Here is a 57,671-nt window from a genome sequence, read left to right on the forward strand (position 1 = left end):
TTTAGCGGAGAATGATTGGGAGGGGTCGCCCTCACCCCGGCCCTCTCCCCCAGAAGAGGGAGAAAACCGATCAATCCCTTCTCCCTCAGGGAGAAGGTTAGGATAAGGGTTGTGTTAAAAATTAAGGGTGAGCAACAAACCCAATCACTTCATAGACCTTTTTCAGCGTGACGCTGGCATGTGAACTCGCCTTCTCAGCACCGTCTTTCATCACTTGCTGCAAGTAAGCTTCATCGTTACGGAAACGGTGATAACGCTCCTGCAATTCGGTCAACATGCCAGATACTGCCTCGGCAACGTCGCCTTTCAGGTGACCATACATTTTGCCTTCAAACTGCTGTTCAAGCTCAGGGATAGATTTACCCGTCACACCCGCCAGAATATCCAACATGTTGGATACGCCTGCTTTATTCACCGGATCGTAACGCACAACAGGTGGCTCGTCAGAGTCAGTGACTGCACGTTTGATTTTCTTCACGACCGATTTCGGGTCTTCCAGCAGGCCGATAACGTTATTACGGTTATCGTCTGATTTAGACATTTTCTTGGTCGGCTCAAGCAGAGACATCACGCGAGCGCCTGATTTCGGGATAAACGGTTCTGGCACTTTAAACACGTCGCCATACAGCGCATTGAAACGTGCGGCGATATCACGGCTCAGTTCCAAGTGCTGTTTCTGATCGTCACCGACCGGCACAAGGTTGGTCTGGTACAGCAAAATATCTGCTGCCATCAATACCGGGTAGTCAAACAGGCCAGCATTGATGTTCTCGGAATAACGAGAAGACTTATCTTTAAACTGAGTCATACGGCTCAGCTCACCAAAATAGGTGTAGCAGTTCAGCGCCCAGCCCAGCTGTGCATGTTCTGGCACGTGAGACTGTACAAAGATGGTGCTTTTAGCCGGGTCGATACCACAAGCCAGATACAGTGCCAGCGTGTCGAGAGTGCGGCTGCGCAACTGTGTCGCATCCTGACGCGCAGTGATCGCGTGCAGATCAACGATGCAGTAAATGCAGTGGTAATCATCTTGCATGTTGACCCACTGACGCAGCGCACCCATGTAGTTACCAATGGTCAATTCACCTGATGGCTGTGCGCCACTAAAGACGATGGGCTTACTCATGTTCTTATTCCTGATGTTCTTTGTTAGAGAGCCCTAACGCGGGCAATAAATCGTTGAAGTGGTCAAACACGTAATCGGGTTTGCTCAACTCGATGGACTCACCGTAGTTATAACCGTAAGTCAGGCCAATGGAACAGCATCCAGCCGCTTGCGCCGCGAGAATATCGTTGCGGGAATCGCCAACAAAAAGCAGTTCTTCCGCGCTAAGGTTCAGCTCTTCCATCACTTTATGCAGCGCTTCAGGATGCGGTTTTTTATTTTCCACATCATCACCACCAATAATGACTTTGAAGTACTGCGCAATGCCTAATCTTTCCAGCATCGGTAACACAAACGGTGTTGGCTTGTTAGTTACCAGTCCCATCGGCAGGCCTTTTTCAGCCAAAACAGACAATGTATTCGCGACTTCCGGGAATAAGAAACTGCCCTCTTCCGCTGCTTGCGCATAGTAGGCGTCAAACAGTTTACGCGCGATAAGGCATTGGTCGGCTTCAGGTTCTTCACCTTTCAGCGCCCAGGTCAGTGCGCGCTTAACCAACACATCAGCACCGTTACCGATCCACTTTTCAACGTTGTCTTCACCCGCCGTCGGCAACTCCAGTGCATACAGAGCCTGGTCCATTGCCTGCGTCAGACCCAGTGCGGTATCGACCAGGGTACCGTCTAAATCAAAGGCGATACCGCGAATTTTACTTAACTTATCCATGACTTACCTTTGCTAACTCACTACGCATACGTTCAATAACGGCTTTGTAGTCTGGCTGATTGAAAATTGCCGAACCGGCAACAAACATATCAGCACCTGCCGCAGCAATTTCAGCGATATTGTCGACTTTCACGCCGCCGTCTACTTCCAGACGAATATCATAGCCAGAAGCGTCAATGCGCTCACGCACCTGACGCAGTTTTTCCAGCGTATGTGGAATAAATGATTGGCCACCAAAACCTGGGTTAACGGACATCAGCAAAATCACATCGAGTTTATCCATGACGTGATCAAGCCAACTCAACGATGTCGCTGGGTTAAACACCAGGCCTGCTTTGCAGCCGTGCTCTTTGATCAGTTGCAGGGAACGGTCAACATGCTCTGACGCTTCAGGGTGGAAGGTAATGATGTTGGCGCCAGCCGCAGCGAAATCCGGAATGATACGGTCAACGGGCTTCACCATCAGATGCACATCAATAGGGGCAGTAATACCGTAGTCACGCAGGGCTTTTAACACCATCGGACCAATAGTGAGGTTAGGAACGTAATGGTTATCCATAACATCGAAATGGACGACATCCGCACCAGCAGCCAGCACCGCAGCCGTGTCTTCACCCAAACGGGCAAAGTCGGCTGAGAGGATTGAGGGGGCAATCAAAAACTGTTTCATCCGCTTCTCCAATAGCAAATCATTAACGTCTGCGGACGAAACGGCTCAGGCACCGACTTTATACAGCGCCAGCAGTTCGTCCACCTTGTTACGCGTTCCACCATTACGGCTAATGCTGCGACGCACCTGCACGACATGCAGTTTCGCCTGGTGATACCACAACCGGGTGAGTTCCGTATCATGGTTAGAAATCAGCACCGGAATGTGATTTCCTTGCAAATTTTCAGCTAACTGCGCGAGATGTTGCTGCTGCACAGCGTTAAAGCTATCGGTGTGATACGCCGTAAAATTAGCCGTTGCCGACAAAGGCGCGTAGGGAGGATCGCAATAGACAACAGACCCTGCACTGACATCCGCCATGCTGACATCATAAGACTGACATAAGAATGTGGCGTTCTGAGCTCGTTCGGCAAAATGATACAACTCTTCTTCAGGGAAGTAGGGTTTGATATAGCGGCCAAACGGGACATTGAATTCACCACGTAGGTTATAACGACAAAGGCCGTTGTAACAATGGCGGTTCAGATATAAAAACAGCAGTGCACGGCGAAACTCATCTTTGCACTGGTTAAATTCGGTACGATTGAGATAGAACATCTGCTCATCGTTTTGCTCGGCAGTAAAGAGTTTACGAGACTCCTGAACGTACTCATCCGTGCGGGTTTTAACGATGTTATAGAGGTTAATCAGATCGCTATTAATATCTGCGAGGATATAGCGGGAGTAATCAGTATTCAGAAAGACTGAGCCGGCGCCGACGAACGGCTCAATCAGACAATCGCCTTTCGGCAGATACTTTTTAATGTCTTCGAGCAGGGGGTATTTCCCCCCCGCCCATTTCAGAAAAGCGCGATTTTTTTTCATGCTGCCTAACTATTTACACCTTTTCCTGCTGTGGAAAGGTTCCAACAGCGGCTGCGCTTGTTCATCACTTCAGATCAGACTGAACCTGATGGATAGGTTTTGCCCATGGGTTCTTGGCTTGCACATCAGCTGGCAATGTCGCAACGGCACGTTTTGCCTCATCTTTGTTAGCGTAGATGCCGCTAACCAGAACATACCACGGCTGACCATTACGCACAGTCTGGTAAACCATATAGTGCTGCAGATTCTCTTTCTTCGCCCATGCATTCAGGTTTGCTGAGTTTGAAGAAGAGCTAAGCTGCAGGGTGTAATGGCTACCCGGTGCACCTTTGATTGCCCCAGCATCACCCGCTACCGCGCCAGTTGCAGCTGTAACCGGTGCTGCTGTCGCTTTAGGTGCTGATGTTGTTGCTGTTGCTTGCGGTGCAGCTGCAGTTTGCTGCGGAGCTGCGGCAGTAACAGGCGCTTTAGCTGGTGCAGTCTGCACTGGCGCTGTGACAGGTTCGCTGCGTTTTGCAGTAGCAACAGGTTTTGGCTCTGTTACTGTGCTTTTCACGGCAGGCTGTTGCTTAGCCGGTTGAGCTTTGTGTTGTGGTTCAATGACAGCCGTTTTGCGTTCCTGACGTGGCGCTGCAGGTTTCACTGGCTCTGCTTTCGCAACCGGACGTGGTGCCGTTGTTGCGCCATTGCTGCCTGCAACTGCCGCCACGGTGGCTGGTGCGGTTGGCAGCGTAGAGCTGGTAACTGCATTGTCAATCTGACCCGATTGCTGAGTCAGCGCATTGTTCAGATCCCCTGGAACTTCTACACGCTGTTGACCCTGTGGTGCAGGTTGAGACTGCGCATCAGTCGGCGTGGAAGAAATGGCAGGAAGAGTAACTTCTTGTGGATTGCCTGCGGTTTCTGTCTGATTAGCAGCAGACGTTGAACCAGGTTGTGGTTGCGCGCCGTTGGCCTGGTCAGCAGCAGAACCGGACAAGTCGATATTCTTTTCAGCGTTCGGATTGCTATTCGCTGTTTCAGTATCAGTAGAAGGGGCTTTCAGGGCCGAACCAATCCCAATGATTAAAAGCAACAGTACAAGAATACCAATGCCCATCATCAAGTGCTGGCGGGAAACCGGAACTTTTTGTTTAGCGGATTTTTTACGGGTACGTGCCGGGCGACGTTCTTCTGCATCAACTTGCAGATCGTCGTCGTTTTCATACTCTTCTTCGTCACGAGTACGACGGGAACGCGCTGGACGAGGCTCATCGGCATCTAATTCAACATCATCGACATTGATCTGCGGCTCATTTTCGCGCTCATCAGCTTTGCGGCTACGGCCTGAACGACGATCGCTAGGATCGGGTTTCAGTTCGTCTTCCGGTTTAAATTCATCCATTTAACACCCCACTCAAAGGCCTGTGCCAGCAATTCAAACTCAGCACATAACCCGAAGTTAAAAATCGCCTGACTTCAGCGACCGAAATTTCTAATAATTAAGCCTGCTGACAATCAGCAATGGCGGACAAAACGATATCGTGTGGCACTCCGCCACGCATTTCACTCTTCCCGATTGCCAGAGGCAGCACTAAGCGCAGCTCACCAGCCAAAACTTTTTTGTCACGCATCATGTGGGGCATATACGCGGCGGCTGACATTTCTTTCGGCCCGGTAACTGGCAGCCCGGCACGTTGCAGCAATTTAATCACGCGCTGCACATCGGCCTCACTGAAGTTACCCAAACGCTGAGCTGTTCGTGCCGCCATAACCATACCAGCGGAAACAGCTTCACCATGTAGCCAGTTGCCATAGCCCATTTCTGCTTCTATGGCGTGACCAAAGGTGTGACCCAAATTCAGTAAAGCACGTAAGCCACTTTCGCGCTCGTCAGCGGCAACAACTTCTGCTTTCAGCTCACAACAACGACGAATACACCAGGCCAGTGCTTTACCATCGAGCGCAAGCAATGCATCCAGGTTGTCTTCAAGCCAATTGAAGAAATCGCCGTCGAGAATAATTCCGTACTTGATGACTTCTGCCAGACCGGATGCCAACTCCCGCGCAGGTAAAGTATTCAGACAGTCGAGATCCACCACTACCGAAGCAGGTTGGTAGAACGCGCCAATCATATTTTTACCGAGGGGGTGGTTTACGGCTGTTTTACCACCAACAGAAGAGTCCACTTGCGAAAGCAAAGTGGTTGGAACTTGAATAAAGCGCACGCCGCGTTGATAACTCGCCGCGGCAAAGCCCGTCAGGTCGCCGACGACACCACCGCCCAGGGCAATGAGTGTCGTATCACGACCATGTGGCTTTTCAAGCAACGCAGTAAAGACAGTGTCTAATACAGCGAGACTCTTGAATTGTTCGCCATCCGGAAGGATGACGGAATCGACTTTAACGCCCGCTTGCTCCAGCACGCCACGCACCTTATCCAGGTAGAGCGGCGCCAGGGTTTCATTGGTCACCAGCATCGTTTGGTCGCCAGCTTTCAGCGGCCCAAAAGATGCCGAGTCACTAAATAACCCAGCAGCAATGGTGATAGGGTAACTACGTTCCCCGAGAGTGACTGTTAACCTCTCCATAACGCGAAGTCCACCTTGATGTTGCTTAGCCCGCAGGCGTTTTTTTCGATTAAGCCAGAATCAGTTGCTTTCCAACATATTAATAATCTGGTTAGCAACCACTTTGGCACTTTGGTCGTCAGTGCGAATCGTCACATCAGCAATCTCTTCATAAAGAGGATTGCGTTCCTGAGCTAAGGCTTCAAGAACTTCACGCGGTGGAGTCTCAACTTGCAGTAGTGGGCGTTTTTTATCACGCTGTGTACGGGCGAGCTGTTTTTCAATTGTGGTTTCAAGATACACCACAACTCCACGGGCGGAGAGACGGTTACGGGTCTCACGAGATTTCACAGAACCGCCGCCAGTTGCCAGCACAATGCCCTGTTTTTCAGTGAGTTCGTTGATGATTTTTTCTTCGCGATCGCGGAAGCCGTCTTCGCCTTCAACGTCGAATACCCAGCCCACATCAGCTCCGGTACGTTTCTCAATCTCTTGATCAGAATCGAAAAATTCCATATTGAGTTGCTGAGCTAACTGACGCCCAATAGTGCTTTTGCCGGCACCCATAGGCCCAACCAGAAAGATATTGCGTTTCTCTGCCATTTTTTCGGTACTACTAAGACAATTCGTTGATGATAAACCCGCCCTGTTAAAACCAGGTGCAGCGGGACATGAACTGAAACCTCATAAGCGATAGTGCGAGAGTCAGACTGAAAATTATCTCAATACTCAAGGTGGTTTGGCAACCGATTATATTCCCCAGCCTTCTTATGAAGAAGAAAATGCATAAATCAGGGTTATCTGTCACAAGACTTGAGCAACCAGCCTCTCGAAACGGTACACCTTGTAAGCTAATTCCTCTCTGCCGTCAAACACCTGGGCACCGTTTCAAAGAAAAACTGTATGATGAAGAATGAAAATACTACGAAACCGGGATAAGCCGAGGGGTAATAAATACCACTAATTCACGGCGCTGATGATTTTTTGCATCATGACGAAACAGACTACCCACCATGGGTATTGAACCAAGAAAAGGCACACTGTCGCTACTGTCAGTATTGTGTTGCTGGAAGATCCCGCCAAGGGCAAGAGTTTCACCATTTTTCACCGCAACAACAGTTTCTATCTCTTGTTCATCTATCGCCAGGACTTCACCATCAGATTGCTGAATACTACGACCCGGCATATTTTGGCTAATGTGCAATTTTAAACGGATATTACCATCAGCCTGAATAGTTGGCGTCACTTCCATCCCCAAAACCGCTTCTTTAAATTCGATTGCTGTCGCCCCGCTTTCGCCACTGGAAACCGTATACGGTATTTCGGTGCCTTGTTTGATGCTGGCCGGCTGTTGATGCGCCGCCATCAAGCGAGGGCTGGCGATAATTTCCAGTTGTTGCTGTTGTTCCAGGGCAGACAATTCAAGCTCCAGCATTCGGCCATCAATGCGAGCAATGTTAAACCCGACTTTTGTTGAAGCATTATTGACTGAGAGATCGGCTGAAATACCAGTGGTCTGGTGGAGTTTACGCTCCCCAACTTGCTCTTCAGTGGACCATTTCACACCAAGCTCACGCAACTTATCCTGGTTGATAGTGACAATATGGGCTGCGATTTCCACTTGCCCAATGGGCAAGTCCATTTCAGTTACCCAGTCAGCGATCTGTTTGAGCACTGTTTTGTTATCACGCACAATCAACCGGTTAGTGCGTTTATCAGCAGTAATATTCCCCTGGGCACTCAATAGCTTATTACCGCCAGCCTTTAATGCCGCAGATAAATCTTCAACATCAGCGTAATGAGGGGCAAAAACTTTATAGAGCAGTGGTTGATCAAGTGCTTGCTGCTTGCGTTGTTCTACGGCCTGCGCCTGCTGTTCACGCAGCCGGGCTCTTGGCAAAACCTGTATCACATTGCCTTCTCGTTTTTGGCTGAGTTCAGCGGTGTTCAACACAAGCTGGAATGCCTGTTTCCAGGGGACATTAACCAAATTAAGAGACAACGCCCCCTCCACACCTGGTGCAATCATCAGGTTAACGTTTTCGCTTTCAGCCAATGCCTGCAAAACCTGAGTAACCGGTGCGTTATCAAGCACCAGAGAAATGCCTTTATCTGCCTGGCTTTTGAATGGTAGAAGCAACACCAGAAGTAATACCCGAATCCATGGCATCTGTTTTTCCTTTTATTTCCCAACGATAAGAAGAGGGCTGGCAAGTGGAGTCAAGACGCGCAGACACCAACCCAGGCGCTACGTTTTCAATATGCACGCCAGGTAAAAGCTCACTATCTGTCTTGATTCGCAGGCTTTTTCCTTGTGAGTTGAACATCAAAGCAATGTTGCTGGCAGGAGAGCTGACCACTCCCTGCAAAACCCAGGAAGCAAGCTGCCCACTTAGTTTTTCACAAGGTGATATTTGCGGCAAAAAGGGGTTTGGGGGCATTGCCCGCGCCGGGAAGATAACCAGCAATATGGCCCAGCCAATGTTACGGCTCATCATCAAACTCCATTGCCAGCACCAGTTTGAGTAATTCACCCTGGCTGGTGAGGGTAAAAGCGTTGCTGGTCACAACACGATATTCCGCAAGACGGGCAAATAGCCCCGGCAACTTTTCCCACGGCACAAGCATCTCCAGGTCCCCCTGCTTATTATCGGGCTGCCACTTCAGCAATTTCCCGCCTGACTTCCCAACAAATTCCGTCACCGAAAATACGGGAGGCTGCGCAGGCAAAAGCATCGGCACAGGCTTTATAAGCGGAGGGATTTTCCGTCGCAATTCAGCCACTTTCTGACTTGCCTGCTGGTTATCCCTTTCTAACTGCTGCCGCAAGGATTGCTGCGGTCGCATCAGGAACAGCCACGCCATGCTCACGACCAGACCGATAAAGATGGCGAGCGATACAACGCGTACCCAACACGGCCCACGAAACCAGCGTTCAATTATCCAGGACATTCGCCACCTCGGTCAGGGTTAAGGTGAAAACAAAGCCATATCCGCCCTGGGTTTCATGCTGCACCGCTCCGGCCCGTACAACTGAAACTCCATCAAGTTGCGCCAGTTCTTTTTCCAGCCGCTGAATATCTTCCATATCAGTGGCGTGTCCCTTAATTAAAAATTGCCCTTTTTGCAGTGATAACGAAGAAAACCAGGCTCCAACAGGCTTAAAAGTAGCAAGTTGAATTAATCGCGTTTCCCATATCTGGATGGCATGCTGCCGGGCCTCGCGAGCCTGCTGAATAAGCCGCCATTTTTTGCTCTGCTCTTGTAAAGCCAATCGCTGCTGAGACAGACGCTGCAATGCGGTTTGTGTGCTTGCCAGGTGTTTTTTATGCCCCTGCAACTGTTGAATTTGCCATGCTGATAGCTGTTGCACACTGGCGACCAGTAACGGCATAAGCAGCAATATCGAGCAGAAAAGCGTGCTCCATCGGCGTACACGCTGCTGGCGCAGCGTTTTACGCCAGGGGAGTAAATTTATCAGCGGTGTCATCTCGATACCCTACCGATGGCAAGACCGATTGCGATGGTATAGACACCGCCATGTAGCGGTAATGGAGGCTGCAAACGTGAAAGCGCCCGCCAGGCATCCAGGGGAAAAACACCTTCAGGGAAGGGCTCGGGTTGTGTATGGCTCAATGCAACCCGTTGCGGTTCGGTTTTAAGCAGTTGGCAAAAATCTGAAATCGTTGGCACTAGTTGGGTGTCAGCCCACCCCCATCGGGGGCTAGCCTCGGTCGAAGCCCATACCCAATGGCGAAGCTCGTGATGTACCAAATATTGGTACTTTTCCAAATGACAGGGGGCAATAAGCGCCGGTAATGCACTGGCTCCCGGGGTTAATGTCGCAGGATACAGATTTACCGCAGCAAGGCTTTTCAGCAACGCTGCGACATCTGCCTGGCGCGCAGCGACTATCAAATGCGTGTCTGCAACATCTTGTGACGCTAAATAATCCCAACACAATTGTGCCGCCGGCATCTGCATCTGCCGGGCTGTTGCCGAGGCGATATAAGCTTCGCTGGCCGGTTCGCTCAGTCGTTTGTCAGGAGTGGGAACCGGGCGCTGGAGCGTTCTGTGTGTTGGAAAAGAGACGCGCAACTGGTGGCGCACGGGCAGCTCTTTTCGCCATTCAGCCAACGCTTTAGTGAGTGCTTGCGCATTAATTAATAACCCGTCGCGAAAGGTCTCTTCGGGCAAGGGTAAAAACCACCAGTGGCGCAGTTGCCAGCCTTGCCGTTGGCGCTGCACAGCCACAGCTCGAATGCTTTCATGTTGAATATCCAGGCCAATTTGCCAGTTTGTGAACATCATGTTTACGATCTCCTTATCGCTGGTTACGGAAAATGCCATACCAATGCCACTGGCTTGCCTTTATACTACCGCGCGGTTGTTTATAAACTGCCCAATGGAAACGTTATGGGAAATTTAAGGTGAAGTTCGTAAAGTATTTATTCATCCTTGCAGTGTGTTGCATTCTGCTGGGAGCAGGCTCGATCTTCGGGCTCTACAAATTTATTGAACCGCAGTTGCCTGATGTCGCCACGCTTAAAGACGTGCGCCTCCAGATCCCAATGCAGGTTTATAGCGCTGATGGTGAACTTATTGCCCAATACGGTGAGAAACGTCGTATCCCGGTGACACTTCAGCAAATTCCACCTGTGATGGTGAAAGCGTTTATTGCGACGGAAGACAGCCGCTTCTACGAACACCATGGTGTTGATCCGGTAGGGATTTTCCGTGCTGCGAGTGTAGCGCTGTTTTCTGGTCATGCCTCTCAGGGCGCGAGTACCATCACGCAACAGCTGGCACGTAACTTCTTCTTAAGCCCGGAACGCACGCTGACGCGTAAGATCAAAGAAGTGTTCCTGGCGATTCGTATTGAGCAGTTGCTTACCAAAGATGAAATTCTCGAGTTGTACCTCAACAAGATTTATCTCGGTTACCGCGCTTATGGTGTGGGTGCCGCAGCACAAGTCTATTTTGGTAAGTCGATTGATCAACTCAGCCTGAGTGAAATAGCGGTGATTGCCGGTTTGCCAAAAGCGCCGTCAACGTTTAACCCGCTTTACTCTCTGGATCGCGCAACTTCCCGTCGTAATGTGGTGTTATCGCGCATGTTGAGCGAAAACTACATTACGCAAGCTCAGTATGACGAAGCGCGTAATCAGCCGATTGATGCAAACTACCACGCTCCGGAAATCGCGTTCTCTGCACCTTATCTGTCTGAGCTGGTACGCCAGGATATGGTTGCCAAGTACGGCGATAAAGCCTACGAAGATGGATACAAGGTTTACACCACCATCACCCGGAAAACTCAGCAGGCCGCACAGCAAGCCGTGCGTAATAACGTCATGGCTTATGACATGCGCCATGGTTATCGTGGACCATCAAATGTGCTGTGGAAAGTGGGTGAGACTGCGTGGGATAAAACCAAAATCGTTGATTCGTTGAAGAATCTTCCGGTTTACGGACCACTATTCCCTGCAGTCGTGACTGAAGCCTCAACCAATGAAGCCACTGCATTGTTGGCAGACGGCAGCGCCGTTTCTCTCAATATGGACGGCATGCGTTGGGCGCGTCCGTACCGTTCTGACACTGCGCAAGGCCCTACTCCGCGCAAAACGACTGACGTCGTGCAGGCGGGACAGCAGATCTGGGTGCGTAAAGTTGATGATAACTGGTGGCTCGGCCAGGTCCCGGATGTGAACTCCGCACTGGTTTCCATCAACCCTCATGATGGTGCCATCGTGGCGCTGGTCGGTGGTTTTGATTTCAACCAGAGCAAGTTCAACCGTGCGACCCAGGCGTTACGCCAGGTTGGTTCCAATATCAAACCATTCCTCTATACAGCAGCGATGGATAAAGGCCTGACGCTTGCGAGCGTGCTGAACGATGTGCCGATTTCTCGCTGGGATGCAGGCGCAGGTTCCGACTGGCGTCCTAAAAACTCACCGCCAGAATATGCCGGCCCAATTAGATTGCGCCAGGGGCTGGGTCAATCGAAAAACGTGGTGATGGTACGAGCAATGCGCGCCATGGGTGTGGATTACGCGGCTGAATACCTGCAACGCTTTGGCTTCCCTGCGCAAAACATCGTGCATACCGAATCGCTGGCATTGGGCTCTGCATCATTCACACCGATGCAAGTGGCGCGTGGCTATTCAGTGATGGCCAACGGCGGCTTCCTGGTTGACCCTTACTACATTTCCAAAATTGAAAATGAAATAGGCGGCACTATCTTTGAAGCGAAGCCGAAAGTTGCTTGCCCGGAATGCGATATCCCGGTGATTTACGGCGAAACGCAGAAATCTAACGTGCTGGAAAATCAGGATGTTGAAGACGTTGCCCAGTCTCAGGAAAAGCAGAACGCGAGTGTGCCAATGCCAAAACTTGAGCAGGCGAATAGCGAACTGGTTGCTCAAAGCAGCCCACCAGAATACGCACCGCATGTCATCAACACTCCACTGTCGTTCCTGATTAAAAGTGCGCTTAACTCGAATATCTACGGCGAACCAGGCTGGCAAGGTACGGGTTGGCGTGCAGGTCGTGACCTGAAACGTAATGATATTGGTGGCAAAACCGGTACTACTAACAGCTCAAAAGACGCATGGTTCTCAGGTTACGGGCCAGGTGTAGTGACGTCAGTGTGGATTGGTTTTGACGACCATCGTCGCGATCTGGGCCGGACATCCGCATCAGGCGCAATTAAGGACCAAATTTCAGGCTATGAAGGTGGCGCGAAGAGCGCTCAGCCCGCGTGGGATGATTTCATGAAAGCCGTTCTGGAAGGTGTGCCGGAAGAGCCGCTAACACCGCCACCGGGTATTGTGACAGTCAATATAGACCGCAGCACCGGGCAGTTAGCCAATGGCGGCAATAGCCGGGCTGAGTACTTTATCGAAGGCACGCAACCAACGCAGCAGGCGGTGCATGAAGTGGGTACGACGATTATTGATAATGGCGAGAGCCACGAACTGTTCTAAGACTTTGATACAAGCCCGCTTCACTTTGAAGCGGGCTGCTACAGAAAGGGTTCACAAACGACCCTTTTCTTTTAGCCATTCGCGTACCAGGAACAGCGCACTCACATTCCGCGCTTCGCTAAAATCTTCCTCATCGAGTAAACCCAACAAAGACTCCAGCGGCCAGCGTACTTGTGGCAGCTCTTCCGGCTCGTCACCTTCCAGAGATTCTGGATAGAGATCTTCAGCAATAACAATGTTCATTTTGCTGGAGAAATAGGACGGTGCCATCGTCAATTTTTTCAGGAATGTCAGCTGATTCGCCCCGAAGCCAACCTCTTCTTTTAGCTCGCGATTTGCAGCTTCAAAGACAGTCTCACCGGGGTCAATTAGCCCTTTCGAGAAACCAAGTTCATAAGATTCCGTACCAACCGCGTATTCACGGATCAAAATCAAATGGTTATCAACGATAGGGACTATCATTACAGCTTCGCGCGCAGACGGACGCATGCGCTCATAAACACGGCGCACGCCGTTGCTGAACTCCAGATCCACCGTTTCGACATTAAACAGCCGTGAACGGGCCACGGTTTCAACATGTAAAATGGTCGGTTTTTGTAATGGTTTGCTCATCGTGAACTGGGCTAACAGTAAATGCAGGTACTCCATTGTGCGTTACGCCGCATATCTCACGCAACGGACATTGGTTATTATTTACATTTTTGCAACTTTAAGGGATTTTTCAAAGCATCGGCTGCAAGTCAATAGAGACTAAATGAAATAGGAATTTGCTGATATTTCTCGTAAAGTCGCTTTGCTAACATTATGTTACAGCAGGGTATATACGTAAAAATGTCTCAAGATTGGGGCCGTACCTGCCGATAATTATTGATACCCAACAATGATGCAGCCTTGAGTCTGTTGGGTAGACACCCGGTTGTTGTTAGGGTGCAACCTGCTGCTTTTTAATAAGAAAACGAGTATTTGATGGGGAAAGCATGAGCACCTTATTACTTCTTTTAGCTGCTATGCTGGCCTGCATCTTAATTGCGGGGTGGCTTATCTGGCGCAGCCTGCGGTTACGCGCTCGGATATCACAAGCGCAATCATTCAGTGGGGCCACTTCCCGTAAGTTAACCGCTGATGAACGTGCAGCCGTTGAAAATTACATTGATTCATTAGCGCGTACGCAAGACATCGTGGGGCCTTCTGGTGCCAGTGCTGCACCGGCGAAACTGGTATTAAATGCGCTGAGCAACACCGCACTTTCTCTGACTCGTTCAATCACCCGTTATGGCTTATCCACTGATGACCCTAATAAGTGGCGCTATTACCTTGATTCTGTAGAGGTTCACCTTCCGCCATTCTGGGAACAGTACATTACCAACGACAACTACGTTGAGTTGATTCGTACTGAAACCATGCCGCTGGTTATCTCGCTTAACGGGCATACGCTTATTGATTACAGCAGCGAAAACCGTGGTTTCGCGCTTGAACAAACCCCTCATAGTCAGGCATCCATTCGTGGTGAAGAAAGCGAACAGATTGAGCTTCTGAATATCCGCCAGGAAACACCAGAAGAGTATGCGCTCAGCCGCCCGGATGGGCTGCGTGAAGCCATTCTCATCTGCGTGGCCTTCGTGATGCTATTTTTATGTCTGGTGACCCCTCCCGTCGTTTTACCCTGGTTGGTTGGCGGGGCATTTATGCTACTTGCGGCCAGCCTGTGGGGCCTGTTTGCTCCTCCTGCCAAAAATGCACTGCGTGAAGTCCACTGTTTACGCGGCACGCCAAAGCGTTGGGGACTTTTTGGTGAATCTAATCAGGATCAGATAAACAATATCTCGTTAGGGATTATTGACCTGATTTATCCGGCGCACTGGCAGCAGTATGTCGCTCAGGATCTTGGCCAGAAAACGGATATCGATATTTATCTCGACCGGCATGTACTTCGCCAGGGGCGCTTCCTGTCGCTGCATGACGAAGTGCGCAATTTCCCCATCCAGCATTGGGTGCGCAATCTGGTGATTGCCATAGGCAGTCTGCTGGTTCTGCTGATGCTGACGATTTGGGTACCGCTGGAGATGCCTTTAAAACTGAGTATGTCGTGGTTAAAAGGCGCACAAACTATTGAAGCAACAACCGTTGCGGACCTCGATAAAACAACGCTTCGTGTTGGTGACACGCTGAAAGTTAACGGTACGGGTATGTGTAATATCCACACGCCGGGCAACTACACCACGCGGCAGACGTACCCGTTTACCCCATTCGACTGCTCGCAAATCATCTGGAATACCGCGCAATCATTGCCGGTGCCGGAATCAGAGATCATGGATAAAGCCCTGGCGTTGACGCAGGCCGTCAGCGGGCAAATTCATCCGCAGACCAGTGAAGACTCAAAGGTAAACCCGCAATTACGCAGCGCGATTCAGAAATCAGGGATGGTGTTGCTGGATGATTTTGCAGGCATTGTTCTCAAGACACAGGCCCTTTGCACCGCAGACGATGAATGTGTCCGTCTTAAAAATGCACTGGTGAATCTTGGAAACACCAAAGACTGGGATGCGCTGACCAGGAAGGCTGATTCCGGGAAGCTCACAGGTGTAAACGTCCTGCTGCGCCCGGTCAGTGCTGAGTCGCTTGATAATCTCGTCACGACATCTACAGCGCCGTTCTTTATTCGTGAAACGGCGCGAGCTGCGCAGGCGCTCAACAGCCCGGCACCTGCAGGTTATGTGATTATCAATGACGAAGGCAGTGACCTGGTAGACCAGCCGCTGCCTCCTGTTCCGCTGTACGATATTCCGGCACAAGATCAATGGAGCGAGTTCCAACGGCTGGCAGATATGCTGCTCAAAACACCGTTTGTCGCTGAAGGCATCATTACCGGTATTCGTCAGGATGCCAACGGCACACAACACGTCACGTTGCACAAAATCCCTGATAGCAGCAGCTTGTGGCGGTATATCAGTACCACCTTGTTGCTCATCAGTATGATTGTTTGCTTGCTGATTAACGGTGCGCTGGCGATTCGCCGCTACCGCCGTAGCCGCAGTCGCCTGGCGCAAATCCAGCAGTACTATGATAATTGTATGAATCCATCGCTCACAGCTATCTCTTCTGTACGCCCGCTGTTCTAAACTTCACGCGGCAGGTTGTGCTAACCTGTCGCGCAGTTTCCTCTAATCAGGCCCAAATCTATGCATATTGATATTGCCTGGCAGGATGTCGATACCGTATTGCTGGATATGGACGGCACGCTGCTGGATCTCGCATTCGATAGCCACTTCTGGCAAAAACTGGTGCCAGAAACCGTCAGTGAACAAAGAAATATTCCACTGGATGAAGCACACCGGCTAATCGCCCACGAATATCACGCCGTGCAACATACGCTAAACTGGTACTGTCTGGATTACTGGAGCGAGCGTCTGGGGTTGGATATTTGTGCGATGACCACAACGCAAGGGCCAAATGCCGTGCTGCGTGAAGATACCGTCCCGTTCCTTAATGCCCTGAAGGACTGCGGCAAGCGGCGTATCTTACTGACGAATGCCCATCCACATAATCTGGCCGTCAAACTTGAACATACCGGTTTAGGCCAGCACCTTGATTTATTACTTTCCACCCACACATTTGGTTATCCGAAAGAAGATCAGCGGTTGTGGCAAGCCGTTGCTGAACATACCGGCCTGGAGCCAGAGCGCACGCTGTTTATTGACGATAGCGAACCGATTCTGGATTCTGCCGCGAAGTTTGGCATTCGCTATTGCCTGGGCGTGACCAACCCCGATTCAGGGCAGGCCGACAAAATCTATCAACGCCACCCGGCATTGAACGACTATCGCCGACTACTCCCGAAGTTGATCTCTAAGGAGTCGTGATGAAAGAAAAATCGCCTGACGGTGTACGTCTTGATAAATGGCTGTGGGCTGCGCGTTTCTATAAAACGCGCGCTATTGCCCGGGAAATGGTCGAAGGCGGTAAAGTGCATTACAACGGGCAGCGCAGCAAGCCAAGTAAACTTGTTGAGTTGAATGCCATGCTGACACTACGCCAGGGCAATGACGAGAAAACCGTCAAAGTGCTGGCGGTCACCGAGCAGCGCCGCCCGGCAACAGATGCCTCGCAGCTTTATGAAGAGACAGATGAAAGTATTACCAAACGGGAAAAAGTGGCGCTGGCACGCAAGATGAATGCGCTGACGATGCCCCACCCCGACCGCCGCCCCGATAAAAAAGAGCGTCGCGATTTGATGAAATTTAAACACGGTGGCAACGAATAGACCCAATAGATTTCGAGATGCAGGAAGGCAGCTAACGCATCTGCAACTTGAAAGATGAAGGATATTGTTGCCATCTGAATGAGAGAAAATTATGACCCAACACGACCAACTGCATCGTTACTTGTTTGAAAACTTCGCCGTACGCGGTGAACTGGTAACGGTTTCCGAGACCTGGAAACAAATCATGGAAAACCATGACTACCCGGCTCCGGTAAAAACTATTCTCGGTGAATTGCTGGTCGCAACCAGTTTGCTGACGGCAACCCTCAAGTTTGATGGCGACATTACTGTGCAATTGCAGGGTGATGGCCCAATGAGCCTTGCGGTGATTAACGGTAACAACAACCAGCAAATGCGCGGTGTTGCACGCTTCAAAGGCGAAATCCCTGCGGATGCTGATCTGAAAACCCTGGTGGGCAATGGCTACCTGGTAATCACCATCACTCCTGCGCAAGGCGAACGCTATCAGGGTGTTGTTGGGCTTGAAGGCGATACGCTGGCGGCATGTCTGGAAGATTACTTCTTACGTTCCGAGCAGCTCCCAACGCGTCTGTTTATTCGCACCGGCGAAGTTGAAGGCAAACCAGCGGCAGGCGGCATGCTGTTGCAGGTTCTGCCAGCACAAGATGCTCAGGCTGATGATTTCAATCACCTCACGGCACTGACCGAAACGATTAAAGCTGAAGAGTTGCTGACCTTACCGGCCAACGACGTGTTGTGGCGTTTGTACCACGAAGAAGAAGTGACACTTTACGATCCGCAAGCGGTCGAATTTAAGTGTACTTGTTCTCGTGAACGCTGTGCCGATGCGCTCAGAACGCTGCCTGATGAAGAAGTGAATAGCATTCTTGCAGAAGAAGGCGAAATCGACATGAACTGTGATTACTGTGGTAACCACTACGTGTTCAACTCCATGGACATTGCAGAAATTCGCAACAACGCCTCCCCGGCAGATCCGCAAGTTCATTGATTTTCCCCTTCTGACCTTCTCCTTTTTTTAGGGAGAAGGTTGGATTGTGGCCGTCCGGAACTAAATCAATTTCACAGTTTGCACACAAGTGCGCTCTCAGTCACACCTCGTCCGTTAATCGCACTATTTTTTAACATATTCAGAATATTTTCCCTGCCGTACTAGCATTTCCTGCCATACTCTCACCCCGTTGTGACTCGCTTCACAGCGTTTTCCGCTATACCCAAGCTATTCAAAATGCAGGTAGGCGGCAATCGAATGAACCCCGATGAGCTTACTCAAGTAAGTGATTCGGGTAAATGAGAGCAGCCAACACCCCCGCATTTTGAAGGGCGAAGGGTATATATGGATTCGAGTGGATGCTCAAATCTATGATAGGTGTCGCGGTTAACAACCAATAAACAACCCTACAATCTCAGGCAGTACAAATTGGCTAAGGAGCAGTGAAATGCGAGTTAAAGGCATAACCCCGCAAGATCTCGAGGCTTATGGAATTCATGACACAAGTGAAGTGGTTTACAACCCGGATTACGACACTCTGTATCACGAAGAACTCAACCCCAACCTGGAAGGTTTTGAGCGTGGCGTAGAAACCAATCTTGGTGCAGTAGCTGTTGATACCGGCATATTTACCGGCCGTTCCCCAAAAGATAAATACATTGTCCGTGACGACACCACGCGCGATACCCTGTGGTGGGCAGATAAAGGCAAAGGTAAAAACGACAACAAACCGCTGAGTGAAGAAACCTGGCAGCACCTGAAAGGGCTGGTCACTCACGAACTCTCTGGCAAACGCCTCTTTATTATTGACGCATACTGCGGTGCGAATGCAGACACCCGTCTGTCGGTGCGTTTTATTACCGAAGTGGCCTGGCAGGCTCATTTCGTTAAGAACATGTTCATCCGCCCAACCGAAGAAGAGCTTGAAACTTTCGAAGCCGATTTTGTGGTGATGAATGGCGCCAAATGCACCAACCCACAATGGAAAGAGCAGGGTTTGAACTCTGAAAACTTCATCGCGTTTAACCTTACCGAGCGTGTGCAGCTGATTGGCGGCACCTGGTACGGTGGCGAAATGAAGAAAGGGATGTTCTCAATCATGAACTACCTGCTGCCGCTTAAAGGCATTGCTTCCATGCACTGTTCGGCAAACGTCGGCGAAAAAGGCGATGTTGCGGTGTTCTTTGGTCTGTCTGGCACAGGCAAAACCACACTTTCTACCGATCCGAAGCGCCGCCTGATTGGCGATGACGAACACGGATGGGACGATGACGGCGTGTTCAACTTTGAAGGCGGTTGCTACGCGAAAACCATTCGTTTATCCCAGGAGGCAGAGCCGGAAATCTTCAATGCGATTCGCCGCGATGCGCTGCTGGAAAACGTCACGGTTCGTGCAGACGGCTCAATCGATTTTGACGATGGTTCAAAAACCGAAAACACCCGTGTTTCCTATCCGATTTACCATATTGAAAACATCGTTAAGCCAGTTTCTAAAGCCGGTCATGCCAATAAAGTTATCTTCCTGACCGCGGATGCCTTTGGTGTGTTGCCGCCCGTTTCACGTCTGACCGCAAACCAAACGCAGTACCATTTCCTGTCAGGCTTCACCGCTAAATTGGCGGGTACTGAGCGTGGCGTGACTGAGCCGACGCCAACCTTCTCCGCATGTTTTGGCGCCGCATTCTTGTCCTTGCACCCAACGCAGTACGCGGAAGTGCTGGTGAAACGCATGCAAGCCTCGGGTGCTCAGGCTTATCTGGTTAACACGGGCTGGAACGGTACCGGCAAACGTATCTCCATCAAAGACACGCGTGCAATTATTGATGCGATTCTGGATGGGACTCTGGACGATACCGAAACCTTCACACTACCCATGTTTGGCCTTGCCGTTCCAACCGCGTTAGCGGGTGTTGACGACAATATTCTGGACCCGCGTAATACCTACGCCTCACCAGAACAGTGGCAGGAAAAAGCGGAGCAACTGGCTAAGCTGTTTATCGATAACTTCGAGAAATACACCGATACCCCTGCGGGTGCAGCACTGGTGAGTGCAGGGCCGAAGATTTAAGATTTGAAGGGTGAATGAGTTTGTAAGGTAGGTTAGCGCAAGCACTATCAAATAAGCACTTTCAATAGTAAAAAAGCGAACCTCTGGAGGTTCGCTTTTTTTATCACTTAGCTTTCTTTTATCTGCTGCACTGTTCTATTCACAGGCAACGGTAAATAAGCCCTTATCCGCAAACCGCCCCGCTCACTAACGCCGATATCCAACAGGCCGTTATGGTTGTCGATAATACGCTGCACAATCGCCAGCCCCAGACCGGTGCCACTGGTGGTTCGCGCACTATCGCCACGCACAAAAGGCTGGAACAGATGTTTGAGCTGATCAGGTTTAATCCCTGGACCATCATCTTCCACCTGGAACCAGGCGCGGTTTAACTCGCCACCACTGCTGACCTTAATCCAACCATTTCCGTAACGCGCTGCGTTCACCACCATATTGGCGGCGGCACGTTTAATGGATAACGGGTGGATGTTCACCAACAATTCGCCGGCTTGCAAATCGGTGTCGATTTCCCGCTCATAACCACTTTCCGCTGCGACCACTTCCCCCAACACCGTGTTGAGATCGGCGGTTTCCAGTGGCATCTCTTGCCCGGTACGCAGGTAATCGATGAACTGCTCGATTATCGCATTACACTCTTCGATATCTTTGTTAATCGATTCAGACAGATAACCATCTTCTTCACTCATCATCTCTGTTGCCAGACGAATTCGAGTCAGTGGCGTGCGTAAATCGTGGCTAACGCCCGCCATTAGCAGCGTGCGGTCATCGGCCAGTTGCTTCACCCCAGCGGCCATATGGTTGAATGCCCGGGTAACAGAGCGCACCTCTGACGCACCATATTCACGAAGCGGCGGAGGGATGATGCCCTTACCGACCTGCAAAGCAGCGTGTTCAAGGTCAACCAAGGGTCGGTTCTGAATACGGATAAACAGCCAAGCCCCACCAATCGCCAGCAACATTATCGCCAGCGTGTAGCGGAACAGCGGCGAGAAATCGCCCTGGTGAATTTCAGTCAGCGGAACACGAACCCAGATATTTGGCGACAGCCACGTCTTCAGCCAGACAACCGGCGAGCTTTTGTTAACCTCAACACGAACTTCGGTTGGGCCACCCAATTGCTGCGCCATTTGATGGCTGAGGAATTCGTAATGCTGCGCCCAGCGCAAACCCGCGTCTTCCGCCGCTTCATTGGAATACAAAGAGATTCCCAACTCACGGTAGATTTCACGCCGAAATGCAGGCGGAACCACCAGTTGCGTGCCGTCTTCCAGTTGCAGTTTATCGGTCATCAGCATACGGACTTCGTAAGCCAGCACCTTATTAAACTGCTGTAAACTCGGCAGAATAGCGAAGTTCAACACCACAAGGTAAGTCGTCACCAGGCTGACGAACAGCAAGGTGACAATCAATAACAATGTGCGGGCAAACGAGCTTCTGGGGGAGAAGCGGACTCGCCTCATGCCTTGGAACCGTCCGGCACGAATACGTAGCCCAGACCCCATACGGTCTGGATATAGCGTGGATGCGCAGGGTCCTCTTCAACCATACGGCGCAGGCGGGAGATCTGCACGTCAATAGAACGTTCCATCGCACTGTATTCACGGCCACGGGCCAGGTTCATCAGCTTATCGCGTGATAATGGCTCACGAGGGTGGCTCACCAGTGCTTTCAGCACTGCGAACTCGCCGCTGGTTAATGGCATAGGCTCATCTTCACGGAACATCTCACGGGTACCGAGGTTCAGTTTAAACTTACCAAAGGCAATCACCGCCTCTTCCTGAGAAGGTGCACCAGGCAGTTCGTTAGCCTGACGGCGCAGAACAGCACGGATACGCGCCAGCAGCTCGCGCGGATTGAACGGTTTTGGAATGTAATCATCGGCGCCAATTTCCAGCCCAACGATACGGTCAACTTCTTCGCCTTTGGCGGTGACCATAATGATTGGCATTGGGTTGCTTTGGCTGCGCAGACGGCGACAAATAGACAAGCCATCTTCACCTGGTAGCATGAGATCAAGCACCATCAGGTGGAAGGACTCACGGGTTAGCAGGCGATCCATCTGTTCTGCGTTAGCAACGCTACGGACCTGGAAGCCTTGTTCGGTGAGATAACGTTCTAACAGCGCACGCAGGCGCATGTCGTCATCCACGACCAGAATCTTATAATTCTCTTGCATTCTTATACTCCCAAAGGCACGAACAGTGAGTGCGTATTCTTAAAAAACTGGAGCGTTACGACCAGTCAATTCTGGTATATATTCTAGTCGAAATTGTTACAAAGCATATTAAACAGATGGTTATCGGCACATTTTAACTAAAAATAATGACCTGGTTCGCAAATCGCAAGGATTGCCATAACCCTGATAATTAGGTTTAAATCCCCTTTAATTGTGCTACCCATTCAAGGCCTGACGATGAAAACGCCATTAATTACCCGTGAGGGCTATGAAAAGCTTAAACAAGAAAAGGACACCTTGTGGCGTGAAGAGCGTCCGGAGGTGACAAAAAAGGTCACCTGGGCCGCAAGTCTTGGCGACCGCAGCGAAAACGCCGACTACCAGTACAACAAAAAACGACTGCGAGAAATAGATCGTAGAGTGCGTTATCTCACGAAATGCCTCGAACAGTTGAAGATTGTCGACTATTCACCGCAACAAGAAGGCAAAGTGTTCTTCGGCGCGTGGGTGGAAATTGAAAATGACGCTGGAAACCAGATGCGTTTTCGCATTGTGGGCTATGACGAAATTTTTGGCCGCAGAGATTACATTTCTATTGATTCGCCGATGGCGCGCGCCCTGCTGAAAAAAGAAGTGGGTGACCTCGCCATCGTGCAAACGCCCGCCGGTGAAGCGCAGTGGTACGTCAATGAAATCGAGTATGTGAAATAAGCACAAGCCAGCTGCGGAACTGTCCGATTCATCACCACTCAGGCGCTGTGGCTGGCATTTTCACCCTCCAATCCGTATAACTATCCCCAATAATTTCGACTCAAACAGATGAAAAAACCATGATGAATGATTCACTCTGCCGCATTATTGCCAGCGAACTAAAGGCCCGCAACGAACAGGTTGATGCCGCCGTTCGCCTGCTGGACGAAGGGAATACCGTGCCATTTATTGCGCGTTATCGTAAGGAAGTCACCGGCGGTCTGGATGACACGCAACTGCGTCAGTTAGAAACCCGTCTTGGCTATCTGCGCGAGCTGGAAGACCGCCGCCAGACCATCCTGAAATCCATTACCGACCAGGGTAAATTGACCGACGAACTCGCATCAGCCATTAATGGCACGCTGAGCAAAACCGAGCTTGAAGACCTCTATTTGCCGTATAAGCAAAAGCGCCGTACGCGCGGGCAAATTGCTATCGAAGCCGGTCTGGAACCGTTGGCCGAACTGCTGTGGAATGACCCGTCACACACGCCGGAAGAAGCGGCAGCGAGCTACGTTGATGCCGATAAAGGCGTTGCCGATACCAAAGCCGCACTCGATGGCGCACGTTACATTCTGATGGAACGCTTTGCCGAAGACGCTGCATTGCTGGCAAAAGTGCGTAACTACCTGTGGAAAAATGCGCATCTGGTTGCCAACGTCGTAGCTGGCAAAGAAGAGGAAGGCGCTAAATTCCGTGACTACTTCGACCATCACGAACCGATTGCTACCGCTCCCTCACACCGCGCGCTCGCGATGTTCCGTGGCCGCAACGAAGGTATTTTACAGCTTGCGCTGAATGCCGATCCACAGCATGACGAACCACCGCGTGAAAGCTACTGTGAACAACTGATTATCGACCATCTCGGCCTGCGCCTGAACAATGCTCCGGCAGACGCCTGGCGTCGCGCCGTGGTGAGTTGGACCTGGCGCATCAAGGTGCTGATGCACCTCGAAACCGAGCTGATGGGTACCGTGCGTGAACGCGCCGAAGACGAAGCGATCAACGTTTTCGCCCGCAACCTGCATGATTTGCTGATGGCCGCTCCGGCTGGCCTGCGCGCTACCATGGGCCTTGATCCAGGCCTGCGTACCGGTGTGAAAGTCGCGGTTGTTGATTCAACCGGTAAACTGGTCGCCACCGATACCATTTACCCACACACCGGCCAGGCCGCGAAAGCGGCTGTTGCCGTCGCTGCGCTGTGTCAGAAGCACAACGTCGAACTTGTAGCGATCGGTAACGGCACTGCATCACGCGAAACCGAGCGTTTCTTCCTCGACGTTCAAGAGCAATTCCCGAAAGTCACCGCGCAGAAAGTGATTGTCAGCGAAGCAGGTGCATCGGTTTATTCGGCATCTGAACTGGCAGCGCTGGAATTCCCGGATCTGGATGTCTCGATTCGCGGCGCGGTTTCCATTGCTCGCCGCCTGCAAGATCCCCTGGCGGAGCTGGTGAAAATCGACCCGAAATCTATCGGTGTGGGCCAGTATCAGCACGATGTGAGCCAGTCACAGTTAGCGAAGAAGCTGGATGCGGTCGTCGAAGACTGTGTAAACGCCGTTGGCGTGGACTTGAATACCGCATCGGTGCCGTTACTGACTCGCGTGGCAGGTTTGACGCGCATGATGGCGCAGAACATCGTTAACTGGCGTGATGAAAATGGCCGTTTCCAGAACCGCCAGCAGTTGCTGAAAGTGAGCCGGCTGGGGCCAAAAGCCTTCGAGCAATGCGCAGGCTTCTTGCGTATTAACCACGGTGATAACCCGCTGGATGCCTCCACCGTTCACCCGGAAGCCTACCCAATTGTAGAGCGCATTCTGGCTGCAACCGAACAGGCGCTACAGGAATTGATGGGCAACGGTGAAGCATTGCGTGGCCTGAGTCCGCGTGATTTCACCGACGAACGTTTTGGTGTGCCGACAGTGACCGACATCATCAAAGAGCTCGAAAAACCAGGCCGTGACCCGCGCCCGGAGTTCAAAACGGCGAAGTTTGCTGATGGCGTTGAAACCATGAACGACCTGACGCCTGGCATGGTGCTGGAAGGGGCTGTCACCAACGTGACTAACTTCGGTGCGTTTGTAGACATTGGCGTGCATCAGGATGGCTTAGTCCATATCTCGTCGCTTTCCGACAAGTTCATCGACGACCCACACAAAGTGGTAAAAGCCGGTGATATCGTCAAAGTGAAAGTGATGGAAGTGGATTTAGCGCGTAAGCGTATTGCGTTAACCATGCGTCTTGATGAGCAGCCTGGCGAGTCCAACCGCCGTGGTTCCGCACCGCGTGAGCAAACAGAACGCCGCCCGGCACAGCAGCAAAAACCTCGCGGGCGTGATAATGCCAGTAGCAGTGCAGGCAACAGTGCGATGAGTGATGCACTGGCTGCGGCATTGGGTAAAAAACGTTAACACGTGATGCTGATTCCCCCTCTCCTTTCATCAGGAGGGGGCGGAATAACCCACATTTCTTTCCGCAATGAAAAATTCAGCACAATTTGCCTGTTTTATCCCCGTCAGAAATAAATAACATTTCATTATCACCCTAACTAATTTTTCAAATAATAGAATGAGTTTGCGGCAGATCAATTTTCGCAACAATTTAAAAACAGCACCAGTATTTATCAAACTTGTAACAGATGAAATACCAAGACAACATTAACGAATATTCATTAATAAAATGATTGTCACAGAATAAATTTAACACATTGTAATTATTGATATTTATATAAAATCCATGCTCGACATCTAAAAAATAAATTAGTCATACCTCTCCTGAAAAATAGATTAAAACGATCTATTCATCACAAAAATAATCATTGAAGACAGAAACCATTCTCATTATCATTGATTTGTTCGTTATTTCTCCTTTACCCAACGATAAGTCAGTTTCCATTGCATGAAGTCCTTTGCCTTTGCAGACAGACGTTCATTTTCGTTCGCGTAAACATAAGAGCCCAGCTCTAAGTAGGACCTATGCAATTCTTGCCAAGTAGTGCGTGGAAAATTACCGGCTTTGCCAGCGAAATTAGCCCGTCATATCGCCAGAAATTATTATCGCTCGGTATGTTGCCCGGCTCTTCATTCAACGTTGTACGTGTCGCGCCATTAGGTGACCCGATTCATATCCAAACACGTCGCGTCAGCCTGGTACTACGTAAAAAAGATCTCGAATTACTGCACGTTGAAGCCATTGCCTGATTGGCGGGGTGAGCGCTCGCGCTCGTTGCTATTTTCTTTAAGTTCACGAAAAAAATGAAAAAATTAACTATCGGCTTAATCGGTAACCCTAACTCCGGGAAAACCACGTTATTCAACCAGCTAACCGGTTCACGCCAGCGAGTGGGGAACTGGGCGGGGGTTACCGTAGAACGTAAAGAAGGTCAGTTTTCAACGCTTGCACATCAGGTCACACTTGTTGACCTGCCGGGTACTTACTCGCTGACCACTATTTCATCCCAGACTTCGCTGGATGAACAAATTGCCTGTCACTACATTCTGAGTGGTGACGCAGATTTACTGATCAACGTCGTCGATGCCTCCAACCTTGAGCGCAATTTGTATCTGACGCTGCAATTGCTCGAACTCGGCATTCCGTGCGTCGTCGCGCTCAACATGCTCGACATCGCCGAAAAGCAGGACATTCGCATTGATATCGACGCGCTGGCTGCACGCCTGGGCTGCCCGGTCGTTCCACTGGTTTCCACTCGTGGCCGTGGCATGGAAGGCCTGAAACTGGCAATCGACCGCCGTCAGCCAAACACGCACAGCGATTTAGTGCTTTATCCGCCACGTCTGCTTGAAGAAGCAGACAAGCTGGCGGCAGAAATGCCTGCGGATATGCCAGAGCAGCAACGCCGTTGGTTAGCACTGCAAATGCTCGAAGGCGATATCTACAGCCGTGAATATGCCGGCCACGCCACAGATAAGCTGGATGTGGTTCGTGCACAACTGGCAGAAGAAAACGAAGACCCGGCACTGCTGATTGCCGATGCGCGTTATCAAACCATCGCCGCCATCTGTGATTCAATCAGTAATAGCCTGACCGCCGAACCGCATCGCTTAACGGCAATGATGGATAAAATCATTCTTAACCGTTTCCTCGGCTTGCCTGTTTTCTTGCTGGTGATGTATTTGATGTTCTTGCTGGCGATTAACATCGGCGGCGCATTACAGCCCATTTTTGACGGCGGTTCTGCGGCCATCTTTATCCACGGTATTCAGTGGATTGGCGCCACACTGCACTTCCCAAGTTGGCTGACGATTTTCTTAGCACAAGGTATCGGCGGTGGTATCAACACCGTGCTGCCACTGGTGCCGCAAATCGGCATGATGTACCTGTTCCTCTCGTTCCTTGAAGACTCCGGCTACATGGCGCGTGCGGCATTTGTGATGGACCGCCTGATGCAATCTCTCGGCCTGCCGGGCAAATCATTCGTACCCTTGATTGTTGGCTTTGGCTGTAACGTGCCGTCGGTGATGGGTGCGCGTACGCTCGATGCTCCGCGTGAACGCCTGATGACCATCATGATGGCGCCGTTTATGTCATGTGGCGCACGCCTTGCCATCTTTGCAGTATTTGCCGCCGCGTTCTTCGGGCAGCAAGGCGCGCTGGTTGTTTTCTCGCTCTATATTCTTGGCATCGTGATGGCGATTCTGACTGGCCTGATGCTTAAGCACACCATCATGCGTGGTGAAGCGACACCGTTTGTGATGGAACTGCCGGTCTACCACGTTCCGCACCTGAAAAGCCTGCTGCTGCAAACCTGGCAACGCCTGAAAGGTTTCGTGCTGCGTGCCGGTAAAGTTATCGTCATCGTCAGTATTTTCATTGGTGCGCTAAATAGCTTCTCGTTTAGCGGCAAAGAAGTGGACAACATCAACGATTCGGCGCTGGCGTCGGTCAGCCGTGTGCTCACTCCGTTGCTAAAACCGATTGGTGTCCACGAAGATAACTGGCAGGCGACTGTCGGCCTGTTCACTGGCGCCATGGCAAAAGAAGTGGTGGTCGGTACGCTCAACACGCTTTACACCGCTGAAGACATGCACGAAGAACCGTTTGATGCTGCAAGCTTCAACTTGCTTGATGAGTTAGGCGGTGCCGCAGGTGAAACCTGGCAAAGCCTGAAAGACACCTTCAGCCTGAGCGTGTTGCTGAACCCAATCGAAGCCAGCAAAGGCGACGGTGAAATGGCAAGCGGTGCAATGGGTGTGATGAGCAGCAAATTTGGCAGCCCGGCTGCGGCCTATAGCTACCTGATTTTCGTTCTGCTTTATATCCCCTGCATTTCGGTGATGGGTGCGGTCGCCCGAGAGTCCAGCCGTGGCTGGATGATGTTCTCGGTGTTGTGGGGGCTGAATATCGCCTACTCGCTGTCCACGCTTTACTATCAAACCGTCACATTTAGCGCACATCCGCAGTACAGCCTGATCTGTATCCTCGCGGTGGTGTTGTTCAACGTGTTGCTGATTGGTGGGTTGCGTAAAGCTCGCAGCCGTGTGGATGTCAGCCTGATGACAACCCGTAAAACAGTCGAAGCGGCCTGCTGTAAAAGCACCGCTGGCGATTGCCACTAAGGAGAAGGTATGGCGAGCTTAATTGAGATTCGTGATGCACTGGCGCTACAAGGGCGCATGGATGCCACGCAAATTAGCCAACAGCTCGCCACGCCGTTGCCATTGGTGAATGCAATGCTGAGCCGCCTTGAAGCGATGGGCAAAGCAATGCGTATCACCGAAGACCCGAGCGATTGCCTGACGGGGAGCTGCAAGAGCTGCCCTGAAGGGAAGAAATGTGTTCGGGAAGTGTGGGCGTTGCGCGCATAGGTGGAGGGTGTCGCTTACGCTAATCCCCCTATAAAACCCGCAAATTAACTGTAACGCGTGCGAACCGACATCCGACATTAACCAAGCTGCTTTTGAAACGCCTCAAGCGCCAGGCACACATCCTGTGGATGCGAAATAAATGGCGCATGAGCCGCTTTCGGGAAAATCACTGCTTCGCTTTGCGGCCACTGTTCATCTAACAAACCCGCGATTTTACGCGGCACCAGCCCATCCAGATAACCGTATAAACGCAAGAACGGTACCGTAAGCTGGCGCAAAGGCTCGCGTAAATCTGCAGTCTTGAGAATTTCCAGCCCACCGTTTAACACCTCAACACCCGGCATTGGTTGCTCAAGCACTACCGCTTTCAAACGGCGAGCGTCCTGGCGTGCGGTTTCTGTTCCCAGCGTCTGGAGCGCCAAAAAGCGCTCAACGGTACGCTGAAAATCTTCACTCAATTGCTGCTGGAAACCTGCCAGCACTTCAGGCTTGATGCCCGGCCAGTCACCTTGCGCGGTGAAACAAGGCGAGGACGCGATAGTCACCAGCCCTTTCACACGCTCCGGATGACTTAATGCAACCTGACTTGCCACCAGCCCGCCCAGACTCCAGCCAAGCCAAATCGCCTGCTCTGGCGCCTGCGCCAACACGATATCAGCCATTTCCTCCAGTGAGAGCGCCCCGAAACTCTGGCTGCGGCCATAGCCCGGCAAGTCGACAAGATGAAGACGAAAATGCGAGCTTAATTCCGCACAAATGCAATGCCACACTTCCGCATTCAGCCCCCATCCGTGCAGCAGCACAAGATCATCTTTCCCTTCACCTTTTGTCTGCCACCAAAGCTTGCTCATCAGTTACTGTTCTCATTTTTATCTGCAAGGAAGCGAATATGCTAACAATCCCAGGGCTATGTTGGCTATGCCAGATGCCACTCACCTGCGCGCATTGGGGACTTTGTTCATGCTGCGTTAAAGCATTACCCGTTCCACCGCCCTGCTGCCCGCGCTGTGGATTACCTGCCACACATACAAAATCGCCCTGCGGCCGTTGCCTGCAAAAACCACCGGAATGGGATGCGTTGTTGTTCGTCACGGATTATGGCCCACCGCTAAGTCAGCTTATTCAGCGGTTTAAATTTAACGCCACTGTCGCGCTGGCTCCGGCGTTGGCGCGTTTAATGCTGCTGCGTGTACTGCAAGCAAAACGCTTTAGCCAGTTGCCGAAACCTGATTGCATCGTGAGTGTTCCATTGTATTCGCGTCGTGCCTGGCGGCGTGGTTTTAATCAAAGCGACCTGTTGGCAAGACAGCTTTCACACTGGCTGCAATGTGACTATATGCCGCGAGGGTTGCTGCGGATCCGCGCCGCGCAGGTGCAGCATCAACTGAACGCACGTATGCGTCGCAACAATCTTAAAGGTGCTTTCAGGGTTGATTTTCCAGTGGCTGGGCGCCATATAATTATTGTGGATGATGTCGTCACGACGGGCAGTACGGTGGCGGAAATTGCGCGAATGCTGAAAAAGCAGGGCGCGGCGACTATCCAGGTGTGGTGCCTTTGTCGAACCTTGTAGACCCTCGATGATGGGCGTATTATAACCGACTAAAATAGTCAACTATTGAGCAATCGTTATGATCCGTATTTCCGATACAGCACAATCCCACTTTGCCAAACTGCTGGCAGGTCAGGAAGAAGGGACGCAAATTCGCGTATTCGTCATTAATCCTGGTACTCCAAATGCGGAGTGCGGGGTTTCTTACTGTCCGCCGGATGCGGTAGAAGCGTCAGATACCGCCCTCAAATTCGAGCAGTTGACCGCGTATGTCGATGAACTGAGCAAACCTTATCTTGAAGATGCTGAAATTGATTTCGTCACCGACCAGCTTGGCTCACAGCTGACGCTGAAAGCGCCAAACGCCAAAATGCGTAAAGTTTCCGATGATGCGCCTTTGATGGAGCGCGTTGAATATATGCTGCAAGCGACGGTAAACCCACAGCTGGCAGGCCACGGCGGTCGCGTTACGCTGATGGAAATCACTGATGAAGGTTTTGCGATTCTGCAATTTGGCGGCGGTTGTAACGGCTGTTCAATGGTAGACGTGACCCTGAAAGAAGGCATCGAAAAGCAGCTGCTGGCTGAGTTCCCGGAACTGAAAGGCGTTCGCGATTTGACCGAACACCAGCGCGGCGAGCATTCGTACTATTGATTGATGTGTCGGATGGCGCTTGCGCTTATCCGACCTACAATTACGTATGCTTTTGTAGGTCGGATTAGCATAGCGACATCCGACATTTCTCTTATCTTTTCTTACGTCGCTTATCCAAATCCTTCAGCAACTTATTCACTTCTTCATCGGCGAACATCGCCTCAAGCGAAGTCGATAACTTGCGACGCCAGTTCTTATACTGATAGCTGGTGCCTGGAATATTCACCGGCTCCGCCATACCCAACCAATCCTCCGGCTGCAGGCCCAGTAACGCACTGTTGCTGTCGGCAATGTAACGCTGCATTCCACGATTAAGCGTTGATGTCATCGCCATCATTGAAGCCTTGTGTCCGGCGCGTTTTGGCAGACAACCATATTCATGCAGCCCATCCAGTAAACCTTGTTTAGCCCGTTCACGATCCTGATACAGCTCAGTCAACATCTCGTCGTCAGGATAAAGCCCAAGCGTTTTGCCCAGAGCCAGGTCACCACTTTCCCAGTAACCCCGCAGCGTCGGCAAATCATGAGTGGTTGCGACTGCCATGGATTGTTTCGGCCACGATTTCGGGGAGCGGAACTGTTTTTCGTTGTCGTGCTCGAAATAGAGCACTTTGTACGAGTAAACCCCGCTGTCGCGCAGCTTACCAACGATCTCAACCGGCACAGTACCCAGATCTTCACCGATCACCATGCAGTTATGACGCTGACTTTCCAGCGCCAGGATCGACAAGAGATCGTCAACCGGGTAATGCACATATGCGCCTTTATCTGCGGTTTCACCGTAAGGGATCCACCACAAACGCAACATCGACATCACGTGGTCAATACGCAATGCACCGCAGCTGGTCATATTGGCGCGCAGCAATTCGATAAATGGCTGATAGGCACGCGCCGTAATCACATGCGGGTCCATCGGTGGTAAACCCCAGTTCTGTCCGAGCGGACCGAGAATATCCGGCGGGGCCCCCACCGAGGCTTTCAGGCAGTAAAGCTCGCGATCACACCAGGTTTCAGAACCGCCTTCGGCAACACCTACCGCTAAGTCGCGATACAGGCCGATTGGCATTTTAAAGCCCTGGCTGGTTTGCCAGCATGCATCGAACTGAACGTAGGCCAGGTATTGCAGCCACAGATAGAAATTCACTTCGTCACTGTGTTCGGTGCAGAACTCTTTTACTTCAGGATTATGCGCATCGCGGAAACCTTCCGGCCATACCGGCCAGCCCCAACGCATTTCATCTTCTTTAACCTGGTATGCGTGCAGCGCATCGAAAGCGGCCTGGTAATAGAGGCTATCACCGCCTTCCTGCACAAACTTCTGGAAGGCGACCACTTGTTCGTCACGCGCACCGCGCCGCGAAAACTGCTTCCACGCCATGCGCAGAGCAGCCATCTTCAGCACGGTCACGGTGGAATAATCCACCCATTGCGCATCACGGGCTTCATTCAGCATTTGCTGCGTGACCGGCATTTTCCACCAGTCTTGCGCTTCATCACTGAGCAAGAAATCATCGACCGCATTCACGTCGATATAAATCACATTCAACCAACGGCGAGAAGACGGGCTATACGGGCTGGCGCTTTCCGGGTTTGCCGGATACAGCGCGTGGATTGGGTTCAGGCCAATAAATGCCCCGCCCCGTTTTGCGACATCCACCAGCATGCGCTGTAAATCGCCGAAATCGCCAATTCCCCAGTTATGGGCGGAACGTAAGGTATAAAGCTGAACGCACGCGCCCCACAGTTTTTCATCCTGCATCAGTGCCGCAGGTTCATAGCAGCGTTTTGGCGCAACAATCACGCGGCACTGCCAGTGGTGTTCATTCTGGCTGACCGTCAGGTCGTGGTAGCCTTCCGCCAGCGCGGCAGGCAGAGTCAGTTTTTTGCCTGCCAGTGCATGGCCTTTATGCTGCTTACCGTCTTCGGTCGTCAACTGCCAGCTGTAATCACCGTTACCTTCCAGCACCGTCGCCATGCGAGTGCCGGAAGTAAACAGCAGCACATTTGCCACTGGCGTCACCGCCACCTTTTTCAAGGCGGTGGTACGGCTCATGGCATCCAGCAAACGCTGCTTGGTATCCGCAGGAATAGCCTGCGGTTTGCCGTGGGCGTTAATGTAGTTTGGGCTAATTCCCGCCTCAAGGGCGGCGTTATCAAGACGTTTGCTGTCCATGCGTTCCCTTAGCGTTTTGCCTGCCAGATACGTTGCTGATAATCACGGATAGAACGATCGGAGCTGAACATGCCGCAACGAGCCGTGTTAAGAATGGCGGCGCGCGTCCAGGCTTCCTGGTCGAGATACAGTGCATCCGCCAGTTTTTGCGCTTCGGCGTACGCGGTGAAATCTGCCATCACCAAATACGGGTCGCCGCCTTGTTTACCAATGCTGTGGAGCATCTGGTCGAACGCATGTTTATCGCCATCGGCATAAATGCCCTTCTCCAGCTCTTTGAGCACCGCATCCAGCGTTTTATCTTTCTTACGCCATTTCACCGGATCGTAGCCTTTGGCTTTCAGCGCTTTTACTTCTTCCACAGTGTGGCCGAAGATAAAGATGTTTTCCGCGCCCACTTTCTCGGCGATTTCCACGTTCGCACCATCCAGCGTACCGACCGTCAACGCGCCGTTAAGTGCCAGTTTCATGTTGCCGGTGCCGGATGCTTCTTTACCTGCGGTAGAGATTTGTTCAGAAATATCCGCCGCTGGGATCATCACTTCCGCCGCAGAAACGCAGTAGTCAGGCAGGAACACCACTTTCAACTGATCGCCAACGATCGGATCGTTATTGATGGCGTGAGCGACTTTGTTGATCGCGAAGATAATATTTTTGGCGAGGTAGTAACCCGGTGCCGCTTTCGCACCAAACAGATACACTCGCGGCACGCGGGCGGCTGTTGGGTTCTCACGAATTTCTTTGTACTGCGCCAGGATATGCAGCAGGTTCAGGTGCTGGCGTTTGTATTCGTGCAGGCGTTTGATTTGCACGTCAAACAACGCATCCGGGCTTATCACGATGCCAGTACGCGTTTTCACAAACGCCGCCAGCTTCACTTTGTTCTGATATTTGATGTCGCGGTATTCTTTGCGGAATTTCGCGTCATCGGCATATTTTTCCAGCCCTTCCAGCACATCCAGATCGTTAGCCCACTCTTTCTTGAGTTTCTTATCAAGCAATGCTGCCAGCGCTGGGTTGCACTGTTTGATCCAGCGGCGCGGTGTAATACCGTTGGTGACGTTATGGAATTTGTTCGACCATAACTGGTGATATTCCGGGAACAGATCTTTGACCACTAAATCTGAGTGCAGCGCCGCAACGCCATTCACGGCGAAGCCACTGACAACACACATATTCGCCATGCGAACTTGTTTGTCGTGCACAACGGCCAGTTTCGCCCAGACAGCCTCGTCGCCCGGCCAGGTTTTATCCACCAGCTTTTTAAAGCGAGCGTTGATCTCATTGATAATCTGCATATGGCGCGGCAACAGCGCTTTCACCAGCTTCTCGTCCCAGCACTCCAGCGCTTCAGGCATCAAAGTGTGGTTGGTGTAAGCGAAGGTTTTGCTGGTGATGGCCCATGCGTCGTCCCAGCTCATCTGGTGCTCGTCAATAAGCACACGCAGCAGCTCTGGAATCGCGATAGTCGGGTGGGTGTCGTTCAGCTGAATCACTTCGTAATCAGCCAGTTCTTTTAGCTTGCGCCCTGCTAAATGGTGACGACGTAAAATATCGCCCACTGAACACGCACACTGGAAATACTGCTGCATCAGGCGCAGTTTCTTGCCGTTCAGATGGTTGTCGTTCGGGTAAAGCACTTTAGTCAGTTTTTCAGCGTCGATGCCCTGCTGTTCTGCTTTCAGGAAATCGCCGTCGTTGAATTTGGTGAGGTCAAACGGATGAGCGTGTTTTGCCTGCCACAAACGCAGCGGTTGCGCCACGCCATTACGGTAGCCGAGAACAGGCAAATCCCAGGCTTCGCCATGGAAGATAAACGCCGGTTCCCAACGCGTGGTGTCGCCGTCTTTAATCACTTTACCGCCAACACCCACTTGTACATCGAGCGCTGCATTATGCTGGAACCATGGGTAGCTGCCGCGCTTCCAGTCATCAGGCGCTTCCATTTGATGACCATCCTGGAAGGACTGGCGGAACAGGCCATATTGATAATTCAGACCGTAACCAATCGCGGACTGGCCAACCGTTGCCATAGAGTCCAGGAAACATGCCGCGAGGCGTCCCAGACCACCGTTGCCCAATGCTGGATCAGTTTCTTCTTCCAGCAAATCGGTCAGGTTGATATCGAATGCTTTCAGTTCATCCGCCACTTCCTGATACCAGCCAAGGTTCAGCAAATTGTTGCCCGTCAGACGACCAATCAAAAACTCCATTGAGATGTAGTTGACGTGGCGCTGTTTCTTCTCAGGTTTAGCGACCGGCTGCGCGGCCAGTAATTCTGCAAGTGCACCGCTGACGGCATGCCACCATTGTTGCTGAGTCATTTCAGCGGCGGAATGCAGTCCATAACGCTGCCACTGACGTGTCAGTGCAGCCTGAAATTGTGCTTTATTGAAGGTCGTCTGTGACATAGGGGCTCGGGTCCTGTGATGTTCTAATTTCATTACCCGTTAGTGTGCCGGGTGGCCTGGGCTTATTCCTCCTCCTGAGGGGGATTAGGGAGGGAGGAGTAGCGGGGAGTAGCTAAAAATGTGATCGCCGCCACTTAACGTTAGGTGCTTGCTGGCAGAATGCCCACCAGCACTGAGTTTTTGCTTCGACCTAATCTACGCCTCGATTGGATTCATCTAATCAATAGATTTGTGACAAAGTGCAACTTACAACGTCTGAAACCCTTAACAATCTTGCAATAAGCCGCAATCTGGTCGACCTTGTAGTTAGTATTAATTACGAAGCGTGAAAAAAATCGCATTCGTGCATATCTCATACACAGTGAAGTGATTGACCATGCTGATCCCCTCCAAATTAAGTCGTCCAGTTCGTCTGGAAAATACAGTGGTCCGCGACCGGCTGTTGATGAAATTATCGACAGCTAATAATTATCGACTGGCACTGATAACCAGCCCGGCGGGTTATGGAAAAACAACCCTGGTTTCTCAGTGGGCAGCAGGGAAAAATGAACTTGGTTGGTACTCTCTGGATGAGGGTGATAACCAGCAAGAACGCTTTGCCAGCTATTTGATAGCGGCGATTCAGCAAGCGACCTCAGGCCATTGCGTCACCAGTGAAGTCATGGTGCAAAAACGCCAGTACTCAAGCCTGAATGCTTTATTCGCCCAGCTCTTTATTGAAATGGTGGAATGGCATCGCCCAATGTTTTTGGTGATTGATGATTACCATCTGATCACCAACCCCGTTATTCATGAAGCTATGCGCTTTTTTATTCGCCACCAGCCAGAAAATATGACGCTGGTCGTGTTGTCGCGCAATTTGCCACAACTGGGTATCGCCAATTTACGCGTGCGCGATCAACTGCTTGAAATTGGTAGCCAGCAACTCGCGTTTACCCATCCGGAAGCAAAACAGTTCTTTGACCACCGGCTGAACTCGCCACTCGAACATAGTGACAGCAACAGCCTGTGCGATGACGTCGCAGGCTGGGCGACTGCGCTGCAATTAATCGCACTTTCCGCACGGCAAAACAGCAACTCCTCACCTCATCATTCTGCACGCCGTCTTTCGGGCATTAACGCCAGCCACTTATCTGACTATCTGGCCGATGAAGTGCTGGATAATGTTGATGCGCAAACCCGCAACTTCCTGCTGCGAAGTTCCGTGCTGCGTTCGATGAACGATGCATTGATTGTGCGCGTAACGGGCGAAGAAAACGGCCAGATGCGTCTTGAAGAAACGGAGCGGCAAGGACTGTTTATCCAACGCATGGATGACAGCGGCGAATGGTTCCGTTTCCATCCGCTGTTTGGCAATTTCCTGCGCCAGCGTTGCCAGTGGGAACTGGCGACAGAACTTCCGGATATTCATCGCGCCGCCGCAGAAAGCTGGATGGCGCAGGGTTTCCCAAGCGAAGCTATTCACCATGCCCTTGCCGCAGGCGACGCCACCCTGCTGCGCGACATCTTGCTGCATCATGCCTGGGCACTGTTTAATCACAGCGAACTCACATTGCTGGAAGAGTCGTTAAAAGCACTGCCGTGGGAAAGTTTGCTGGAGAATCCAAAACTTGTTTTGTTGCAGGCGTGGTTGATGCAAAGCCAGCATCGCTACAGTGAAGTTAACACCCTACTGGCGCGCGCTGAACAAGAAATGAATGTCGTGATGGATGATGTCATGCACGGCGAATTTAACGCATTACGCGCTCAGGTTGCCATTAATGACGGCAACCCGGATGAGGCAGAACGCCTTGCCATGATTGCGCTGGATACGCTACCGCTGGCCAGTTTTTACAGCCGGATTGTCGCGACTTCTGTACACGGCGAAGTGCTGCACTGCAAAGGCGAGCTCACCAAATCGCTGTCAGTAATGCAGCAAACTGAACAAATGGCACGCCGCCATGACATGTGGCATTACGCGCTGTGGGGTTTATGCCAGCAGAGCGAAATCTTGCTGGCACAAGGCTTCCTTCAGTCTGCCTGGGAATCGCAAGAGAAAGCCTTCGCCCTGATTGAAGAGCAGCATCTTGAGCAACTCCCCTTACATGAGTTCCTGCTCCGTATTCGTGCGCAGCTCCTTTGGGCATGGTCGCGTCTGGATGAAGCTGAAGCCAGCACGCGCATGGGCCTGGAAGTGCTTTCCGGCTACCAGCCGCAACAGCAATTACAATGTATGGCGCTGCTCGTGCAATGTTCACTGGCGCGCGGCGACATGGATAACGCACGTAATCACCTGAACCGCCTGGAAAACCTGCTGGGTAATGGCTCGTTCCACAGCGACTGGGTTTCCAACGCCGATAAAGTCCGTGTGATTTACTGGCAAATGACGGGGGATAAAAAATCTGCCGCCAACTGGCTGCGCCTGACGCCGAAGCCAGAGTTTGCCAATAACCACTTCCTGCAAAGCCAGTGGCGTAATATCGCACGTGCACAAATTTTGCTGAGTGATTTCGAACCCGCCGAAATGGTGCTTGAAGAGTTAAACGAAAACGCCCGCAGCCTGCGCCTGATGAGTGACCTTAACCGCAACCTGCTACTGCTAAACCAGCTTTACTGGCAGGCCGGGCGTAAAAGCGATGCGCAACGCGTGCTGCTGGAAGCGCTAGCGCTGGCGAATCGCACCGGGTTTATCAGCCATTTTGTGATTGAAGGCGAAGCGATGGCGCAGCAGTTACGCCAGTTGATTCAACTCAACACATTACCCGAACTCGACCAGCATCGTGCGCAGCGCATTTTGCGTGAAATTAACCAGCATCACCGCCATAAGTTCGCCCATTTTGATGAGAACTTTGTTAACCGTTTACTGACGCACCCGGAAGTACCGGAGCTTATCCGCACCAGCCCGCTGACACAGCGTGAATGGCAAGTGCTGGGACTGATTTATTCAGGCTACAGCAATGAACAAATCGCCGGCGAGCTGGATGTGGCGGCCACGACGATTAAAACGCACATTCGTAATTTGTATCAGAAACTGGGCGTGGCACACCGCCAGGACGCGGTGCAGCACGCGCAAAAATTGCTGAAGATGATGGGTTACGGGGTTTAAATTACCCTCACCCTGAGGGAGAGGGTATAGAACGGTTTTCTCCCTCTCCTGGGGGAGAGGGTCGGGGTGAGGGCAAAAAACTCACGACGCCAGCGATAACGCAGCTTTAGAGCCCCACTTTCCCAGCCACTGCGCCACCCGCGCCTGCTGCTCTTCGTTTAACCACATCCCTAATTTGGTACGACGCCAGATAGCATCATCCACGCCGCGCACCCACTCGTGTTCAACCAGGTAGCGCAACTCGGCCTCATAAAACTCATGCCCGAAATCTTCGCCTAACTCGTTGATGCTGGTGGCACGGCCCAGAATCAAATCACTGTTGCTGCCGTAAGTACGTGAGTAACGGCGTGCCAGGCTTTCGGTCAGGAACGGGTAACGGCGGCGCAACTGCGCGGCGTAATCATCCCGGTCACCATTGATATCGCCACCCGGTAAAGTGCAACCTTTGGTCCATGCAGGTCCCATTTTCGGGTAATAGCCTTTCAACTTCTCCAGCGCGTGTTCCGCAAGTTTACGATACGTGGTGAGCTTGCCGCCAAACACAGACAACAGTGGAGCTTTGCCCTGCTCGTCATGGATATCAAGCGTGTAGTCACGCGTAATAGCTTGCGGTGAATCAGACTCATCATCACACAGCGGTCGCACGCCAGAGTAAGTCCAGACAATGTCCTCGCGGCTCAGTGTCTTTTTAAAGTGCGCGTTATACGCATTCAGCAGGTAATTGATTTCGTTGTCATCAATGTGAACATTTTTCGGGTCGCCCTTATATTCCACATCAGTGGTGCCAATAATCGAAAACTCATCCATCCACGGGATCACAAACACAATGCGCTTATCTTCGTTTTGCAGAATGTAAGCCTGCTTCTGGTTGTGCACGCGTGGCACGACGATATGGCTGCCTTTGATCAGGCGGATGCCATATGGCGAAGGCAACTGGAGGCCATCATCAAAGAAGTTCTTCACCCACGGACCGGTGGCATTGACCAGACCACGAGCTCGCCAGGTAAAGGTTTCGCCAGTATCAATGTCCTGCGCTTCGACAATCCAGTGGCCGTTTTCACGGCGAGCGCTGGTGGCACGGGTGCGGGTTTTCACTTCCCCACCTTCACGCGTCACCATCTGCGCGTTCGCTAACACCAGGCGGGCATCGTCTACCCAACAATCAGAATATTCGAAACCGCGCACAATATTAGGTTTCAGGACAGAATCTGCGCCAAAACGCAAACTGGTGGACGCAGGTAAACTGGTGCGCTTACCCAAATGGTCGTACATAAACAGGCCAATTCGAATCATCCACGCCGGGCGCAGATGTGGGCGATGTGGCAAACGAAAGCGCATCGGGAAAGCAATATGTGGAGCCATATTCAGCAGCACTTCGCGCTCGGCTAATGCTTCACTCACCAGGCGAAATTCGTAATGCTCCAGGTAGCGCAGGCCACCATGAATCAATTTCGAGCTATTCGATGATGTGGCACTGGCCAGATCCTGCGCTTCAAGCATCAACACGGATAAACCACGGCCTGCGGCGTCAGCGGCGATACCTGCCCCGTTAATTCCTCCGCCAATCACAATCAGATCTTTAGTTTCCATGTTGCCCTCACACGCTTTCGTTAAAGTTCAAATATGTTCGTTATCGCTCATACTAGCAAGAGTACGCGCGGTTTGTAACGAAAAAAAAACATTACTGCGTGATATGGATAACATAATGACGTTAATATACTCGAGCTACTTCAAGATGCAGGTAGGCGGCAAACGAATGAATCCCGATGAGCTTACTGTAGTAAGTGATTCGGGTGAATGAGGGCAGCCAACAACCCTGCAACTTGAAGGGCGACGGGTATATCAGCGGCCAGAGGGCAGATTCCCTTAATATAGCGCAAAGCAATTCAATAAAATGACGAGCAAAACCATGGAAACTTTTGAGTGTATTGGTGTGGAAGAAGCGCACCAGAAGTTGCAGCAAAAACACGCTGTGTTAGTGGATATCCGCGATCCACAAAGCTTTGCGATGGGCCATACGCCGGGCGCGTTCCATCTGACTAACGATCGTTTAGTGGCCTTTATGCAGCAAACCGATTTTGAAACCCCTGTCATGGTGATGTGCTATCACGGCAATAGCAGCAAAGGTGCGGCGCAGTATTTGCTGCAACAAGGATACGATCAGGTGTACAGCGTCGATGGTGGTTTTGACGCATGGCACCGTCATTTCCCGGCAGAAGTCGAACACGGCACGTCTTAAATTGTTGTGCGACTGCCTTACCCTAAATAATTCGAGCTGCATCAAGGCGGCAAGGGAATGAATCCCGATGAGCTTACTTAAGTAAGTGATTTGGGTGAATGAGTGCAGCCAACAAAGATGCAGTTTGAAGTATGACGGGTATACTCATTTCTTTTGTACGGATTTGGTTGAAACCTTATGATCATGATTACCTCGTTTGCCAACCCGCGAGTCGCGCAGGCATTTGTCGACTATATGGCGACGCAGGGGATTATCCTCACGATTCAACGGCATGAACAAAGCGATATCTGGTTGGCGAATGACAGCCAGGAATCACGCGTTCGTACTGAGCTTGAACAATTCCTCGCCAATCCTGGTGATTCACGTTATCTGGCCGCAAGCTGGAATACCGGCCACACTGGCAGCGGCTTGCAGTATCAACGCTATCCGTTCCTCGCTACGATTACGCAGAAAGCTGGTCCCTTCACAATGGTGATCATGGCCGCCTGTGTGCTGGTCTACCTGATGATGCAAGTGATGGGTGACCGTGCGGTTATGGTCTGGTTAGCGTGGCCGTACAAAGACAGTTTGCACTATGAATTGTGGCGCTATTTCAGCCATGCTTTGATGCACTTTTCTATTATGCATATCGCGTTTAACTTACTGTGGTGGTGGTACCTCGGCGGCCCTGTGGAAAAGCGCCTCGGCAGCGGAAAACTCATCACATTAACGTTGATTTCGGCTTTATTGAGCGGTTTTGTACAGGCTAAATTTGGTGGCCCGTTGTTTGGTGGTTTGTCCGGTGTGGTTTACGCGCTGATGGGTTATGTCTGGCTGCGTGGCGAACGTGACCCTGACAGCGGCATCTATATGCAGCGCGGCCTGTTAGGCTTTGCAGTACTGTGGATTGTGATAGGATTTTTCGATGTTTTAGGAATGTCTATCGCCAACGCTGCACACATCACCGGCCTGGTTGTTGGGCTTGCGATGGCGCTGGTTGATACAATGCATGCGCGAAAACGAACATAGCATTTCAGGAGAATAAAACAGCGTGAAGCAAACACAACGTCATGATGCGATTGTCGAACTGGTTAAAAAACAAGGCTATGTCAGCACAGAAGAGCTGGTTGAACAGTTTGAAGTGAGTCCACAAACCATTCGCCGTGATCTGAACGATCTCGCCGAGCAGAATCTGATCATGCGCCATCACGGTGGCGCAGCACTGCCTTCTAGCTCTGTGAATACGCCGTGGCATGACCGTAAAGCGACTCAGACAGCGGAAAAAGAGCGTATCGCCCAGAAAGTCGCCAGTCAGATCCCTAACGGTGCCACGCTGTTTATTGATATCGGTACCACGCCGGAAGCCGTCGCGCATGCGTTGCTAAACCACAGCAATTTGCGCATCGTGACCAACAACCTGAACGTGGCGAATACGCTCAAAGTTAAAGAAGACTTCCGCATAATTCTGGCGGGTGGCGAATTACGCAGCCGCGACGGCGGAATTATCGGCGAAGCGACGCTCGATTTTATCTCTCAGTTCAGGCTGGATTTCGGCATTCTGGGGATCAGCGGCATCGACGGTGACGGCTCATTGCTGGAGTTTGATTACCACGAAGTTCGTACTAAACGCGCAATTATTGAAAACTCACGCTGTGTGATGCTGGTTGTCGATCACTCTAAATTCGGCCGTAATGCGATGGTGAATCTGGGTAGTATTAGCCTTGTCGATCAGGTTTATACCGATGTGATGCCACCCGCAGGCGTGATGCAGGTGATTGCCGAGAATAACGTGCAACTGGAGTTGTGCTGATATTTGCGTGAGAACAACCCTCACCTCTGCCCTCTCCCTGAGGGAGAGGGGGAATACGGGGCTAGTCCCCTCGCCCCTTTGGGGAGAGGGGAATAATTACAATCTCACCGGCTTAATATGCCAAATCTCATCGGCGTATTCCTGAATCGTCCTGTCGGATGAGAAATACCCCATGTTGGCAATATTGTGCATCGTGCGGATCGTCCACTCTTCCGGCTGGCGATACAGCTCATCTACCCTATCCTGGCAATCCACATAACTGCGGTAATCTGCCAGCACCTGATAGTGGTCACCAAAGTTGATCAGTGAGTCCAGCAGGTCGCGGTAGCGCGTCGGTTCGCCCGGACTGAACGTGCCCGTACCGATTTGCGTCAGCACCTGGTGCAGCTCTTCATCTTTTTCATAGTATTCGCGCGGCTGATAGCCTTTACGCCGTAGCGTTTCGACCTCTTCCGCCGTATTACCAAAGATAAAGATATTATCCGCCCCCACATGTTCCAGCATTTCAACGTTTGCCCCATCCAGCGTGCCGATGGTCAGCGCGCCGTTCAGGCCAAACTTCATATTACTGGTGCCGGAAGCCTCGGTTCCCGCCAGAGAGATCTGCTCGGAGAGATCAGCCGCCGGGATAATGATCTGTGCAAGGCTAACGCTATAGTTCGGGATAAACACCACTTTCAGGCGATCTTTCACCACCGGATCGTTGTTGATCACCGTCGCCACATCATTGATGAGGTGAATGATGTGTTTTGCCATGTAATACGCTGACGCCGCTTTACCGGCGAAGATATTCACGCGCGGCACCCAATCGGCTGTCGGATCGGCCTTAATGCGGTTATAGCGTGTAATCACGTGCAGCACATTCATCAACTGGCGCTTGTACTCGTGAATACGTTTGATCTGCACATCAAACAGCGCATTCGGGTTCACCACCACGTTGAGCTGCTGGCCGATATAACTTGCCAGACGCTTCTTGTTGGCAAGCTTCGCCTTACGCACATCCTGATGCACCGTTGGGTAATCAATATGCTGTTTCAGGTCATTCAACTGGCTCAGGTCAGTACGCCAGGTACGGCCAATGTTTTCATCCAGCACTTCTGAAAGCGGCGGGTTAGCCAAAGCCAGCCAGCGACGCGGTGTTACGCCATTGGTTTTATTACAAAAACGCATCGGGAAGATTGCGGCGAAATCGGCAAATAGCGACTGCACCATCAGGTTGGAGTGCAGCTCTGAAACGCCGTTAACTTTGTGGCTGACCACAACCGCAAGCCACGCCATACGCACTTTACGGCCATTCGACTCATCAATAATCGAAGTACGCCCCAGCAAAGCAGTATCGTTTGGATGCTGCTCCTGCAACGTTTTCAGGAAGTAGTCGTTAATCTCGAAGATTATCTGCAAATGGCGCGGCAAGATTTTGCCGAGCATATCAACCGGCCAGGTTTCCAGCGCCTCGCTCATCAGCGTGTGATTGGTATAGGAGAATGCCTGGCAGCAAACTTCAAACGCATCTTCCCAGCTGAACTTATGCTCGTCGATAAGCAAGCGCATCAGCTCAGGGATCGCTAATACCGGATGTGTGTCGTTGAGGTGAATGGCGATTTTATCCGCCAGATTGTCATAGGTTTTATGCAACTGGAAATGGCGGCTGAGAATGTCCTGCACGGTGGACGACACCAGGAAATACTCCTGGCGCAGACGGAGTTCACGGCCTGAATAGGTCGAGTCGTCCGGGTAGAGCACGCGCGAGACGTTTTCTGAATGGTTTTTATCTTCGACTGCCGCGAAATAGTCGCCCTGGTTAAATTTACCCAGGTTGATTTCGCTACTCGCTTGCGCATTCCACAGGCGCAGCGTGTTGGTTGCATCGGTATCGTAGCCAGGGATTATCTGGTCATACGCCACCGCGAGGATCTCTTCAGTTTCTACCCAGCGGAATTTTTTCGCTTCCATCTGCACTCGCCCGCCAAAGCGCACTTTGTAGCGCGTGTTGTGGCGTTTGAATTCCCATGGATTTCCGTATTCGAGCCAGTAATCCGGCGACTCTTTCTGGCGGCCATCGACGATATTTTGTTTAAACATACCGTAATCGTAGCGAATGCCGTAACCACGGCCAGGCAAGCCGAGTGTTGCTAATGAATCGAGGAAACAGGCGGCGAGACGACCGAGCCCGCCATTACCGAGGCCGGGGTCGTTCTCTTCGTCAATCAACTCTTCAAGATCCAGCCCCATCTCTTCGAGCGCGTTTTTGACGTCATCATAAATTCCCAATGACAGCAGTGCGTTGGAGAGCGTGCGGCCAATCAAAAACTCCATCGACAGATAGTAAACCTGGCGAACTTCCTGGGAAAGCTGAGCACGGTTAGAGCGCAACCAGCGCTCTACCAAACGGTCGCGAACCGCAAACAACGTGGCGTTGAGCCACTCATGTTTGTTCGCGATAACCGGATCTTTCCCGACAGTAAACATCAGCTTATAGGCGATTGAATGCTTGAGTGCCTCTGTACTGAGCGTCGGTGACGAATAGGAAAAAGGTGCGTTCATATCAGTGATTCCTGGTGGATGGCTACAGCAAACGTTGATACAAGTCGCGGTAAGAGTGCGCCGCTACCTGCCAGCTAAAATCCATGCCCATTGCCTGACGTTGAACAAATCGCCACAGCGAAGGGCGAGACCACAACACGAAGGCACGTCTGATCGCTCTTAACAGCGACCAGGCATTACTGTCTTCAAACACGAACCCACTGGCGATACCATCTGCCAGGTTTTCCAGCGAGCTGTCAGACACAGTATCTGCAAGCCCGCCCGTGCGCCGCACCAGCGGCAAAGTGCCGTACTTCAAGCCATACAATTGCGTTAAACCACAAGGTTCAAAACGGCTTGGTACCATAATCACATCAGCCCCGCCCATAATGCGGTGCGAGAATGCTTCGTGGTAGCCGATTTGCACCCCCACTTGTCCTGGATGTTCCGCCGCTGCCGCAAGGAACCCCTCCTGCATTACCGAATCACCCGCCCCCAGTAATGCCAGTTGCCCGCCTTGCTCGAGTAAACCCGGCAACGCTTCCAGCACTAAATCCAACCCTTTCTGGCTGGTTAAACGGCTGACCACTGCAAACAGTGGCGCTTTGTCGTTAACTTTCAGCCCCATGGCTACCTGCAACTGCCGTTTGTTTTCGGCCTTTTCTTCCAGCGAGTCGCGGGTGTAGCGAGAAGCCAGAAGTAAGTCATGGGCCGGGTCCCAGATTTTTTCATCCACGCCATTGAGGATACCGGACAAACGTCCCTCACGATGGCGCTGGCGCAACAATCCTTCCATTCCGTAGGCAAATTGCGGTTCGGTTATCTCGCGGGCATAAGTCGGGCTGACCGCCGTAATATGATCAGCATAGTAAAGGCCAGCTTTCAAGTACGAAATTTGACCATTAAACTCCAGACCGTTGATGTTGTAGAACGACCAAGGCAGATCAATTTCATTCATATGATGGGCATAAAACAGCCCCTGGTACGCCAGGTTGTGGACGGTAAATACCGACTTTGCCGGGCGACCACGCGCTTCCAGGTACGCAGGCACCAGGCCCGCATGCCAGTCATGCGCATGCACGATATCCGGGCGCCAGAAGGGGTCCAGACCACATGCCATCTCAGCACCTACCCAACCCAGCAATGCAAAACGCAGCACGTTGTCGGTGTAAGCGAACTGATTGGTATCGTGATATGGGCTGCCGGGGCGTTCGTATAAATGTGGAGCGTCAATGAGGTAAATCCCCACGCCGTTGAAGTGGCCATATAACAAAGTCATATGACCCGCGAAGGTGTCGCGGTGTGCAACAACCTGTGCATCAACAATGCCACGACGAATATCAGGGAAAGCAGGCAGCAGGACTCGCGTCTCCACCCCGCCTGCAATTTGTGCCGCCGGTAACGCGCCAAGCACATCTGCCAGACCACCCGTTTTCAGCAGTGGAAACATTTCAGAACATACATGTAAGACCTGCATTATCGCTCCCGTATGGAAAGTCGCAGCGCTCTCATCAAGTAAACTTCAGGAGCGCCAAACGATAAAACTTCACCGTGCAACCCTTGCTGCACGGTGATCAATCCTTTAAAACTTAACCAGGCAGCTTGGCCAGCATTTCACGGGTGACAAGCACAATACCTTCTTCAGAACGGTAGAAACGGCGCGCATCTTCTTCGGCGTTTTCCCCGACGACCATCCCTTCAGGAATGACGCAGGCGCGATCGATAATGCAACGACGCAAACGGCAGGAACGCCCGACGACGACATCCGGCAACAATACTGACGAGTCAATATTGCAAAACGAGTTAACGCGCACGCGTGGGAACAGCACCGACTGAACCACCACCGAGCCCGAAATAATGCAGCCGCCAGAAACCAGTGAGTTCAGCGTCATGCCGTGGCTGCCGGAGCGGTCTTGCACAAATTTAGCCGGAGGCAACGGCTCCATATGCGTGCGGATTGGCCAATCCCGGTCGTACATATCCAGCTCTGGCGTTACCGAAGCAAGGTCGAGGTTGGCTTTCCAGTAGGCTTCAAGCGTCCCCACATCACGCCAGTAGGGTTCGGCATCCGGGTCTGATTGCACGCAAGAAAGTGGGAATGGGTGGGCGAAGGCCGAGCCGGATTTCATGACATACGGAATGATATCTTTCCCGAAATCGTGGCTTGAGTTTTCGTCTTTATCGTCAGCTTCCAGCAGTTCGTAGAGGTAATCGGCGTCAAAAACGTAGATCCCCATGCTGGCGAGCGCTTTGCTGTCGTCACCAGGCATAGACGGTGGGTTAGCCGGTTTCTCAACGAACTCGATAATTTTCTCTTCGTTATCAACCGCCATCACGCCAAATGCTGAGGCTTCATGGAGTGGAACTGGCATACAGGCCACGGTACAGCGCGCACCTTTTTCCACATGGTCAATCAACATGCGCGAGTAATCTTGCTTGTAGATATGGTCACCCGCGAGGATAACCACATACTCCGCTTTGTAGCGGCGGATAATATCGAGGTTCTGCGTGACAGCATCGGCGGTGCCGCGATACCAGTTTTCACCATGCACACGTTGCTGCGCCGGGAGCAAATCGACAAACTCGTTCATCTCTTCGCTGAAGAATGACCAGCCACGCTGAATATGCTGTATCAACGTGTGAGACTGATATTGCGTAATCACGCCAATACGACGAATACCTGAGTTAATGCAATTCGACAGCGCAAAATCAATAATCCGGAACTTGCCACCAAAGTGGACAGCAGGCTTGGCGCGCGTTGAAGTCAAATCTTTCAATCGGGTACCGCGCCCACCAGCCAGAATCAGGGCGACAGATTTATTTGGCAGTTGTCTTGCCAACATCAGAGGATCGTTCTTATCAAGCCTAACCATGACTGACTCCTTTTTTATGATTTCTGGAAAACGCATACTCCGTGCGCGGGACCATGCCATACAGCCATCACTACCGGGTTGTCTTCACCGGCAAACGGAGGAATAGCACGCCATTCCCCTTCGGGTAGAACGATGTCGGCCACTTCTTCGGTAGCGTTAATCGTTATTAGCCAACGGTCTGAGAGTTGGATTTGTAACCGGTGAACCCCATTCTCCCACTCGCCAGCATTCAGAGGCTGGGCCTCTTTATTCCACCAGCGCACATTGCCATCACCTTCCTCCCACCAGACATTCCGGGTAAGTGCTGGAATCGTCTTGCGCAGATGAATCAATGCCGCGGTAAAAGTGGTTAAGCCATCATTACAGTTTTCCCAGTCAAGCCATGTCAGCTGGTTATCCTGGCAATAAGCGTTGTTATTCCCATGTTGGCTATGACCATGTTCATCACCGGCCAAAAGCATCGGCGTACCCTGAGAGAGCAGCAACAACGTCAGCAAGGCGTGAACGCTGTCGCGCCGTCTTTCTTTAATATTGAGCGAGGCTTCCAGCCCTTCGAAGCCATAGTTATTGCTGTAGTTATTGTTCGTGCCATCACGGTTGTCTTCACCGTTAGCTTCGTTGTGTTTTTGGTTGAAGCTGACACAATCACGCAGCGTAAAACCGTCGTGAGCCGTGATTAAATTGATGCTGGTCGAAGGAAGACGATCGCCATGGCGATAGACATCGCTTGAACCGGCAAAGCGGCAAGCGAATCCCCCCAACGATAAATCTTGTCGCAGCCAGAAACGGCGCATGCCATCACGAAAATGATCGTTCCACTCCGCAAATAACGGTGGATAGTTGCCGACCTGATAACCCCCCGCGCCAATATCCCAGGGTTCCGCTATCAGTTTTATCTGCGACAAAACCGGGTCATTTTTAATGGCTTCAAACAGCGGCGCATCCTGGCGAAATTCCGGCGTGCGCCCCATAACAGAAGCTAAATCGAAACGGAAACCATCAATGTGGCAACTGTCGACCCAATAACGCAGGCAATCCACCACCTGCGCCACCACGCCTGGCGTGCTCAGATTCAGCGTATTACCGCAACCGGTCCAGTTCTGGTAATCACCGTTATCCATTAACCAATAATAGCTACGGTTGTCGATTCCGCTTAGGGAGAGGGTTGGGCCGTCGCGATCCAGCTCCGCACTGTGGTTAAGAACAATGTCGAGAATGACCTCAATACCCGCCTCATGCAGCGCTTTCACCGCACCACGCAGCTCGTTAGCAGCCGCCAGCGGATCATGGTTCACCGCGTAGTAGCCTTCGACGGCGTAAAACGAACGCGGGTTATAGCCCCAATAGTTGCTTAAACCTAAATGGGCGACGCGTGGCTCTGTGACAAAATGCGCCACCGGCATCAGTTCCAACGCCGTAATCCCCAGGCGTTTGAAGTAGTTAATCATCACCGGATGGCCCAGTGCGGCATACGTGCCGCGCAGCTCTTCGGGGATCTCAGGGTGTAGTAGCGTCAGGCCGCGAACATGCGCTTCGTAAATAACCGTGTCGCCCCACGGCGTGCGCGGGTGCTCGTCGCCTTCCCAGTCGAATACATCACGCACCACAACACATTTCGCCATGTGTGGGCCGCTGTCTTCCAGGTTTGGCTCGTCATAACCGCCGTGTAGATGCGGGTGGTTATCGACCCCGCCAACAACCACTCGCGCGCAAGGGTCGAGCAGCAGTTTTGCCGGGTTAAAACGGTGCCCGTTTTGCGGGTCCCACGGGCCATGAACGCGATAGCCATACTGCAGGCCAGGCTTCGCTTCGGGTAAATAACCATGCCAGATGTCACCCGTGCGCACGGGCATGTCGTACCGCCGTTCATGGCCGTGCTGGTCAAAAACACACAGTTCGACTTTTTCAGCATGAGCCGAAAACAGCGTGAAATTGACACCTTTGCCATCAAAAAACGAACCATACGGAGCCGGACTCCCGGTGGTCAGTTGTGTCATTCCGCCTCCCGTACCAACCAAATTGTTGAGAGTGGTGGCAACGTCAGACTCAGAGAATGGTCACGCCCGTGGCTTGGGATCTCGTCGCTATGTACCCCGCCACTGTTCCCCGCATTACTGCCGTGATAATGCATTGAGTCCGTGTTCAGCTCTTCGCGCCAACGCCCCGGCTGGTTGATACCAAAGCGATAGTTGTAGCGCGGCACCGGAGTGAAGTTACTGGCAACAATGATTTCATTGCCCTTCGAGTCGCGGCGCACAAAGATAAACACCGAATTAACGTTGTCTTCGACCACCAGCCATTCAAAGCCGTAGCTGTCAAAATCCAGCTCGTGCATCGCAGCGTGGTGACGGTAAGTATGGTTCAAATCGCGGACCAGGCGTTTCACACCGTGGTGCCAGTTATCGCCCCCTTCCAGCAAATGCCAGTCGAGGCTGCTGTCGTGGTTCCATTCGCGACCCTGGGCAAATTCGTTGCCCATAAACAGCAACTTCTTGCCTGGGAATGCCCACATCCAACCGTAGTAAGCACGCAGATTGGCAAATTTCTGCCAGGCATCACCCGGCATGCGGTCAAGAATGGATTTTTTACCGTGGACCACTTCGTCGTGCGACAACGGCAGCACGAAGTTTTCGGTGCTGTTGTACAGCATGCCGAAAGTCATTTTGTCGTGATGGAACTGGCGATGAACCGGATCAAGTTTCATGTAATCGAGCGTGTCGTGCATCCAGCCCAGGTTCCACTTAAACCAGAACCCGAGGCCACCCATAGTTGATGGGCGCGACACACCACTAAAGTCAGTAGACTCTTCCGCCATGGTGACGGCACCCGGCGTTTGCTCGCCGATAATACGGTTGGTATTGCGCAGGAATTCGATAGCTTCGAGGTTCTCGCGCCCGCCTTTGTCGTTCGGGATCCACTCGCCAGGCTGGCGGCTGTAGTCGCGGTAAATCATCGATGCCACCGCATCAACGCGTAAACCGTCGATGCCGAAACGCTCAATCCAGTAAAGCGCATTACCCACCAGATAGTTGCTGACTTCACGCCGCCCATAGTTGTAAATCAGCGTGTTCCAGTCCTGGTGATAACCTTCGCGCGGGTCGCCGTGTTCGTACAGCGATGTGCCGTCAAACTTCGCAAGGCCAGCGTCGTCGGTCGGGAAATGCCCTGGCACCCAGTCGAGCAGCACGTTTAAGCCCGCAGCATGTGCGGCATTGATAAAGTAACGGAAGTCTTCGCGCGTACCGAAACGGCGCGTGGGCGCGTACAAACCTTGCGGTTGATAACCCCAGCTACCATCGAACGGGTGTTCGTTAATCGGCAGCAATTCGAGATGCGTAAAGCCCATCTCTTTGACGTACGGCACCAGTTGGTCCGCCAGTTCACGGTAACTGAGCCAGAAATTATTGTCGGTATGGCGGCGCCATGACCCAAGATGCACTTCATAAATGGAAATCGGCTGGTCAAAGCCGTTAGCACGCTGGCGGGCGGGGCTTAGCGTCGTTTTATCAGGCAGCCCGCAAATCAGTGATGCCGTTTCCGGGCGCATTTGCGACTCAAACGCGTACGGGTCAGCCTTCAGGCGTAAATGCCCTTCGGTATCAATGAGTTCGAATTTATATAATTGCCCAGGATGAGCGCCAGGAATAAAGAGTTCCCAGATACCGCTTTCGCGACGCAAACGCATCGGGTGGCGACGGCCGTCCCAATAGTTAAACTGGCCAACGACGGAAACACGTCGGGCATTAGGTGCCCAAACGGAGAAACGAGTGCCGGTCACGCCATCCATCGTGTCGGCATGTGCGCCAAGCGTTTCGTACGGGCGCAAATGCGTGCCTTCGGATAGCAGCCAGCTATCCATTTCCTGAATCAGCGGCCCAAAGCGATATGGGTCATCAATCAGGTTTTCATGGCCATGCCACATAACAGCCAGTTGGTAGCGGAAAGGATTTTTGCGCCGGGCAATTACCCCGCAAAAGAAACCGCGCGAATCAATACATTCTAACTTGCCGACCTTCCCACCGGTCTTCGGGTCGATAATCCACACTTCTGTGGCGTTCGGTAACAGGGCACGAACTTCCAGCCCGGCTTCAGTTTTATGCATTCCCAGCAGAGAAAAAGGATCAGCAAAATGACCCGCAATTAGCGCATTTATCACGTCTTTTTCTGGATGAACAGACATGGTTTCGTCCTGTTTTTTGTCATTCATTGACCCTAACGGACGGCAATAACATTGTTTTCCTGCAAGCCGTTCCGCCCAACTAATGTTCATGGCGGTTTATCGCCCTGAATAAAGCATAGCCAACGCTCTGTTTTGCTCCCGAAAATTAATGAACTAAAGTCATACGCTTCATGTATACCCAAATAATTCACATTATGGGAAGGCGGTAAGCTCAGGAATCCCCAAGAGCTTACTTAAGTAAGTGACTGGGGTGACGGAGTGCAACCAACACATCCATAACGTGAAGTATGAAGGGTATATGACGTGATAAAAAAAGGGGCTGCAATGCCCCTTTGGTGAGTAAGTGTAATTATGCGAGCAAGCGCAACATTCTACGTAACGGTTCGGCAGCGCCCCACAGCAACTGGTCGCCAACAGTGAAGGCAGACAAGTACTCAGGACCCATATTCAGTTTACGCAAACGCCCGACGGGAGTAGTGAGCGTGCCGGTTACTGCCGCAGGCGTCAGCTCACGCATAGTGATATCACGGTCGTTTGGCACGACTTTGACCCAATCGTTATGCCCGGCCAGCATCGCTTCGATGGTTGGCAGAGAGACATCTTTTTTCAGTTTCAGAGTGAATGCCTGGCTGTGGCAGCGCAGTGCGCCAACGCGGACACACAAGCCATCAACTGGGATGATTGTGCCGGTATTAAGGATTTTGTTGGTCTCAGCCTGGCCTTTCCACTCTTCGCGGGTCTGGCCATTATCAAGCTGCTTGTCGATCCATGGGATCAGGCTGCCAGCCAATGGCACACCGAAGTTATCGGTTGGCAGGCTGCCGCCACGTGCAAGGTCTGTCACTTTGCGTTCAATGTTCAGGATGGCAGAAGCCGGGTCCGCCAGTTCGCTGGCAACATGGCTGTGCAATTGGCCCATCTGGGTCAGCAATTCACGCATATGACGTGCGCCGCCACCGGAAGCCGCCTGGTAAGTCGCCACAGACACCCAGTCAACCAGGTCGTTTGCGAACAGACCGCCAAGGGACATCAGCATCAAGCTGACTGTGCAGTTACCGCCCACAAAGGTTTTCACGCCGTTGTTCAGACCTTCCTGAATAACGTGCTGGTTTACCGGGTCGAGAATAATAATCGCGTCATCTTTCATACGCAGTGAAGACGCTGCATCAATCCAGTAACCTTGCCAGCCGCTTTCACGGAGCTTTGGATAGATTTCGTTGGTATAATCGCCGCCCTGGCAGGTAATGATAATGTCCAGTGCCTTCAGCGCTTCCAGGTCATATGCGTCTTGCAGCGTGCCATTGTTCTGGCCTGCAAAAGACGGGGCCGGGAGGCCTAACTGGGAAGTGGAGAAGAAAACTGGGCGAATGGCGTCAAAATCGCGTTCTTCAACCATGCGTTGCATGAGAACGGAACCGACCATACCGCGCCAACCGATAAAACCAACATTTTTCATAGCGACTAATCCTGCGGATGTGTGTTGTGTACATTAATTGAGATTACTGTTCACCTTACAAAATGCTGCCGAAGTCGCAAGTGAAATTAATCAATGATATGCAAGCTATTAGAAATAGAACTTATCAATGAACACGTTATTTATTAGAGAACACCATTCATGACCGAAATCATTTCTGCGGCAGTACTGTTAATCCTGATTATGGACCCGTTAGGAAACCTGCCGATTTTTATGTCAGTGCTCAAGCATACCGAGCCGAAGCGCCGCCGGGCCATCATGATCCGCGAGCTGCTTATTGCGCTGATAATCATGCTTATTTTCCTGTTTGCCGGGGAAAAAATTCTCGCATTCCTTAATCTGCGTGCGGAAAGCGTGTCGATTTCCGGCGGGATTATTCTGTTCCTGATCGCCATCAGAATGATTTTCCCAAGCAAGGAAGGAAACGCTTCTGGCCTGCCTGCGGGTGAAGAACCCTTTATCGTGCCGCTGGCGATCCCATTGGTTGCCGGACCGACACTTCTGGCCACTTTAATGCTGTTATCGCATCAGTATCCAAACCAGATGGGACATTTAGTCGCCGCACTTTTACTGGCCTGGGGCGGTACCGTGGCAATTTTGCTGCAATCTTCTCTTTTCTTACGCCTGTTGGGCGAGAAAGGGGTGAATGCGCTGGAGCGTTTAATGGGGTTGATATTGGTTATGCTGGCGACGCAGATGTTCCTCGATGGGTTGCGGGTGTGGATGAAGGGTTAAATAAAAAAACGGTGGATGTCGCTTGCGCTAATCCACCCTACAACTGCTCTTCGTAGGTCGGATTAGCGTTAGCGACATCCGACACATTCACTAAAGCTCGATAACCAAACCTGACTCAGCTGAATCTGGCGTAATCACCGCACCCTGCTCGCCCGCAACACTCTTACCTGCCTTCACGCTCTTCACATTACCGATATTACGCAAACACAGCGTCCAGTCTTTCGCCTGGCCTTTACCTTGCACCGTCAGCGTGTTGCCCTCGCGCTTCACTTTCAGCGTGAAGATAACCGAACCGTCTGCTGCCGGGACTTCGCAAATTGCTTCGCGTCCATCATCGAGATTAAACAGCTGGAAAGCGGTGCCTTCGTGCCAGGCGTAATCCGGCTTCTGGTCGTTATTACCCAGCGCCAGTAGTGTGTTATCACGCACATACACCGGCAGGCTCTGGAAACCGTGCTGCTCTTTATGCCAGCGGCTGCCCTGCGCTTCAACGTTGTTGAACAGGTGCGTCCAGCGGCCTTCCGGCAGATAGAACTGTACGTCGCCCGCTTCACTGAACACCGGCGCAACCATCACTGACTCGCCCAACATGTACTGGCGGTCGAGATAATCGCAGCCCGGATCGTCCGGGAATTCCAGCATCATCGAGCGCATCATCGGCGTACCGAACTCTGCGGCAAATGCGGCCTGGCGGTACAGATACGGCATCATGCGCGATTTCCACTGCGTGAAGTGGCGCACCACATCGCAGGCTTCGTCGTCATACGCCCATGGCACACGGTAGGATTTGCTGCCGTGCAGGCGGCTGTGGCTGGAGAGCAGCCCGAACGCGCACCAGCGTTTATAAACATGCGCAGGTGCAGTGTTTTCGAACCCACCAATATCGTGGCTCCAGAAACCGAAACCGGACATGCCGAGCGACAAGCCACCGCGCAGGCTTTCCGCCATAGATTCGTAGTTGGCGTAGCAGTCGCCACCCCAGTGAACCGGGAATTGTTGTGCGCCCACGGAAGCCGAACGCGCAAACAGCACCGCCTCTTCTTCACCCAGTTCCTGCTTGAGCACGTTCCACACCAGCTCGTTGTAGATGAACGCGTAATGGTTGTGCATTTTCTGCGGGTCAGAGCCGTCATGCCACACTACGTCAGTCGGGATACGCTCGCCGAAGTCCGTTTTGAAGCAATCCACACCCATGCGTACCAGGCGTTTCAGGTGCCCGGCATACCACTCGCAAGCTGCCGGGTTAGTGAAATCGACAATCGCCTGACCTGGCTGCCATTTATCCCACTGCCACACCGCGCCGTTCGGGCGTTTCAGCAGATAGCCTTTTTCCATCCCTTCGCGGAACAGCGGAGATTTCTGGCCGATATAGGGGTTTATCCACACGCAGATTTTCAGGCCGCGAGCTTTCAGGCGTTTCAGCATCCCTTCCGGGTCGGGGAAGGTCACCGGATCCCACTCGAAATCGCACCACTGGAAGGCTTTCATCCAGAAGCAGTCGAAGTGGAAAACGTGCAGCGGCAAGTTGCGCTCCGCCATACCGTCGATAAAGCTGTTAACCGTCGCTTCGTCGTAGTTGGTGGTAAAGGAAGTGGTGAGCCACAGGCCAAACGACCACGCTGGTGGCAGCGCCGGGCGGCCAGTGAAGCGGGTGTAACGGTCAAGCACCGCTTTCGGCGTTGGGCCGTCAATCACGAAGTATTCGAGATATTCGCCTTCCACGCTGAACTGCACTTTGGAAACTTTTTCGGAACCCACTTCAAAAGAGACACATTCCGGATGGTTCACCAGCACGCCGTAGCCACGGTTAGTGAGGTAGAACGGAATATTTTTGTAGGACTGTTCGGTACTGGTGCCGCCATCGCGGTTCCAGGTATCCACCGTCTGGCCGTTTTTCACCAGTGCGGTAAAGCGCTCGCCAAGGCCATAAACCGTTTCGCCGACACCCAAATCCAGGCGCTCGAACATATGCGTGTTGCCAGTATTACCGTCCTGCACGTAGCCGTTGTTTTTTACCGCACTGCCGGTGATACGCACGCCGTCACGCAGGAAATCCAGCGCCCAGTCCAGGCCTTTGGTGACACGCACCGCCAGGTTGCCGCTTTTCAGCTCGGCAAACTCTTCCGTGTTCTGCATGGTGACTTTCACGTCCTGCAACACGTTCAGCGGGTAATGTGGGCCGTTATTCACCGCGCCCTGGAAGTGCTCGATACGCACACCGACCACACCTTCCTGCGGGGAGAAAAAGCGCAGCGTAAACAGAGGTGTATCGAGCTGGTTGCCACGTTCGCGTACATCTTTCATGCCCGCGTACACCACCATCTCATTACCCTGCTGCTCCACATCGAAAACCTGCACCGGGTGGATAAGCGATAAACCCGGCTGAATCAGCCAATTGCCGTCACTAATTTTCATCTTCTAAGTCCTCTCACTGCTGGAATTCTTTGGAAACGGGAGTATTTTCAAAATCTTTTTGATTGCGGCGCACGCCTTCAGCCAGTTCCCCGAGAATTTTATTCAGGAACGGCGTGTTCAGGGTGTAGAAGCGTTTCGCAATAATGGCGCTGATCAGGTAACAGATGCCCGGCACGATGGTGAAAAGCGCGATAATAATGCTGATGGTGGCGCTGTTTTGCGTGGTGGCACTGGCATCGTAACCGCCGCCTGCCAGCATCCAGCCAATCAGCGCACCGCCAAGGGCGAGGCCGAGTTTCAGCACAAACAAGGTGCCCGCAAAGCTGATACCGGTGAGGCGTTTGCCGTTGGTCCACTCGCCGTAATCAACAGTGTCGGACATCATCACCCACTGGATTGGCGTCACTAACTGGTGCAGCACGCCAATCACAAAGATGAAGACGAACATCAGGATGACCGAACTCATCGGCACGAAGAACATCGCGAAGCTCAGTACAGCGAGCGCGGCGTTGGTCCACCAGAAGACGCTGACTTTGCATTTCCAGTCGGTAAGCGGTTTAGCCGCGGCGCTGCCAATCAGGTTGCCGACGCAATAAGTGGTGAGGAACCCGGTGAACAT

45 protein-coding genes (1 of these 45 running past the window's edge) are annotated in these 57,671 nt (G+C 51.9%); 18 read left to right on the plus strand and 27 right to left on the minus strand.

Annotation, left to right across the window (positions count from 1 at the left end; translation table 11 throughout):
- Positions 1-121: 121 nt before the first annotated feature.
- From trpS to pilM, 12 genes are all read right to left on the minus strand, one after another.
- Entirely contained in the window at positions 122-1,126 is a 1,005-nt protein-coding gene (trpS, locus tag M975_RS17275) for a tryptophan--tRNA ligase (protein WP_064561141.1), read from the minus strand.
- Between the two features lie 4 nt (positions 1,127-1,130).
- Positions 1,131-1,832: a phosphoglycolate phosphatase gene (locus M975_RS17280; protein ID WP_064561142.1), complete on the minus strand. Its 702-nt coding sequence runs from the start codon at positions 1,830-1,832 to the stop codon at positions 1,131-1,133.
- Positions 1,825-2,502 carry a ribulose-phosphate 3-epimerase gene (rpe, locus tag M975_RS17285; RefSeq protein ID WP_064514313.1) on the minus strand — a complete coding sequence of 226 codons (678 nt, stop codon included), beginning with the start codon at positions 2,500-2,502 and terminating at the stop codon, positions 1,825-1,827. Before rpe ends, M975_RS17280 begins: the two co-directional genes overlap by 8 nt.
- Positions 2,503-2,547: 45 nt before the next feature.
- Positions 2,548-3,366 carry an adenine-specific DNA-methyltransferase gene (gene dam / locus M975_RS17290; protein WP_064561143.1) on the minus strand — a complete coding sequence of 273 codons (819 nt, stop codon included), beginning with the start codon at positions 3,364-3,366 and terminating at the stop codon, positions 2,548-2,550.
- A 64-nt stretch (positions 3,367-3,430) separates the two neighbouring features.
- Positions 3,431-4,750 carry a cell division protein DamX gene (gene damX / locus M975_RS17295; protein ID WP_064561144.1) on the minus strand — a complete coding sequence of 440 codons (1,320 nt, stop codon included), beginning with the start codon at positions 4,748-4,750 and terminating at the stop codon, positions 3,431-3,433.
- A 97-nt stretch (positions 4,751-4,847) separates the two neighbouring features.
- The gene (gene aroB, locus M975_RS17300; protein ID WP_064561145.1) at positions 4,848-5,936 is read right to left on the minus strand and encodes a 3-dehydroquinate synthase; all 1,089 of its coding nucleotides are present in this window, start codon (positions 5,934-5,936) and stop codon (positions 4,848-4,850) included.
- Positions 5,937-5,996: 60 nt separating this feature from the next.
- Complete coding sequence (gene aroK, locus M975_RS17305) at positions 5,997-6,518, minus strand: shikimate kinase AroK (RefSeq protein WP_034460280.1); 522 nt, start codon at positions 6,516-6,518, stop codon at positions 5,997-5,999.
- A gap of 319 nt (positions 6,519-6,837) precedes the next feature.
- The gene (pilQ, locus tag M975_RS17310; protein WP_074388394.1) at positions 6,838-8,085 is read right to left on the minus strand and encodes a type IV pilus secretin PilQ; all 1,248 of its coding nucleotides are present in this window, start codon (positions 8,083-8,085) and stop codon (positions 6,838-6,840) included.
- Entirely contained in the window at positions 8,024-8,410 is a 387-nt protein-coding gene (locus M975_RS22555) for a HofP DNA utilization family protein (RefSeq protein WP_074388395.1), read from the minus strand. Before M975_RS22555 ends, pilQ begins: the two co-directional genes overlap by 62 nt.
- A complete protein-coding gene (locus tag M975_RS17315; RefSeq protein ID WP_064561146.1) occupies positions 8,400-8,867 on the minus strand; it encodes a HofO family protein in 468 nt (155 codons plus the stop codon). The genes M975_RS22555 and M975_RS17315 overlap by 11 nt, the downstream gene beginning before the upstream one ends.
- Positions 8,851-9,405, minus strand: coding sequence for a PilN domain-containing protein (locus M975_RS17320; protein WP_064561147.1), 555 nt, complete (start codon positions 9,403-9,405; stop codon positions 8,851-8,853). The genes M975_RS17315 and M975_RS17320 overlap by 17 nt, the downstream gene beginning before the upstream one ends.
- On the minus strand, positions 9,402-10,226 hold the full coding sequence (gene pilM / locus M975_RS17325) for a type IV pilus biogenesis protein PilM (protein WP_064561148.1): 825 nt from the start codon (positions 10,224-10,226) through the stop codon (positions 9,402-9,404). Before pilM ends, M975_RS17320 begins: the two co-directional genes overlap by 4 nt.
- A 119-nt stretch (positions 10,227-10,345) precedes the next feature.
- On the opposite strand from pilM, the gene mrcA reads away from it, so the two are divergent.
- Positions 10,346-12,898 carry a peptidoglycan glycosyltransferase/peptidoglycan DD-transpeptidase MrcA gene (gene mrcA / locus M975_RS17330; protein WP_064561149.1) on the plus strand — a complete coding sequence of 851 codons (2,553 nt, stop codon included), beginning with the start codon at positions 10,346-10,348 and terminating at the stop codon, positions 12,896-12,898.
- 51 nt (positions 12,899-12,949) lie between these two features.
- On the opposite strand, the gene nudE is transcribed toward mrcA, so the two are convergent.
- Complete coding sequence (gene nudE, locus M975_RS17335; protein ID WP_064561383.1) at positions 12,950-13,510, minus strand: ADP compounds hydrolase NudE; 561 nt, start codon at positions 13,508-13,510, stop codon at positions 12,950-12,952.
- Between the two features lie 365 nt (positions 13,511-13,875).
- Between nudE and M975_RS17340 the strand changes: the two genes are divergently transcribed.
- From M975_RS17340 to pckA, 5 genes are all read left to right on the plus strand, one after another.
- Positions 13,876-16,017: an intracellular growth attenuator family protein gene (locus M975_RS17340; RefSeq protein ID WP_064561150.1), complete on the plus strand. Its 2,142-nt coding sequence runs from the start codon at positions 13,876-13,878 to the stop codon at positions 16,015-16,017.
- A gap of 60 nt (positions 16,018-16,077) precedes the next feature.
- Complete coding sequence (gene yrfG, locus M975_RS17345) at positions 16,078-16,758, plus strand: GMP/IMP nucleotidase (RefSeq protein ID WP_064561151.1); 681 nt, start codon at positions 16,078-16,080, stop codon at positions 16,756-16,758.
- A complete protein-coding gene (gene hslR, locus M975_RS17350) occupies positions 16,758-17,159 on the plus strand; it encodes a ribosome-associated heat shock protein Hsp15 (protein WP_064561152.1) in 402 nt (133 codons plus the stop codon). Before yrfG ends, hslR begins: the two co-directional genes overlap by 1 nt.
- A gap of 91 nt (positions 17,160-17,250) precedes the next feature.
- Complete coding sequence (gene hslO / locus M975_RS17355) at positions 17,251-18,129, plus strand: Hsp33 family molecular chaperone HslO (protein WP_064561153.1); 879 nt, start codon at positions 17,251-17,253, stop codon at positions 18,127-18,129.
- A gap of 448 nt (positions 18,130-18,577) precedes the next feature.
- On the plus strand, positions 18,578-20,197 hold the full coding sequence (gene pckA / locus M975_RS17360) for a phosphoenolpyruvate carboxykinase (ATP) (protein WP_064561154.1): 1,620 nt from the start codon (positions 18,578-18,580) through the stop codon (positions 20,195-20,197).
- A 107-nt stretch (positions 20,198-20,304) separates the two neighbouring features.
- Here pckA and envZ read toward each other — a convergent pair whose 3' ends face one another.
- Positions 20,305-21,657 (minus strand): two-component system sensor histidine kinase EnvZ, encoded by a 1,353-nt coding sequence (gene envZ / locus M975_RS17365; protein ID WP_064561155.1) that lies wholly within the window; start codon positions 21,655-21,657, stop codon positions 20,305-20,307.
- A complete protein-coding gene (gene ompR / locus M975_RS17370) occupies positions 21,654-22,373 on the minus strand; it encodes an osmolarity response regulator transcription factor OmpR (protein ID WP_001157751.1) in 720 nt (239 codons plus the stop codon). Before ompR ends, envZ begins: the two co-directional genes overlap by 4 nt.
- Positions 22,374-22,610: 237 nt before the next feature.
- On the opposite strand from ompR, the gene greB reads away from it, so the two are divergent.
- From greB to feoC, 5 genes are all read left to right on the plus strand, one after another.
- On the plus strand, positions 22,611-23,084 hold the full coding sequence (greB, locus tag M975_RS17375; protein WP_064561156.1) for a transcription elongation factor GreB: 474 nt from the start codon (positions 22,611-22,613) through the stop codon (positions 23,082-23,084).
- Between the two features lie 119 nt (positions 23,085-23,203).
- Positions 23,204-25,534 carry a Tex family protein gene (locus M975_RS17380; RefSeq protein ID WP_064561157.1) on the plus strand — a complete coding sequence of 777 codons (2,331 nt, stop codon included), beginning with the start codon at positions 23,204-23,206 and terminating at the stop codon, positions 25,532-25,534.
- 564 nt (positions 25,535-26,098) lie between these two features.
- Positions 26,099-26,323 (plus strand): ferrous iron transporter A, encoded by a 225-nt coding sequence (gene feoA / locus M975_RS17385; protein ID WP_034499160.1) that lies wholly within the window; start codon positions 26,099-26,101, stop codon positions 26,321-26,323.
- A gap of 54 nt (positions 26,324-26,377) precedes the next feature.
- Entirely contained in the window at positions 26,378-28,699 is a 2,322-nt protein-coding gene (gene feoB / locus M975_RS17390) for a Fe(2+) transporter permease subunit FeoB (RefSeq protein WP_064561158.1), read from the plus strand.
- Between the two features lie 9 nt (positions 28,700-28,708).
- Entirely contained in the window at positions 28,709-28,948 is a 240-nt protein-coding gene (gene feoC, locus M975_RS17395) for a [Fe-S]-dependent transcriptional repressor FeoC (RefSeq protein WP_064561159.1), read from the plus strand.
- 77 nt (positions 28,949-29,025) lie between these two features.
- Here feoC and bioH read toward each other — a convergent pair whose 3' ends face one another.
- Positions 29,026-29,799: a pimeloyl-ACP methyl ester esterase BioH gene (gene bioH, locus M975_RS17400; RefSeq protein WP_064561160.1), complete on the minus strand. Its 774-nt coding sequence runs from the start codon at positions 29,797-29,799 to the stop codon at positions 29,026-29,028.
- A 38-nt stretch (positions 29,800-29,837) separates the two neighbouring features.
- Here bioH and gntX point away from each other — a divergent pair, with 38 nt between their 5' ends.
- Together gntX and nfuA are read left to right on the plus strand one after the other, a co-directional pair.
- The gene (gene gntX, locus M975_RS17405; protein ID WP_064561161.1) at positions 29,838-30,521 is read left to right on the plus strand and encodes a DNA utilization protein GntX; all 684 of its coding nucleotides are present in this window, start codon (positions 29,838-29,840) and stop codon (positions 30,519-30,521) included.
- 58 nt (positions 30,522-30,579) lie between these two features.
- On the plus strand, positions 30,580-31,155 hold the full coding sequence (gene nfuA / locus M975_RS17410) for a Fe-S biogenesis protein NfuA (RefSeq protein ID WP_064542768.1): 576 nt from the start codon (positions 30,580-30,582) through the stop codon (positions 31,153-31,155).
- A gap of 91 nt (positions 31,156-31,246) precedes the next feature.
- Here nfuA and malQ read toward each other — a convergent pair whose 3' ends face one another.
- Positions 31,247-33,328: a 4-alpha-glucanotransferase gene (gene malQ, locus M975_RS17415; protein WP_064561162.1), complete on the minus strand. Its 2,082-nt coding sequence runs from the start codon at positions 33,326-33,328 to the stop codon at positions 31,247-31,249.
- An 8-nt stretch (positions 33,329-33,336) separates the two neighbouring features.
- Positions 33,337-35,739: a maltodextrin phosphorylase gene (gene malP, locus M975_RS17420; protein ID WP_064561163.1), complete on the minus strand. Its 2,403-nt coding sequence runs from the start codon at positions 35,737-35,739 to the stop codon at positions 33,337-33,339.
- A 376-nt stretch (positions 35,740-36,115) separates the two neighbouring features.
- Between malP and malT the strand changes: the two genes are divergently transcribed.
- Positions 36,116-38,824 carry an HTH-type transcriptional regulator MalT gene (gene malT, locus M975_RS17425; protein WP_064561164.1) on the plus strand — a complete coding sequence of 903 codons (2,709 nt, stop codon included), beginning with the start codon at positions 36,116-36,118 and terminating at the stop codon, positions 38,822-38,824.
- A gap of 81 nt (positions 38,825-38,905) precedes the next feature.
- Here the strand turns inward: malT and glpD are convergent, their stop codons facing one another.
- Positions 38,906-40,414 carry a glycerol-3-phosphate dehydrogenase gene (glpD, locus tag M975_RS17430; RefSeq protein ID WP_064561165.1) on the minus strand — a complete coding sequence of 503 codons (1,509 nt, stop codon included), beginning with the start codon at positions 40,412-40,414 and terminating at the stop codon, positions 38,906-38,908.
- 319 nt (positions 40,415-40,733) lie between these two features.
- Here glpD and glpE point away from each other — a divergent pair, with 319 nt between their 5' ends.
- The 3 genes from glpE (at position 40,734) to M975_RS17445 (ending at position 42,852) form a co-directional block, all read left to right on the plus strand.
- Positions 40,734-41,063 (plus strand): thiosulfate sulfurtransferase GlpE, encoded by a 330-nt coding sequence (gene glpE, locus M975_RS17435; RefSeq protein ID WP_064561384.1) that lies wholly within the window; start codon positions 40,734-40,736, stop codon positions 41,061-41,063.
- A gap of 177 nt (positions 41,064-41,240) precedes the next feature.
- Positions 41,241-42,071 carry a rhomboid family intramembrane serine protease GlpG gene (gene glpG, locus M975_RS17440; RefSeq protein ID WP_064561166.1) on the plus strand — a complete coding sequence of 277 codons (831 nt, stop codon included), beginning with the start codon at positions 41,241-41,243 and terminating at the stop codon, positions 42,069-42,071.
- A gap of 22 nt (positions 42,072-42,093) precedes the next feature.
- Positions 42,094-42,852, plus strand: coding sequence for a DeoR/GlpR family transcriptional regulator (locus tag M975_RS17445; protein ID WP_064561167.1), 759 nt, complete (start codon positions 42,094-42,096; stop codon positions 42,850-42,852).
- A 96-nt stretch (positions 42,853-42,948) separates the two neighbouring features.
- Here the strand turns inward: M975_RS17445 and glgP are convergent, their stop codons facing one another.
- The 6 genes from glgP to asd form a co-directional block, all read right to left on the minus strand.
- The gene (gene glgP, locus M975_RS17450) at positions 42,949-45,396 is read right to left on the minus strand and encodes a glycogen phosphorylase (RefSeq protein WP_064561168.1); all 2,448 of its coding nucleotides are present in this window, start codon (positions 45,394-45,396) and stop codon (positions 42,949-42,951) included.
- A 22-nt stretch (positions 45,397-45,418) separates the two neighbouring features.
- Positions 45,419-46,852 (minus strand): glycogen synthase GlgA, encoded by a 1,434-nt coding sequence (glgA, locus tag M975_RS17455; protein ID WP_064561169.1) that lies wholly within the window; start codon positions 46,850-46,852, stop codon positions 45,419-45,421.
- A 112-nt stretch (positions 46,853-46,964) separates the two neighbouring features.
- Positions 46,965-48,248, minus strand: a complete 1,284-nt coding sequence (gene glgC / locus M975_RS17460; RefSeq protein WP_064561170.1) for a glucose-1-phosphate adenylyltransferase — start codon at positions 48,246-48,248, stop codon at positions 46,965-46,967.
- Between the two features lie 14 nt (positions 48,249-48,262).
- A complete protein-coding gene (gene glgX, locus M975_RS17465) occupies positions 48,263-50,245 on the minus strand; it encodes a glycogen debranching protein GlgX (protein ID WP_064561171.1) in 1,983 nt (660 codons plus the stop codon).
- The gene (gene glgB / locus M975_RS17470; protein WP_064561385.1) at positions 50,242-52,428 is read right to left on the minus strand and encodes a 1,4-alpha-glucan branching enzyme; all 2,187 of its coding nucleotides are present in this window, start codon (positions 52,426-52,428) and stop codon (positions 50,242-50,244) included. Before glgB ends, glgX begins: the two co-directional genes overlap by 4 nt.
- A 349-nt stretch (positions 52,429-52,777) precedes the next feature.
- Positions 52,778-53,884 carry an aspartate-semialdehyde dehydrogenase gene (asd, locus tag M975_RS17475; protein WP_064514384.1) on the minus strand — a complete coding sequence of 369 codons (1,107 nt, stop codon included), beginning with the start codon at positions 53,882-53,884 and terminating at the stop codon, positions 52,778-52,780.
- Between the two features lie 159 nt (positions 53,885-54,043).
- Between asd and M975_RS17480 the strand changes: the two genes are divergently transcribed.
- Positions 54,044-54,637, plus strand: coding sequence for a YhgN family NAAT transporter (locus M975_RS17480; RefSeq protein WP_064514385.1), 594 nt, complete (start codon positions 54,044-54,046; stop codon positions 54,635-54,637).
- A gap of 90 nt (positions 54,638-54,727) precedes the next feature.
- On the opposite strand, the gene yicI is transcribed toward M975_RS17480, so the two are convergent.
- Both yicI and M975_RS17490 read right to left on the minus strand, forming a co-directional pair.
- The gene (gene yicI / locus M975_RS17485) at positions 54,728-57,052 is read right to left on the minus strand and encodes an alpha-xylosidase (RefSeq protein WP_064561172.1); all 2,325 of its coding nucleotides are present in this window, start codon (positions 57,050-57,052) and stop codon (positions 54,728-54,730) included.
- Between the two features lie 13 nt (positions 57,053-57,065).
- Positions 57,066-57,671 carry the final stretch of a glycoside-pentoside-hexuronide family transporter gene (locus M975_RS17490; RefSeq protein ID WP_064561173.1) on the minus strand. The gene runs 789 nt beyond the window's last position, so the window shows 606 of its 1,395 coding nt (coding positions 790-1,395); its start codon lies beyond the right edge, outside the window — the gene reads right to left on this strand; its stop codon occupies positions 57,066-57,068.

The organism is Buttiauxella brennerae ATCC 51605 (assembly GCF_001654925.1).
Taxonomy (GTDB): Bacteria; Pseudomonadota; Gammaproteobacteria; order Enterobacterales; family Enterobacteriaceae; genus Buttiauxella; species Buttiauxella brennerae.

What these genes read in the sequence shown, in the direction of transcription:
- ompR (WP_001157751.1), bottom strand. Translation starts at nt 22,373, where the DNA reads ATGCAAGAGAATTATAAGATTCTGGTCGTGGATGACGACATGCGCCTG.
- glpG (WP_064561166.1), top strand. Translation starts at nt 41,241, where the DNA reads ATGATCATGATTACCTCGTTTGCCAACCCGCGAGTCGCGCAGGCATTT.
- bioH (WP_064561160.1), bottom strand. Translation starts at nt 29,799, where the DNA reads ATGAGCAAGCTTTGGTGGCAGACAAAAGGTGAAGGGAAAGATGATCTT.
- glgB (WP_064561385.1), bottom strand. Translation starts at nt 52,428, where the DNA reads ATGTCTGTTCATCCAGAAAAAGACGTGATAAATGCGCTAATTGCGGGT.
- glgX (WP_064561171.1), bottom strand. Translation starts at nt 50,245, where the DNA reads ATGACACAACTGACCACCGGGAGTCCGGCTCCGTATGGTTCGTTTTTT.
- yrfG (WP_064561151.1), top strand. Translation starts at nt 16,078, where the DNA reads ATGCATATTGATATTGCCTGGCAGGATGTCGATACCGTATTGCTGGAT.
- hslR (WP_064561152.1), top strand. Translation starts at nt 16,758, where the DNA reads ATGAAAGAAAAATCGCCTGACGGTGTACGTCTTGATAAATGGCTGTGG.
- greB (WP_064561156.1), top strand. Translation starts at nt 22,611, where the DNA reads ATGAAAACGCCATTAATTACCCGTGAGGGCTATGAAAAGCTTAAACAA.
- feoB (WP_064561158.1), top strand. Translation starts at nt 26,378, where the DNA reads ATGAAAAAATTAACTATCGGCTTAATCGGTAACCCTAACTCCGGGAAA.
- gntX (WP_064561161.1), top strand. Translation starts at nt 29,838, where the DNA reads ATGCTAACAATCCCAGGGCTATGTTGGCTATGCCAGATGCCACTCACC.
- M975_RS17480 (WP_064514385.1), top strand. Translation starts at nt 54,044, where the DNA reads ATGACCGAAATCATTTCTGCGGCAGTACTGTTAATCCTGATTATGGAC.
- malP (WP_064561163.1), bottom strand. Translation starts at nt 35,739, where the DNA reads ATGTCACAGACGACCTTCAATAAAGCACAATTTCAGGCTGCACTGACA.
- glgP (WP_064561168.1), bottom strand. Translation starts at nt 45,396, where the DNA reads ATGAACGCACCTTTTTCCTATTCGTCACCGACGCTCAGTACAGAGGCA.
- M975_RS22555 (WP_074388395.1), bottom strand. Translation starts at nt 8,410, where the DNA reads ATGAGCCGTAACATTGGCTGGGCCATATTGCTGGTTATCTTCCCGGCG.
- hslO (WP_064561153.1), top strand. Translation starts at nt 17,251, where the DNA reads ATGACCCAACACGACCAACTGCATCGTTACTTGTTTGAAAACTTCGCC.
- M975_RS17320 (WP_064561147.1), bottom strand. Translation starts at nt 9,405, where the DNA reads ATGACACCGCTGATAAATTTACTCCCCTGGCGTAAAACGCTGCGCCAG.
- malT (WP_064561164.1), top strand. Translation starts at nt 36,116, where the DNA reads ATGCTGATCCCCTCCAAATTAAGTCGTCCAGTTCGTCTGGAAAATACA.
- trpS (WP_064561141.1), bottom strand. Translation starts at nt 1,126, where the DNA reads ATGAGTAAGCCCATCGTCTTTAGTGGCGCACAGCCATCAGGTGAATTG.
- glgA (WP_064561169.1), bottom strand. Translation starts at nt 46,852, where the DNA reads ATGCAGGTCTTACATGTATGTTCTGAAATGTTTCCACTGCTGAAAACG.
- aroK (WP_034460280.1), bottom strand. Translation starts at nt 6,518, where the DNA reads ATGGCAGAGAAACGCAATATCTTTCTGGTTGGGCCTATGGGTGCCGGC.
- feoA (WP_034499160.1), top strand. Translation starts at nt 26,099, where the DNA reads ATGCAATTCTTGCCAAGTAGTGCGTGGAAAATTACCGGCTTTGCCAGC.
- rpe (WP_064514313.1), bottom strand. Translation starts at nt 2,502, where the DNA reads ATGAAACAGTTTTTGATTGCCCCCTCAATCCTCTCAGCCGACTTTGCC.
- glpD (WP_064561165.1), bottom strand. Translation starts at nt 40,414, where the DNA reads ATGGAAACTAAAGATCTGATTGTGATTGGCGGAGGAATTAACGGGGCA.
- yicI (WP_064561172.1), bottom strand. Translation starts at nt 57,052, where the DNA reads ATGAAAATTAGTGACGGCAATTGGCTGATTCAGCCGGGTTTATCGCTT.
- damX (WP_064561144.1), bottom strand. Translation starts at nt 4,750, where the DNA reads ATGGATGAATTTAAACCGGAAGACGAACTGAAACCCGATCCTAGCGAT.
- aroB (WP_064561145.1), bottom strand. Translation starts at nt 5,936, where the DNA reads ATGGAGAGGTTAACAGTCACTCTCGGGGAACGTAGTTACCCTATCACC.
- nudE (WP_064561383.1), bottom strand. Translation starts at nt 13,510, where the DNA reads ATGAGCAAACCATTACAAAAACCGACCATTTTACATGTTGAAACCGTG.
- glpE (WP_064561384.1), top strand. Translation starts at nt 40,734, where the DNA reads ATGGAAACTTTTGAGTGTATTGGTGTGGAAGAAGCGCACCAGAAGTTG.
- M975_RS17280 (WP_064561142.1), bottom strand. Translation starts at nt 1,832, where the DNA reads ATGGATAAGTTAAGTAAAATTCGCGGTATCGCCTTTGATTTAGACGGT.
- envZ (WP_064561155.1), bottom strand. Translation starts at nt 21,657, where the DNA reads ATGAGGCGAGTCCGCTTCTCCCCCAGAAGCTCGTTTGCCCGCACATTG.
- feoC (WP_064561159.1), top strand. Translation starts at nt 28,709, where the DNA reads ATGGCGAGCTTAATTGAGATTCGTGATGCACTGGCGCTACAAGGGCGC.
- M975_RS17340 (WP_064561150.1), top strand. Translation starts at nt 13,876, where the DNA reads ATGAGCACCTTATTACTTCTTTTAGCTGCTATGCTGGCCTGCATCTTA.
- pckA (WP_064561154.1), top strand. Translation starts at nt 18,578, where the DNA reads ATGCGAGTTAAAGGCATAACCCCGCAAGATCTCGAGGCTTATGGAATT.
- M975_RS17315 (WP_064561146.1), bottom strand. Translation starts at nt 8,867, where the DNA reads ATGTCCTGGATAATTGAACGCTGGTTTCGTGGGCCGTGTTGGGTACGC.
- asd (WP_064514384.1), bottom strand. Translation starts at nt 53,884, where the DNA reads ATGAAAAATGTTGGTTTTATCGGTTGGCGCGGTATGGTCGGTTCCGTT.
- malQ (WP_064561162.1), bottom strand. Translation starts at nt 33,328, where the DNA reads ATGGACAGCAAACGTCTTGATAACGCCGCCCTTGAGGCGGGAATTAGC.
- glgC (WP_064561170.1), bottom strand. Translation starts at nt 48,248, where the DNA reads ATGGTTAGGCTTGATAAGAACGATCCTCTGATGTTGGCAAGACAACTG.
- nfuA (WP_064542768.1), top strand. Translation starts at nt 30,580, where the DNA reads ATGATCCGTATTTCCGATACAGCACAATCCCACTTTGCCAAACTGCTG.
- dam (WP_064561143.1), bottom strand. Translation starts at nt 3,366, where the DNA reads ATGAAAAAAAATCGCGCTTTTCTGAAATGGGCGGGGGGGAAATACCCC.
- pilQ (WP_074388394.1), bottom strand. Translation starts at nt 8,085, where the DNA reads ATGCCATGGATTCGGGTATTACTTCTGGTGTTGCTTCTACCATTCAAA.
- M975_RS17380 (WP_064561157.1), top strand. Translation starts at nt 23,204, where the DNA reads ATGATGAATGATTCACTCTGCCGCATTATTGCCAGCGAACTAAAGGCC.
- pilM (WP_064561148.1), bottom strand. Translation starts at nt 10,226, where the DNA reads ATGATGTTCACAAACTGGCAAATTGGCCTGGATATTCAACATGAAAGC.